Source organism: Vibrio hibernica (assembly GCF_015223435.1).
GTDB classification, from domain to species: domain Bacteria; phylum Pseudomonadota; class Gammaproteobacteria; order Enterobacterales; family Vibrionaceae; genus Vibrio; species Vibrio hibernica.
Genome location: NZ_VHKO01000009.1, coordinates 1 through 57,671 on the forward strand (window position 1 = coordinate 1; position 57,671 = coordinate 57,671).

The window sequence follows — 57,671 nt, forward strand, 5'->3', positions numbered from 1 at the left end:
ACGATTTGATTGAGGGTGTCAAACACTTTCTGCAATCTTTTTTCGTTACCCTTTTTGAGAAGGTTGTGACCTCTGACTCGTTGCGGCCGTTAGGCTGTGTGCTCCGTGTCAGTGAGGTCGTATTATAGAGATCAAGTTCACATTGGCAAGGGCTTTTTCATGAAAAACTTAAAAATAAGTGTTAGATGTCTATTTTGTATTCAAAGCCTTATTTATACCTATTTACACTCAACTTTCTCACAGCTTATCCACATAAAAACTAAAAATGGCTTAATAAAGGCTAATTTCATTCTATAAAAAATCTTTAAGTATTAGGAATTCGTTTCTTTAAGTTCTCAATTAATCGATATGCATTCTCTATTATAGTAATTCTTCTTTTATTTTACTTATTCCGTCTTTATATAACTCGATGACCATTAACCCAAACATGCTTAATCTTCACGGCTTTCCAAACATAACTGCTGACATCAAGTGTGAGTTACTTTCGGAAAATCTTACTTTACTTAAGTTATAGCAGACTAAATCAGCCGAATGACCAATTTCAACCTTTCTAACCTTATCCAGTCCGAGGTGTTTTACTTCATCTTCACTTCCCCCACTTTAGTGTCGTTTCTAATTTGGGCGCATCAGTACAGTGCTGCCTACTATGCGATAACCAGCCTCATATAACCTGATTTCGATGATGCTGAGCCATCGATACCTATCTAATTGCCATTCCTGCTTTATAAAAAAAGAGCCTCCATTGATTGGGAAGCTCTTTTAATCTTGATTGGAATTAGATGAATTACACTTTATTGCTTGGCTACAATATGGTCATCTTCCACACTCAAGCTCACCGTTTTACCCGGAATCAACTCCCCAGATAACATCGATTTTGCTAATGGATTCTCCACCATTTGCTGAATCGCGCGTTTCAATGGTCGCGCACCATAAACTGGATCAAAGCCTACTTGTGCAATCAGTGCCAAGGCATCTTCGCCCACTTCTAAATGATATTCTTTATCCGCCATACGTTGACTTAATCGTTGCAATTGAATTGATGCGATCGATTTAATCTGCGCTTGGCCTAACGGATGGAACACCACACTCTCATCAACTCGGTTTAAAAACTCTGGACGAAAATGTTGCATCACCACTTCCATAACATCGGCTTTCATGGATTCATAATCCGACGTGGCAGCCTTTGCTTGAATTCGATCCGACCCCAAGTTAGAAGTCATGATCACTACCGTATTTTTAAAATCGACAGTACGACCTTGGCCATCGGTTAAGCGACCATCATCTAATACTTGTAATAAAATATTGAACACATCAGGATGCGCTTTTTCAACTTCATCCAGTAAAATCACCGAATAAGGTTTACGGCGTACCGCTTCGGTCAAATAACCACCTTCCTCGTAACCCACATATCCCGGAGGGGCACCAACTAAACGTGATACTGAATGTTTTTCCATAAACTCAGACATATCAATCCGGACCATGGCATCTTCGGTATCAAACATAAAGTTCGCTAATGTTTTACAAAGTTCGGTTTTCCCAACACCTGTTGGTCCTAAAAATAAGAATGAACCAATCGGTTTATTCGGATCAGACAAACCTGCACGGCTACGACGAATGGCATTAGAAACCACTTCTACCGCTTCTTTTTGCCCTATCACACGTTCATGTAACACGGTTTCCATTGACAACAATTTGGCTTTTTCTGCTTCCAGCATTTTCGACACAGGAATACCGGTTTGTTTAGAAAGCACTTCTGCAATTTCAGCATCAGTTACACGATGCTTCAGCAATGTCATTTCAATCATTTCGACTTGGGATGCAGCCTCTAATTGCTTTTCTAATTCTGGGATTTTGCCATATTGCAATTCCGACATTCGTTGCAAATCACCCGCTCGACGCGCCACATCCATATCTAAACGCGCCTGCTCCAACTCTGTCTTAATATGCTGGGTACCAGAAAGTGCGGCTTTTTCGGTTTTCCATACTTCTTCTAACTCAGAATATTCACGTTCTTTTTCACCAAGTTCTTGGTTTAAGATTTCTAAACGTTTGGCACTGGCATTATCATCTTCATTTAGTAATGCTTGTTGCTCGATTTTTAATTGAATGATACGACGATCTAAGCGATCCATGGATTCAGGCTTTGAATCTATTTGGATACGAATACTTGATGCGGCTTCATCAATTAAATCGATCGCTTTATCAGGTAATTGACGATCTGAGACATAACGGTGCGATAGCGTTGCCGCTGCCACAATCGCAGGATCGGTAATTTCAACATGATGGTGCAACTCATAACGCTCTTTCAAACCACGTAAAATCGCAATGGTATCTTCCACGCTTGGCTCATCCACCAGCACTTTTTGAAAGCGTCTTTCCAATGCTGGATCTTTCTCGACATATTGTCGATATTCATCCAAGGTTGTCGCGCCGACACAATGCAGTTCACCACGAGCCAAAGCCGGTTTGAGCATGTTGCCTGCATCCATTGAACCTTCGCCTTTCCCTGCGCCGACCATGGTATGTAGTTCATCAATAAACAAAATCACATTGCCATCTTCTTGCGACAATTCGTTCAATACTGCTTTTAAGCGCTCTTCAAATTCTCCACGATATTTCGCGCCTGCAATCAATGCGCCCATATCCAGAGATAAAACACGGCGGCCACGTAAACCTTCGGGCACTTCATTATTGACGATACGCAGTGCAAGCCCTTCAACAATCGCGGTTTTACCCACACCCGGTTGGCCTATTAATACTGGATTATTTTTAGTTCGACGTTGCAATACTTGAATGGTACGACGAATTTCATCATCACGACCAATAACAGGATCCAGTTTTCCTTGCTCAGCACGCTCAGTGAGATCAATTGTGTACTTCTCTAATGCTTGGCGCTTTTCTTCCGCATTTGGATCATCCACATGTTGACCACCTCGAATTTCATCAATGGCCTTAGTGACATTCTCTTTATTTAAGCCAAATTCTTTAAATAATTGGCCTAGCGGGCCTTTATCTTCCACCGCAGCGAGCAAGAACAGCTCAGCAGAAATATAAGTATCTTTACGCTTTTGCGCATATTGGTCACATAAATTCAATAAATTGGCTAATGGCTTAGACAGTTGAACATCACCCGCCGTACCCGTAACTTTAGGCAATTTATCTAACGCCTGGCTTAATTTCGAGCGCCATTGAGTTGCATCAACCCTCAGCATCGTAAATAGTGGGCGAATAGCGCTACTGTCTTGATCGAGTAATGCCTGCATCAAATGCACAGGTTCAATCAATTGGTTATCGCGGCCCAGGGCAAGTGACTGCGCATCAGAAATGGCAAGTTGAAATTTACTGGTGAATTTATCAAAACGCATAATAAGCCTCCGACTCGATCAAAGTATCCCAACAGGAATACATCAAAAAGACGTGTAGAATAGATACATTAGTTATGGTTTATAAATGGATGCAAAGAGGGATTATTTCAAGTATTCGGGAAGATTATTGTCTCAAAAGTATTATTCAATCCAAATGAAGGTAGCTTGTCTGCCTGTCACTCCATCACGACGGTAGGAATAAAAAAGCTCAGATTCAGAAAAAGTACAATGATGATTACTAAAGATCTGCGTAACACCTAAGTGATTTAAGCGTTGAGTTGCTAACAAATTCATATTCGCTAGCCATTTATTTTCAGCATCTGATTTTATTACAAATGCTTGGATCGCTTGCGGATCAAATGCAATAAAAGCGTCAAGTACGTCTTGACCAACTTCAAATGCCGAAGCACCAATCGCAGGGCCAAGCCAAGCCATCACGTTTTCAGGTTTATCAAACTTTTGTAATGCTTGTTCAATAATACCATCAGCTAAACCACGCCAACCTGCATGTACAGCAGCCACTTGTGTCCCTTCAATATTAGTCAGTAATACAGGAAGACAATCGGCAGTCATGGCACTACAAACAACCTTTTTTGCATCAGTAACACTGCCATCGGCATCAATCACGGTTGAGCTTGCTTCAGTCAGTTTAACAACATGAGTCGAGTGAGTCTGATTTAACCACACAGGTTTGCTTGGCATCTGGCAATCCTGTGCAATCAATTCGCGATTCAAAGTAACAATAGAAGCATCATCCCCAACATGCATACCAAGATTCAACCCTTGATATACACCTTTTGATTCACCATTTAAACGCGTAGAGCTAAACGCTTTAACATGTTTAGGTGCTGGCCAATTAGGGATAATTGATTTCATTCCTACAGAGGGGCTTCTTCTTTATTATCTTTTGCATCTTGACGCAATGCTTCTGCCATTACGATCATGTCATCGGGCACTGGCGCATGAAACTTCATGACTTCACCAGTTTCTGGGTGAGCAAATTTCAGCATCACAGCATGCAACGCTTGGCGGTCAAAACTGCGAATCATATGAGTTAATTCTGCCGAAGCTCCGCGAGGAATACGCGCTCGACCACCGTAGGCGATATCCCCTAGCAATGGATGTTGAATATAAGACATATGCACACGAATTTGATGAGTCCGGCCTGTTTCAAGGCGTAAACGAATTCGTGTATGTTCACGGAAGTGCTCAGCCACACGGTAATGAGTTACCGCCTCTTTTCCCGTTTCGTTCACCGCCATCAGGGTACGCTTATTAGTATGACGACCGATTGGTTTTTCAATTCTCCCGCCCGCGGTCATAGAACCAATGATAATTGCTTCATATTCACGAGTGATTGTACGTTTCTGTAGTGCACGAACCAAACGGGTTTGCGCTGGTACCGTTTTTGCCACTACCATCAAACCAGTAGTGTCTTTGTCCAAACGGTGAACAATCCCCGCTCGTGGTACTTTTGCGATATCAGGATAATGATGCAATAACGCATTCAAGACGGTGCTATCAGGTGTCCCTGCGCCAGGATGAACCACAAAATCACGTGGTTTATTGATCACCAAAATATCGTCATCTTCATAAACAATATTTAAGGGAATATCTTGCGCTATCCAACGTTCTTCATCTTCAAGTTCGGCTTGAAGAGTCAACTCCTCGCCGCCCATCATTCGAACTCGAGGTTTGGTTACCACTTCCCCATTGACTTGAACTTTGCCGTCAAGCAACCATTCTTTCAATCGAGAACGTGAAAAATCCGTAAACAATTCAGCCATCGCTTGATCTAAGCGTTGTCCAAGTTGCGAGTCTTTTACTGTATCTGTGCGTATTATCTGCTGGGTCATATCGAACTTTTTAAAAAACCATAGGACTAATATCCATCATTATGGATAAAATAGAGTTATTCATCATTGTATCTGTTAAGTTGTCAGAAGTAACGGACACAACAATATTTAATTTCAAGATTTAATCTCAAGGAATGTACTCCTCACAATGAAACGCCAATATATTATAGGTCTAATGACCATCATTTTACTTGCAGGATGCGCCGATAATAAAAATGCCGTGCCTGATATTCCACCTTCAGATTTGTATTCTCAAGCTCAAAAAGAATTACAATCTGGTAACTGGACTGAATCAATCCAAAAATTAGAAGCTTTAGACTCTCGCTACCCTTTCGGCCCTTATTCAGATCAAGTGCAATTGGATCTTATCTTTGCCTATTACAAAAATGGCGATTATCCACTGACTTCAGCCACCATTGCTAGATTTATCCGTCTGAATCCAGGACATGAACGTTCTGATTGGGTGCTGTATATGAGCGGTCTAACCAATATGGCGCAAGACTCTAATTTCATGCACACATTATTTAACATTGATCGCTCAGACCGAGATCCGGAACCGGTGAAAGCAGCGTTTGTTGATTTTAAGCACCTACTTGAACGTTATCCTGATAGTCTTTACGCGGCTGATGCTCGTATGCGTTTATTGTCGCTGAAAAACCGATTAGCAGAATATGACTTAGCGTCTGCAGATTTCTACTTGCGCAGAGAGGCCTATATTGCCGCGATTAACCGTTGCCAAGAAATTCAAAAAACCTATCCAGATACCAAGGCTGCCCATAAATCGTTAGAAATCCAGTTGAAAGCGTATAAAGCAATCAAGCTTGACGATGGAGTGAAAAAAACCGAAGAATTAATTGCTTTAAATAAAGAAAAGTAATGCAGATTAAAGCCTTGAATCTTTGAGATCCAAAAGCAGCGTCAGCTGCTTTTTTTCTTTTTGAAGAGTATTGATTAAGTTATGTGAGACACATAAACAAAAACATGACCACAACTAAGAAATGGCTATTAAATCAAAGACAAAATCACACCCTAAAAATATAAATCTCTAGTAACCATTCATTCAAATCTACCCCTTTATCGATAAAATACAAACTATTTCACTCCCTCTTTTTCACACGCTTTGTTCAGGATCACATTTAACTCTTTGCTAGAAAAACACTAGAAAAAAAGTTGATCGAAATCACATTATTATTTTATCCAAAAGGTAATCTGAACGTAACAAATTAAGCCACAAAAGGAAAAACCTATGAAAGTAAGTATTATTGGTAAAAATATCGACATCACTTCTTCTATTCGTGATCACATTGAGGCTAAATTTAAAAAACTAGAAAAATGGCAAATCGATTTAATTAGCTGCCAAGCTAACATTAGTATTGAACCCGCTAATCAGAAAAAAATCGAAGCGACAATCACCGTACCTAAAGGTCAATTGAATGCCTCTGCAATGGATGAGGATCTTTATAAAGCCATTAATGAAGTAGAACAAAAACTAGAACGACAACTGAATAAGCTCAGCCATAAACCAGAAGCAAAGCGTAATAAAGTGCTTAATGACGAATTAGAGCTAGAAGAGACAGAAGAATAATTTTAACCACATTACAGAAAACCAACTTTAGCGCCTAATTGGGCGCTATTTTTTTGCTTGACGATTTTGTATCGCTTGCCTTATGGTGTGTGTTCTATATATACCAATGAGTACCTTAAATGCATTCACATAATCTGTTCTTTTTTGGCTTCTTTTTTACCTCTTAATTGATGAGGCTAATGTCGTTTTGAAAAAAGAAACCAAAAACGGACAGAAAGCCTCCCAACTGGGGGGCTTTTTTATAGGAAAAAATCATGACACAAGCGAAATATTCTCTAGACCAAATCAGACTTCGACTCAATGAACTTGATGATCAACTCCTCAATATTCTTTCAGAACGTCGTTCATTAAGTATTGAAGTCGCCAAAAGCAAAGTCGAAACCTCTAAACCGGTTCGCGATGCTAAGCGTGAACAAGAGTTGCTGGTCAAGCTCATTAATAATGGAAAAGATAAATATCAGCTTGATGCCAACTACATCACTAAAGTATTTCACACCATCATTGAAGACTCGGTACTACTGCAACAAACCTATTTACAAAACCTTGCCAACCCAGAAGATAGCCGTCAACCATTGGTTCGAGTCGCATTTCTAGGCTCTAAAGGTTCTTACTCTCATCTTGCGAGTCGTGAATATTTTAGCCGAAAGAATAATGAACTCATCGAACACAACTGCAATAACTTCAAAGAAGTCGCCACAACGGTTGAAACTGGGCACGCTAGCTTTGGCGTACTGCCAATTGAAAACACCAGTTCAGGATCGATTAACGAGGTTTATGACCTATTACAACACACTACATTATACATTGTAGGTGAGTTAACCCTTCCGATTGAACACTGCTTATTGGCTCAAGAGAACATCCGATTAGAGGATATCAAAACCTTATATTCTCATCCTCAACCACACCAACAATGCAGTGAATTTTTAAGTCATCTTAATGGCGTCACATTAGAATCTTGCGCTAGCACTGCCGATGCAATGAAAAAAGTGAAAGAACTCAATCGTAATGATGTGGCTGCAATCGGTAACGCAAGTAGTGGCAAGCTTTATGGTTTGCAAAACATTCAAGAAAATATCGCCAATCAAACAGAAAATCACACTCGCTTTATTGTGGTAGCTCGTAAGTCGGTCGAAGTTTCAACACAAATCCCAGCCAAGACAACCATCATAATGTCGACGTCACACGAAGCGGGTGCTTTGGTTCAAACGTTATTGGTTTTACAACGTTATGACATCAATATGACGAAGCTTGAATCTCGACCAATTATGGGCAATCCATGGGAAGAAATGTTCTATGTCGACCTAGAAGCGCATTTAGATTCAGAGAAAATGCAGCAAGCTTTAGAGGAACTCACTAAAATAACTCGTCATTTAAAAGTACTCGGTTGTTATCCGATCGAGAATGTAAAACCAACTTCCGTAAAATTGAGTTAATGCCTTGATAGAAAATGCCAATATGAAAGTGATCGTCGCCTCACTTAACCCAGCAAAAATTAAAGCGGTAGAAAGTGCGTTTACGGATAGTTTTCCAAATCAAAACTTTAGTTTTAAAGGCGTTTCGGTTGAGAGCGGCGTGCCCGATCAACCAATGAATGATAAAGAAACCAAGCAAGGTGCATTAAATCGAGTTAAAAATGCCAAGCTTGCGATTGAGGATGGTGATTTTTATGTCGGATTAGAAGCAGGAATTGAAGATAACTTCACTTTTGCTTGGATGATAATTGAAGATAATCAATCCGAAAATAAACGTGGCGAATCACGCTCTGCCTGCTTGATGTTACCGCCAGAAGTACTGACCAAAGTCGAGCAAGGAAAAGAACTTGGGGATGTGATGGATGAAGTATTTGCCACTGAAAACATCAAACAAAAAGGAGGTGCAATCGGCCTTCTCACTCATCATCAATTAACTCGAAGCTCCGTTTACCATCAAGCATTAGTTTTGGCACTGATCCCGTTTGTAAACCCTAATCACTTTTAAATTTATCGGGACTAAAACAGGGTTTAGCCATAAAGTTATCGCTTATCTTGCGCAGCAGTCTGCAACAATTGTTGTAGCTGCTGTTTTTTTTCAGGACTACTGTGCTTTAACTCAGTAGAGCCACGTGTAATGGTCGCAATGCCAACCTTTAGCATTTGACTAATTTGGCGCTGTGATCGCTCACCTTTCATTAACTCATGCAAAATATTCATACGAGCAAGTAATGCCTCTCGCTCATCAAACGTCAATAATGCAGACAGTAAAAAATCCAATTGATCTTTTTGAGTTGCTAGCTCTAAAGCTGTTAATACGTCCTGCCAACCTTCAAATTCAGGCTTGTTCTGGCTATCATAATTGTCAGTATCATTCGATGATTGCATGATTAATATTTTTCCTTAATCTCATTTGACGTTAAAAAAGTGCCGTCTTGACCAAGTAAATTACGATAATAGGTTTCAAACATCAAAATATTCTGCACGTAACCACGGGTTTCATTAAAAGGAATCGCTTCAATAAAAGAATAAGCATCCACTTTTTCGGCCGTACGAGATCGCCACTGCTTCACTCGACTTGGGCCCGCATTATAAGCTGCGAAAGCAAAAATTCTATTATTATCATAGTCTTTTAATAAATCCCCCAGATAAGCACTTCCAATTTCAATATTCTTTTCAACTTTATATAAATCATCTGCATTTTCATAATCTAACTTATGCACATCAGCCACATGTTGCGCTGTCGTTGGCATTATTTGCATCAAACCACGAGCACCAACAGGTGAAATGGCTTCAATATCAAGCGCACTTTCTTGCCGAGCTAATGAGATTAACGTAATCATTGATACTTCATTTTGTGTCGAGAAGTGCTCAAACCACCCACGGTGTGTAATCGGAAAACGTAAACTGGTATAACTCCACATTTTAGCTTCAATCGTCGCGACCACAGTGAAGTTGTACCAATGTTTTTGTGCTGAATATTGCACTAAAGCCAATTTTTGATTTTGAGTGCTATGCCATAACAACCAACGCCATTCTCGTTTCGCCGCTTTGATTTTATCAACATCAATCATCTCTTCAATGCGGTCTAATGCCGCTTGTTTATCAGAAATATCAACCTGTTTCCCAGTTAGAATTTGACTTTCATAACGAATAGGCTCACCTAATAAATTCGCGGCAGCTACGCTATAAAAATCACGGTGACCTAAAATTTTCTTTAACCGTTGTTTCGCTTGTTTATCTTTTCCTTGCGCAAATTCGACACGTCCTAACCAATACTGCCAACGAGTGCTATTTTGCATGGTTTGAGGTAATCGTTTAATCCACTTATCTACCGATTGCCAATCATTGAACTGTACTGCCAACCTTGCTCGACGCTCCATTAACGAGACAGAGCCACCTTGTTTAATTTTTGTATCTCGCCACTTCGCCAATTGGTCAGAATCGGTATTGGTTAGCCACGAGCTCGCGTAATTAGCCAAATTAGTTTGTATTGCTTGGGGTAATTTTTGTGCTGACATCACTTGATTAAACACACGTACCGCTTGCTTAGTATCTTTACGAATAAGCTGTTTAAATGCTAATTCCGTTAGGGTTTGATTGAATGGATTGACTGGATTTGATTGACTAAATGCGACCACGCCTTTAGGTTTTTTATACAGATGTTGTAATATGGTTGATTGAGAACGAGCCGAATCTGTCGCGAGCATATTATCTAAATAACCAAATAGTCGGGTATTATTGGCTTTAAACATCAATAACATACGCTGTAAAATCATATCATCACTGCGATAACCCGCTGTTGTCCACTGCTGAAATAAATCATCGCAGGCTGAAGAGACACTTCCTCCCGTTAACCATAAATTTTCAGCGCCTTTGTAGGCACTGGCTTTATCATCCGTTTCTAATTTAGCCGTATAATAATAACAACGATATTTTTGATCGTGGGGTTCTTCTGTTTGATATTTTAATAACGCCATCCAATTCTCATTTTTTGCCAAACCATCAAGATAAGCGGCCTTAATGCTGCTAGAAAATGGGAAATCTTTATATTTTAGTGTGAAGTCATCAACTTGCGTTGGTGTTTGCAAGCCTATATCCACTAAAAAGGTACGATAATCGACATAAGGCGTTAAAGGATAACTGGCAATTTGAGGACGAAGTTTCAGATAGGATTCAACATCTTTTTGATCGAGAAAATCTTGGGCTTGTTGGTAAAGCGCTCGCTGTTGCTCTAAAGGAGATAGTGCAGCCCCTTTCTTATCATTAGCTTGCTCGCTGAGTAATGGCGTCGCTTTTGAAATATTACTCGCCACGGTAGGCATGGCTAAAAAAAATGAGCTAAAAAACACGCCACGAAGCACACTGAGTAAGTTTAAGGTGATCTTATTTGAATACGACATGAATGCAGAAACTTCCCTATAAATATTATTGAACAATCAAAACCAAGCTGAATGATAATCATACTTATGTTTATCATCCTTAGTGTGAATCTTATGTGAGAAAGAGTAAACTAACGCTTTCAAATTATTATCAATAATAGGATATGTAAGACTATGGCTGAATACGTCTATACCATGTCTCGTGTGAGCAAAGTTGTGCCGCCGAAACGTCAAATACTAAAAGACATCTCTCTGAGCTTCTTCCCTGGTGCTAAAATCGGTGTACTTGGCCTAAATGGTTCAGGTAAATCAACGTTACTTCGCATTATGGCGGGTATTGATCAAGATATTGATGGTGAAGCACGCGCGCAAGTTGGCCTTAAAGTCGGTTACTTACCCCAAGAACCGGTTCTTGATGAATCAAAAACGGTACGTGAAATTGTTGAAGAAGCTGTTTCTGATGTTGCTGACGCTTTAAAACGCATTGACGCTGTTTACGCTGCCTACGCAGAACCCGATGCCGATTTCGATGCACTAGCGAAAGAACAAGGCGAATTAGAAGCCTTAATCCAAGCCAAAGATGGTCATAACCTAGAGAATTCTTTGGAACGCGCAGCCGATGCATTGCGTCTGCCAGAATGGGATGCCAAAATTGAATTCTTATCCGGTGGTGAACGCCGTCGTGTCGCAATTTGTCGTCTACTACTCGAAAAACCCGACATGTTATTACTTGATGAACCGACTAACCACTTAGATGCAGAATCGGTCGCATGGCTTGAGCACTTCCTTGTTGATTACAGCGGTACTGTTGTGGCAATTACCCATGACCGTTATTTCCTAGACAACGCTGCGGGTTGGATCTTAGAGCTTGACCGTGGTGAGGGTATTCCATGGGAAGGTAACTACACTTCGTGGCTAGAGCAAAAAGATGAGCGCCTCGCACAAGAGTCGTCAACTGAAAACGCTCGCAAGAAAACCATCGCGAAGGAATTGGAGTGGGTACGTCAAAATCCAAAAGGTCGTCAAGCTAAATCAAAAGCACGTATGGCTCGATTTGAAGAATTAAATACCTCTGAGCATCAAAAACGTAATGAAACCAACGAGCTGTTTATTCCGCCGGGTGAGCGTTTAGGTGACAAAGTGCTTGAAGTGAAGAACTTAACCAAATCATTTGGTGATCGCGTTCTTATTGATGATTTATCTTTTAGTATGCCAAAAGGTGCCATCGTCGGTATCGTCGGTGCCAATGGCGCGGGTAAATCAACATTATTTAAGATATTAAGCGGCGCCGAACAACCCGATTCAGGTACTGTCGAATTAGGTACAACCGTTAAATTAGCATCGGTTGATCAGTTCCGTGACAGCATGAATGATAATAACAGCGTATTCCAAGAGATCTCTGAAGGCGCCGATATTATCAAGATCAATAACTTTGAAATTCCAGCGCGTGCATATTGCTCTCGTTTTAACTTTAAAGGCAACGATCAACAAAAACGCATTGGCGATTTATCGGGCGGCGAACGTAACCGTGTGCACTTAGCTAAACTGCTTAAAGCTGGCGGTAACGTATTACTACTCGATGAACCAACCAATGACCTAGACGTCGAAACACTGCGCGCACTTGAAGAGGCCCTACTTGAATTCCCTGGTTGCGCCATGGTTATCTCGCATGACCGCTGGTTCCTCGATCGTATCGCCACTCACATATTAGATTACCGTGATGAAGGCCAAGTAAACTTCTTTGAAGGGAACTACAGTGAATACACCGATTGGTTAAAACAAACTCTTGGCGCAGCAGCGGCAGAACCGCACCGCATCAAGTACAAACGTATGACCAAATAGTCACTAGCAGTAACCCAAAATACCAAGGCCACATTTTTAATTAGATGTGGCTTTTTTAATGCTTGAAAATGAATAATGAGAACAGCGCTGTAAAAACAAATTACCATTATCTCTAACCCTTTAGCTTTTGAATTCGTTCAGGTAAACCTAATGGTATTCATTTGCTTATTTCATCAATGTGAATCACTAATATGCTGTTTTTCTCTTTTAAGCCCCCCGCCTCACTTACTAAAAACAGCGATATTATCACCGTTCCTACTTTTGCTACTGCTGGGTTCATCCTCCTCTCTTTCATTTGCATACTATTTAGTGCGTATCATTTGGCGCATCAAATTCCAAAGCGCACAAACTCTGCGCCTACCATGATCACAATGCATAATTTTAATCATCAGTCTCCTGAACATAAGGATGAAACAGTAGATGAACATATATCAGCACCTAAGCTGAAAACAAAAACGAATACATTGTTAGCCACCTTTCTAGTCTCTAATATCAATAAGGACACGTCTAATTTAAGCCCCGCGGTTAAAGCGACTTTATTTCGAATGATCCCAAATGATCTTCCCATGGCCTATCAAAGAATATCATCACCTTATGGCGTTCGAATCCACCCGATAACAGGTCAATCAAAACGCCATTTAGGTATGGATTTAACCTGCCCCAATGGTGGCACTATCTATGCGACAGCCGATGGCGTAGTAGAACTCACTCGCCCGAGTAATCAAGGCTATGGCAACTTAATTAAAATACGCCATGGGTTTGGTTTTATGTCGATGTATGCTCACTTACAACGCTTTTTAGTTAAAACTGGCCAGTTCATTGAGAAAGGTGATCCTATTGCTTTATGTGGGAATACAGGGGCATCCACAGGTCCACATTTGCATTACGAGATTCGTTTTCTAGGACAAACACTTGACCCAAAAGATTTCTTAAATTGGCACCCCGATAATTTCAATCAACTATTTAAGCAGCAAGATCATATTCATTGGTCTTCACTGATTAACCATATTAATGGCCTGATTCAGCTACAAGGGTTACTAGAAAGAACGACTAAATCGCCATCAATAAAAGAAAGTGGTGAAGTAGATAGAGGGAATTATCATGATGGATTACAAAACTTTGGACTTGATGAAGATGGCTGGGAGAATGTAAAAACCAGCGCAATCGCGATCAAATGAACATTTAATCACAGAACAATAAAAAGCCAACTTTTAACTACGAATAAATAGTCAGAAAAGTTGGCTGATTTTACTATAAGAGAAAGGCCTTAAATCTATTTAATTACCTTACTTGGCTCATATTTACTTACCACGGTGCATGGCATCATTGGCTTGTTTTAACAGGTTTTGACTTTCATTCATAAAGCGTTGTGAGTAATCACCGTACCACTCAGATACCGTTTCAAATTGCTGCACGAATTCAGCTTTATCATGGTTATCTAAAATTTTAATCGCTTCACCAAAACGTTGATGGAACCGCTTAATCATGTCGATGTTATGCTGAGATGACATGATAATATCGCCATAAAGATTAGGATCTTGTGCAAATAGACGCCCAACCATCGCCAGTTCTAAGCGATAAATTGGTGAACTTAACTGCACTAAGGTGTCCAGATTTGGGTTCTCTTGCGATAAATGCAGACCATAAGCAAACGAAGTAAAGTGACGTAATGCTTGGATTAAAGTCATGCCATTATCATGTTCTTTGGCATCAATAGCGCAAATACTCGCGCCCCATATTTCAAACTGCTTGAGTAACCATTGGTAGGTTTCAGGTAAACGACCATCGCTGCAAATAATCACTTGTTTCGCCATGCTTGGAATATCCGGACCAAACATAGGATGCAAACCAACTACGGGGCCAGCATGTACTTCAAGCATTGCAGCTAAAGGATCCGCTTTGATTGAAGTTAAATCACATAAAATACAATCATCAGGTAATTTCGGCAATTTCCTGATCACAAAATCCGTTAAGTGGATTGGCACGCTCACCACCACCATACCAGCGTCTTTCAACAACGTTTCCGCATTATCCCAATCTTGGCTGCCCAATATTTTGACTTGATACCCAGATAGCTCAAACATACGCTTGAACACACCGCCTAGTTGGCCGTTACCGCCCACAATCACAATTGAACGTAATTGTGGATTTAAACATTTAAAGCCAGAATCTTTTTCGCTAGCATAAGACTCACGCATAGTGCGACGCAAAATATCTTCGATCAACTGAGGTGGAACGCCACGCTTTTCGGCTTCAGCACGACGAGAAGCTAACATAGCCGCTTCGCGATCTGGTGCATAAATAGGCAGACCATGAATGCTTTTTACTTCACCTACTTTTTCAACCAGTGACAAACGCTGAGCCAAAAGCTCCACAATTTGCTTGTCCACTGCATCAATTTGATCTCGTAATTCATTTAATTCAACAGCCATTCACGTCTTCCTAATTCCTTTAGATGGTATTCATTTACCCTTTTAGGCGATTCTCTAAAAATGGTACCAATTCTTGATGCGCATGACGTAATAATGTTTCAGTCGAATCCCAATTAATGCACGCATCTGTGATCGAGACACCATACTGCATTTCGGAAAGAGGAATATCTGACCCTTGATTTCCTTCATTTAAGTGACTTTCAATCATTAAACCAATAATAGACTGGTTGCCCTCGCGAATTTGATGAATAACATCTTCCGCCACTAATGGTTGACGACGGTAATCTTTACGAGAATTTGCATGGCTACAATCCACCATCAATGCGGCTTCTAAATTATACTTTGCCAGCTCTTGCTCACATTCATTCACCGAGACTGAATCGTAGTTTGTTTGCACGCCTCCACGTAAAATCACATGTCCATTAGCATTACCTTGTGTGGTAAGAAGCGCGACTTGACCATCACTATCAATCCCCATAAAACGGTGGCTAGATGAAGCGGCTTGCATTGCATTAATAGCGGTACCTAAGCTGCCATCAGTACCGTTTTTAAAGCCTACCGGAACCGATAAACCACTGGCCATTTCACGGTGAGTTTGAGATTCCGTAGTACGTGCACCAATCGCAGCCCAACTGAAAGTATCCCCGATGTATTGCGGACTAATTGGATCTAGTGCTTCGGTGGCCAAAGGGATTTCCATTTCGGCTAAGTCAACCAATAATTGACGAGCAATATGTAGGCCACGCTCGATATCAAAAGAGTTATCTAGATGCGGATCATTGATCAGCCCTTTCCAACCAACAGTGGTACGAGGTTTTTCAAAATAAACACGCATTACAAGGTAAATTTGATCATCCAATTGTGCCGATAATGCTTTAAGTCGCTTGGCATACTCTTTTGCAGCATCAATATCATGAATTGAGCAAGGGCCACAAACAATCAATAAACGATGATCTTTTTTATGAATAATATTTGAGATAGTTTGACGAGACTCTTGAATAAATTGACGAGCGTTATCACTCAAAGGGATTTTCTGCTTTAATTCGTTTGGAGTAATGATAACCTGCTCATCAATGATGTTAATATTGCTTAATTCACTTTTATACATAACCGTACCTGTAAACTTTTTAATACATTAATATGATAGCGACACTACGCTGTATGGAGTTAAGTTATCACGGTATTTTTTATATTCAAACAAATCAAAATAACAAAACAAGTGTAAAATTAAATCTACACACGTAAAAATAAATTTACATTCAACTGTCGTTTTTCATCTTATAAACTTAAGTATTGGATTTATGGATCTTATTCTCTCGCTATTACAACAAATGTGCGTGTATTTAATGCTGGCTTATATGCTGAGTAAAACGCCTATCTTTCTGCCTTTATTCAATATTTCATCCAGACTCTCGCATAAATTTAGTTGTTATGTTTTATTCTCATTATTTTGCATCATGGGCACCTATTTTGGCCTTAGCATTAATGATGCAATCGCCAATACTCGTGCTATTGGTGCGGTAATGGGAGGGTTATTTGGTGGCCCTATCGTCGGTTTCGCCGTTGGACTAACCGGAGGGCTACATCGTTATAGCTTGGGTGGTTTTACCGATGTAGCCTGCGCAATATCAACCACGACAGAGGGATTGATTGGCGGTTTGTTACACCTTTATCTCGTTAAAAAAGATAAAACCGAGTTATTGTTTAATCCCATGATTGTCCTTGCCGTTACCTTTGTGGCTGAAGCAAGCCAAATGTTGATCATCATTACCGTCGCCCAACCTTTTGAGCAAGCTTTCGCATTAGTTTCTAATATTGCCGCACCAATGATCATTGCTAACTGCATCGGTGCTGCGTTATTTGTCAGTATCCTACAAGACAGAAAGACCATCTTTGAAAAATACTCAGCAACCTTTTCTCGTCGAGCCTTAACCATTGCAGAACGAACGGTGGGAATATGGAATTCAGGGTTTAATTCCACCAACGCCGAACATGTGGTTCGTATTATTTATGAAGAAACCAACGTTGGTGCGGTTGCCATCACCGATAAAGAAAAAATTCTCGCCTTTATTGGCATCGGAGATAAGCACCATAAACCAAATACTCCTATCTCATCCGCTTGTACTCACCAAGCAATGCAAGAAAATCGAGTAATGTTTTTAGATGGGAAAGATAACTCTTATCGATGTTCTATTTCAGCGGATTGCAAACTGGGATCGGTACTGGTTATCCCACTACGCGCCGGCAAAGAAGTGGTTGGTACTATTAAATTATATGAACCCAAACGTAAGCTACTCTCCAACATCAATCGCTCGATGGGCGAAGGTATTGCACAACTCTTATCTAGCCAAATTCTATACAGTGACTTTCAACAGCAACAAACCTTGCTGGCTCAAGCTGAAATCAAGTTGCTGCATGCTCAGGTCAATCCTCACTTTTTATTCAATGCCTTAAATACGATTAGTGCAGTGATACGTCGCGACCCTAATAAAGCACGAGAGTTAATTCAGCATCTGTCCCACTTTTTTAGAAGCAACCTAAAACAAAACATTGAAACCGTCACTTTTAAAGATGAGCTCGCTCACGTCAATGCTTATCTGACGATAGAAAAAGCACGCTTCACCGACAGACTAGAGGTTGATATTGATATTGCAGAAGAACTACTCGATAAATCACTACCAAGTTTTACCTTACAACCTTTAGTCGAAAATGCGATAAAACATGGTGTTGGAAATTTATTAGAAGGCGGCCTAGTACGAATTTATAGCCAACGACATTCCCTAGGTTATCGTATCGCAGTAGAAGATAATGCCGGCTGTTTTATCACGCCAAAAGCTGAACACCAAGGATTGGGTATGGAAATTGTAAATAAACGACTCACTAATTATTTTGGTGATGTCGCTGAGTTAAAAACTCATTGTCAAAAAGGCACATTGACCCGAATGAGTTTTCTTATTCCTAATAACAAAATTGGAAAATAATAAAGGGATAGATAGCTATGTTAACCGCAATCGTAATTGATGATGAGCTGTTTGCTCGTGAAGAAATGACAGAGTTGCTGCAAGAAACCGGCGTCGTTGAGGTTATAGCGCAAGCTAATAATGCCATTGAAGGGTTAAAGCAAATTAATGCATTAAAGCCTGAAGTTGTTTTTGTCGATATTCAAATGCCTCAAGTGAATGGCATTGAATTATTGGCAATGATGGATCCGGATACCATGCCACAAGTCATTTTTGTCACCGCTTTTGATCAATATGCGATTCAGGCCTTTGAAGACAATGCCTTTGATTATTTACTCAAACCTGTCGACCCTAAGCGTTTAAACAAAACGATCCAACGCTTACTCAAAGCCAGGCAAAATCAAGAAGCAATTCATACCCAAGCACAAATTGAAGCACTAACGCCAAAACGGCTACAACAAGTCCCTTGCATTGGTCACAACCGTATTATGATCATTCCACTGCAAGATATTGAAACCGCCTTCAGTGATCTTTCTGGTGTGCATATCCAAACCGCGCAGCAAACGGCCAGTAGCCAATTAACGCTCAAGACACTAGAAGAAAAAACAGAACTATTACGCTGTCATCGTCAATATTTAATCAATACCAAAGCGATTCGAGAAATCCGGTTACTTGATAATGGACTGGCTGAAGTGATCACTCATAGTGGGCATATCACCCCAGTCAGTCGTCGTTATTTAAAGCAATTAAAAGAGGTGTTTGGCATTTTATGAGTTCTTATCTGTCTCTCCATAAGGATATTTAGTATGACCATATCGGATCGCTAAAATCGCAATGGTGATGATCAATATCGCTCCAGATAAACCTAACATTCGGTATGTATCTAAATTTTTCATATCTAAAATCATATAACGAGCCAGTGCTACTATAACAATATAAAGTGGCATCCTAACCGGTAACCGCCCAGATTTTAAATACAGACCAACCATAGCCAATACTTCTAAATATATAAAAAGCAAAAGTAAATCAGACAGACTTACGTGCATATTAGTGATGACCGACCAAACTTCTATCCCCATCGCAATCACAGTTAATACTGCGATAGTAAATAATCCTAAATCTTCGACCACTACAAGCGCCTTGTAACCAGCTCCTCTAACTCGATTCATATTTATTCTCCATTTAGAACCCGCGTAACTGAATACGGCGTAAGAATTCCGTCATGATGCGATCATAAAGTAAATCTCCCAGCCAGAGATCTTCTACTTTGTTATCAATACTCGGGTTATCATTGACTTCAATTACATAGACTTGGCCATCAATTTCTTTTAGATCAACACCATACAAACCAGATCCAATTAAGTTAGAAGCTTTTACAGCGGTATCAACGACATTCTTTGGTACTTGTTTTAAATCTAAAGTATCAAAGCCGCCAGATGTTGTACGCCCGCTATTATGGTGTTGATAAATCTGCCAGTGTCCACGGCTCATATGATAACGACATGCATAAATCGCCTGACGGTTCATCACGCCAATTCGCCAGTCAAAATCGGTTGGCATAAAGGCTTGCGCTAAAATCAAAGCGCTCTTAGCAAATAATTCTGCCGCTTTTTGCTCTAATGTCGCTTCATCCGTGACTTTTACAACCCCAACAGAAAAAGCGCCATCTGGAATTTTGAGTACTAATGGTAATTGCATGTGCTCTAGCAAGTTTTGTTTCCAATCAGGATCAAAGCTTCTCAAGATCATCGATTTAGGCGCAGGCACTTTATGCCGTTCTAACAATTCAGTTAGAAACACTTTGTTCGTACATTTCATGATCGACTCAGGATCATCGATCACAACTAAACCTAGTTTTTCCGCACGCTTTGCAAAACGATAAGTGAAATTACTTATGTTGGTCGTGGCGCGAATAAATAAACCATCAAACTCACTTAAACGAGAAAAATCATCCACCGTAATGGTTTGTAAACTCATGCCTAAACGATTAGCGGCTTTTTTAAATCGATTTAATGCCACAGGATCCGACGGAGGCATTTTTTCATCTGGATCCACCAGCATAGCAACATCATAACGAAATGATTTGCTCGGCTTAGGCGAACGCCAAACTTTGGTTGAAAATAATTCGAGTGATTGAACAAAAGTATCTTGCTCTTCATTGTTAAGGTCTTGGAATGGGAACGGTTGGACTTTAACTAACTGCCAATGCTTACCATGTTTTTTCAACTCAATATCAAGTACTGGGATCATAAAGTGTTCAAATAAGCGACGAGCGACTTTCTCAAGCCCTTTGATATGACTGCGGCCAAAATAAATTTTACTGGCTACTTTCTCTGAATCAGAAAAATGCTTATTAAGATCCTGCTCAGGAAGTGAAATCACAAATGGTTGATTGACATCATTAATCGCCATCACACGAGGAATAACACGATGACCACGCGCTTCAGCCAATAGCGAACAATAGTAACCATTGCTCATATAAGAATAATCGCGGCACAAGTTGATCACTTGTACACTTTTATGCTTTTCAGTGCGATCTGATAAGAAATTAGGTTGTAAATAACTATCAACTGTCACGACTTGATCAGAGGGAAAATATTGCCCCCAATCGCTGTCTTTATCCGTCACAATAACAAAATTTGCCATGAATACATTTACCTCTAGCAAAGGAACAATTTCTCGTATTTAATCGTTATACCCATCGGATTTAAATCAATTCCATTGGGCGGATTGCGTTACAACAACGCTGAACAACCGTTATTTATAGTGGATATTAAAGTGGATAGCACAATGAAATTTCGCCGCGCAACCCAACAAGACTTACCTGCATTAATTACATTAGAAGCGCAAGTATTCAGTAGCGACGTCATTGCACCAAGACAAATGAAACGCTTTCTTCTGTCTCAACATAGCATGGTATTTGTTGCTGTTGCTGAACCACACATTACCGGCTATGCACTTCTTCTTTTCCATCAAGGCACTCAACTATCGCGCCTTTATTCTATTGCCGTTAACCCTGAATTCCGTGGCCAAAAAATTGCTCAACAACTGGTTGAAAAGTGCGAACAATCTGCATTAGAACAAGGCTCTACCACATTACGCTTAGAAGTAAGAAATGACAATCTGGCGGCTAAAAATTTATATCAAAAACTCGGCTATAAACCACTTAAAACATTAATCCATTATTACGATGATTTAGCCGATGGCATTCGCATGCAAAAACGCTTAACCGCAAGCCTACCAAAAATATTATTGCCCATGCCGCTGTACATTCAGACCACGCCATTTACTTGCGGTGCAGCGTGTTTACTGATGGCATTTTCAACCTTAAATAAAGACTTCGAACCTAACCGGAAGGAAGAACTGCAACTTTGGCGAGAAGCGACTACGATTTTCATGGCAGCCGGACATGGTGGGTGCAGTGGACATGGGTTAGCATTAGCCGCCAAAAAACGGGGGTTTAATGTCGAACTTTGGACTCGTTCAGATTCCACGCCATTTATCGACAGTGTACGAGATCCTAATAAAAAAGAGGTAATTGACATTGTGCATCAAGATTTTTGCCAACAGGTCGATGCGTTAGATATTCATCATATTATTGCCCCACCCAATAACCAGCAAATAGAAGCTTGGATTGAACAAGGTAAATGCATATTACTGTTGATCAGCACTTATCGCTTTAATGGCTATAAAGAGCCACATTGGATTATTTTATCAGGCATGAATGAACAATTTTTCTTTATCCATGATCCACATACAGAAGCAAAACATGATGTTTCATCATCTGCGTCTATTCCTATCAGTAAAGCAGGATTAGCTCAAATTTTAGGATTTGGGAAACAAAAACATACGGCGTGTGTGGTGGTAGGAGAATAATATTGTTTCTTAAAAATTTGGGGCTAGCAATTTAGTAGCCCCGCATTTTTATTCTTTGATTAAACTCACGACAGTCCAACCTTCCACTGTTTTATGAGTACTATCATTTGATAAAATATGGATATCACCTTTAGGATCAACGGTAAATAGCGACAACCGATGCCCATCGGAATACTTCATCACATAATCTTCCCACTTAAATTCTTCTGTTAGTTTAGTGTGTTTTACCTCTGCACCTTGATTAATTAGGCTGGCTAATTTTTTATAGCTGACATCTTCACCAAACAAAGTTCTGCCGTGTTTATCCTCTACAACTTGGTGCTTCTCATGTTGATTATCTTTGGCTTTTTCATTTAAGAAAAATACTCGTCGAGCACCAAAATCGCTCATAAAGTGTTTAGCTGCAACGATATTAAAATGCTTATCTGGCGAAACGGCAATCAAGTTACCAATACCAATTAAATCTAAGTATTCCTCTGCATGGCTTGAGGTAGGGTTGCCATAATACGTTTCTAAACCTTGCATTCGAGCTTTCCGAATATACTCCCAGTTCGAATCCGTTATGATCACTCGGTCCCCATATTTCTTTAATGCCATTGCGAGGCTGCGGCCAATATCATTCGCACCAACAACTAAATATCCTCTTGGTGACGGTTCCGATAACTTCAATGCATTCGCTAATGGACGAGCGGTAATACTTTGCAATACAACAGTGCCCACGATGACCATAAAAGTGAGTGGCACCAATAAACTGGCTTCTTCCACGCCAGACTCAACTAATTTAATCGCAAATAACGATGAAATAGACGCCGCCACGATCCCACGAGGGGCGACCCAGGCAATAAAAGCTTTTTCTTTAAAATTGAGACTACTACCGATGGTTGAAAGGAAAATAGCAATGGGACGAGAAATTAATTGAATCGCGACGAACAAAATTGCGGAACCAACGCCTAGAGCAGCAAAATCACTCAATTCCATGCGAGCGGAGAGCATCAAAAATAGACCTGAAATTAATAAAATCGTCAGGTTTTCTTTGAAATGTAAAATGTTTTGAATGTTGACACCTTTGGCGTTAGCAAGCCACATTCCCATGACCGTTACTGCCAATAGGCCAGATTCGGATTCCAAACTATTCGAAATTGAAAAAACACCAAGTACTAACGTTAACACCGCAAAAGGTTGTAAATATTCAGGTAATAACCGACGACGTAAAATCTGAGATAATAATGCGCCAGTAATTATCCCAAAAACAATTCCAATTAATAAGATCAAGCCAAAGACAGCAAGACTGTGTACCTTACTACTGGAAACAATGAACTCGTATACGATCACAATAAACAATGCGCCGATAGGATCAATCAAGATACCTTCCCAACGCAGAATGTTAGCCAATTTAGCTTTAGGTCGTACCGTACGCAGCAACGGAACCACCACTGTCGGGCCAGTAACTACCGTTAAACTGCCAAATAACAAGGCTAGCGGCCAGCTAAAATCAAGAATATAAAAAGTAAATACGCTCGTTAACCCCCAAGAAATTAAAGCGCCAATCGTGACAATATTCATCACGGTGCGGTTAACCCCTCGAATTTCTTGTAAATTCAGCGTTAAACTGCCTTCAAATAAAATCACCGCCACCGCTAAAGAAATCAAAGGAAAGAGTAAATCACCAAACATATCATTCGGAGCAAAAACATGAGTAATTGGTCCAATAATAAAACCGGCGATCAATAAGAACAAAATTGCAGGTAACTTCATCCGCCAGGCTAACCATTGGCATCCTAAACCAATCAAACCAACCGCCGCTAGCATCAAACCTATTTGTTCATTATGCATAACTATTCCTTAACACTCTTTACATACTTAAAGTACATTAATTGGATCCATCCAACTTGCTATCATTCCAACCACGCTGCCACTCCATTCTGAATTTTTGTGAATCGGGCGTTCCTTCACATACACCTTCATAATAATTACCAGACACGCCAATTTGATAAGCATGTTTAGGATTACAATATTCTTTATTGCCTTTTAAATAGCCTTCCGCATAGTCATTGACATTCACATTACCAAGTTTAGATAACTGACTCCCGGTACGATTTTGTTTTCCCTTAATCCCATCGGAATAACCAAGAGATGCCCAATCTCCTGCTTGCACATAATCTTCTGCCGTATTCGCGCACGCTGTTAACAACAAAGCGGAACAGCTCAGTAAAATCATAGCGGTAAAATGAGAATTATTTTTTATTTTCATGACATCCCTTATCTGAATAATTTTGTTATATCGCACTTATTTGGATCACAACTATTACACAGGTCACATTCAAAGCAAACGAAAACCAAGCGGTTTCATACCCACATAAACCACTTAACTTCGCCTATCACCACTCAATTTAATATTCGACCACTCAAACAAATGTTATATGAATGTTATTAGGGGCAGATTTATTATATAGCCTGAATTTTCAAACAACCTTAAGCAGGACAATAATTATGATGATGTTCCTTTTTTGTGTAGCAGCATTAATTGCAGGCTACTTTATTTACGGAACTTTCGTTGAGAAAGTATTTGGTATCAATGAACAACGCACCACTCCCGCTTTTTCTAAGCAAGATGGTGTTGATTACGTGCCAATGTCGAATAAAAAAGTCTACTTAGTTCAACTGCTGAACATTGCAGGCGTCGGTCCAATTTTTGGCCCAATAATGGGTGCCCTTTACGGCCCTGCAGCTATGTTATGGATTGTTCTAGGTTGTATTTTTGCTGGTGCCGTTCACGATTACTTCTCTGGCATGCTTTCTATCCGTAATGGTGGCGCATCGGTTCCAAGCCTTACTGGCCGTTATTTAGGAAACAACGCCAAGCACTTTATGAATATTTTTGCTTTGGTGTTATTGCTACTGGTTGGTGTTGTATTTGTATCCGCTCCTGCAGGAATGATCACAAACCTAGTAAATGAGCAAACTGATACGACGGTTTCTATGGGCTTAATGGTTGCGATTATCTTTGCTTACTACATTGTTGCCACGATTGTACCGATTGATAAAATCATTGGTCGTTTCTATCCACTATTTGGCGCCTTGCTTATCTTTATGTCCGTTGGTCTTATTGCTGCTGTCGCCTTCTCTAGCGACCATGCAATTTTAGCTGGCTATAAATTTAGCGATATGTTCACCAACATGAACCCAAATGACTTACCACTTTGGCCTGCGCTATTTATCACAATTGCTTGTGGTGCAATTTCTGGCTTCCATGCCACTCAATCACCACTAATGGCTCGTTGCTTAGAAAATGAAAAAAATGGCCGTTTTGTATTCTTTGGTGCCATGATTGGTGAAGGTGTCATCGCATTGATTTGGTGTGCAGTCGCTTTGTCTTTCTTTGGTTCAATGGACGCGCTACAAGAAGCAGTGGCAAATGGTGGTCCTGGTAATGTGGTTTACAGTGCATCATTTGGTTTACTTGGTGTATTTGGTGGTATTTTAGCGTTCTTAGGTGTGGTAATTCTACCTATTACTTCTGGCGATACGGCATTTCGCTCAAGCCGTTTGATCTTAGCTGAATACTTCAAAATGGAACAAAAAACACTGAAAAGTCGTTTATTTATGGCGATGCCTTTGTTTGTGATTGGCGCCATCTTAACTCAAGTCGATTTTGCGATTATCTGGCGCTACTTCGGTTTTGCTAACCAAACAACGGCGGTAATGATGTTATGGACAGCATCTGCGTATCTATTACGCTTTAATAAATTCCATTGGATCAGCACTATTCCTGCAATATTTATGACGGCAGTGTGTATCACTTTCATCTTAAATAATAATACTTTAGGTTTTGGTATGGGAATGCAAATTTCAACCATCATCGGTATTGTGGCGAGCTTATTAATTACCGGTTACGTGATTAAAATATCGAAAGGTAAAGGCGACCCAGAATTTGATCAAGCGGAAGAAGACAAGTTAGTCAATTACACTGAGTCTCGTGATTAAGATTTGATTCACCAAAAACTCAAAGGCCGATGGATAATTAAATCCATCGGCCTTTCTTTTTTCAGTTTTGTATTATCAAGAAATGAGTAAATTTTTTCTGAAAGTGGATGTTAGTCTATATTTTTGATTTGTAACTCTTTTGGTACTTCAAAAAACATATTCTCTTCACGTCCTAACACTTCTTCCACATCGGTCGCACCAAGTTCTTTAATACGTTCAATGATTTGATTCACTAACTCTTCTGGCGCAGAGGCTCCAGCGGTCACGCCAACTTTATGTTTTCCATCAAACCAAACCGGATCAATATCTTCTGGGCAATCGATCAAATAACCTTGAGTGCCTAGTTTCTCAGCCAATTCTTTTAAGCGGGTAGAGTTAGAGGAGTTTTTCGAACCCACAACTACCATAATATCAACGCTGCCAGCTAAGATACGAACGGCATCTTGACGATTTTGAGTGGCATAACAAATATCATCTTTACGAGGACCTTGGATTTTTGGAAAAGCTTGACGCAAAACATCAATCACATCCGACGTCTCATCAACCGATAAGGTTGTTTGACTCACGTAATGCAAGTTAGTGGGATCTCGAACGACTAAATGCGCAACATCTTCAGGGCGCTCAACCAGATACATTCCACCCGTTTCGCTTGCATATTGCCCCATCGTGCCTTCAACTTCAGGGTGACCCGCATGGCCAATTAACACTACTTCCATATTTTTGCGGCTAGCACGAGCCACTTCCATATGTACTTTGGTTACCAGTGGGCATGTCGCATCAAATACGGTTAACTGACGCTCTTTGGCTTCGTTACGCACTGCTTGTGATACACCATGAGCAGAAAATATAACGATATTATCGTCTGGAACTTCTGAAAGCTCTTCAACAAAAACCGCACCACGCTGCTTTAGCCCTTCAACAACAAAGCGGTTATGCACCACTTCATGACGAACATAAATCGGCGGCTGATACATTTCTAATGCACGTTCAACGATACTGATCGCTCGATCAACACCAGCACAAAAACCACGAGGGTTTGCTAATAAAATTTTCATGTTTTGAGTCATGTCCTGAGCCATCTCTGCGTATCAATAATGGCGCTATTCTACCGATAACAAGTTTGCTGACAACCATTCAAAGGCGAAACGCTTTGAATTATTCAACCTCGAGAATATCCACTTCAAAGTGAACATCTTGTCCTGAGAGCGGATGATTAAAGTCAACCGTTATAGACTCACCAGTGACTTCACTAATAATACCTGGAATTTCAACACCATCAGGACCGTTGAATCCCATAATAGTACCTACTTCTAACTCTTGACCACTGAAACGAGTGCGATCCATATGGTGAATATTATCTGGATTAGGTAAACCAAAGGCATCTTTAGCTGCTAGCTCAATCACCTTACTTTCACCCGCAGTTAAACCTAATAAACACTGTTCAAAGTTTTCGCTTAAGCTACCATCACCCATAACAAACTTAGCTGGCTTGCCCATATTATGGGTACTATCTGCCACCGAACCATCTTTAAGTTTTATAGTGAAGTGCAGGGTAACCGCGCTAGTATTAGTAATTGTAGACACAAAAAATCCTTATTTATTTAATGACAAGTGAAATACCGTTGCTTAACTTTAAATCATGCCATTGGAAAATGATGTTAGATCGATTAAAAAAATGCACTGCTTTATAAGAAAAAAAGCAATGCAATATTTTATCTATAATAGGTAACCTGAACTCTGGATAATTTAAGCTAAACAACTTGTTCTTTTAGCGCCTAACTTCGTTAAAATTAACGCAATAGACCAGCTATTGACTCATAATTTTGCCTAGTTATGCATCTAAAATCCCTGCGCTGTTCTGTAAATGATTAAAAAAGACTATAAATTAATAGGTTATAATCTTCCTTATCCAGAGTTCAGGTTAAGTAACTTCTGTTATTTCTCTGATCGTTGATCGTTACTTGCGATCTCGATACGAGTAACACGCTGCAATCCACGTGGTAATTTGGCTCCACGACGGCCACGCTCTCCACGGAAGTTATCCAAATCAATTGGTTTTAATCCAAGCTTACGTTTACCTGCGTACAAGGTCACCGTTACGCCATAAGGAATAGAGATTAATTGAGTGACAAATTCTTCGCGCGCTTTCGCTTTAGCCGAAGGAATATTGATAATTTTATTCCCTTTCCCTTTCCCTAATTGCGGTAAATCTTTAATTGGAAACAGTAACATTCTGCCTTCATTGGTGATCACTAAGATCTCATCTTGCTCAATATCAAAAATCTCACTTGGCGGCAAAATTTCAGATGCTTGAGGAAGATTGATTAGTGCTTTACCGCTGCGATTTTTGGACAATAAATCTGTGCCTTTACACACAAATCCATAACCAGCATCTGAGGCAATTAACCATAATTGTTCCTCTTCGCCCATGATCACTTGGCTAACACTAGTACCAGCATTGATATTCAAACGGCCCGTAATTGGCTCACCTTGGCTACGCGCCGAAGGCAATGAATGAGATTCAAGCGAATAACTACGCCCATCAGTACCAAGGAAAACGGCCTGTTGATTGCTCTTACCATGCGCTTGCGTTAAATAAGCATCACCAGATTTGTAGCTTAACGTCGATGCATCCACATCATGCCCTTTAGCATGGCGGATCCAACCTTTTTCTGATAACACAACCGTGATTGGCTCACTTGGGATTAAATCACGTTCCGTTAAGGCTTTTGCTTCTGCACGTTCAATTAATGGAGAACGACGATCATCGCCATATTTTTCGGCATCTGCTTCAATTTCTTTTTTGATCAAGGTATTTAATCGACGATCAGATCCTAATAATAACTCTAACTTTTGGCGCTCTTTTTCTAATTCATCTTGCTCGCCACGCAATTTCATTTCTTCTAATTTAGCAAGATTACGTAAGCGAGTATCTAAAATAGCATTGGCTTGAAGTTCAGTGATCCCAAAACGTGCCATCAACACATCTTTCGGCTCATCTTCAGTTCGGATTATATCTATCACTTCATCAAGGTTGAGGTAAGCCACCAACAAACCTTCTAAAATATGTAAACGATCTAATATTTTATCCAAGCGGTACTGCAAGCGGCGACGAACCGTCATGCGGCGAAAATCAATCCATTCTTGCAAAATCTTAATTAACCCTTTGACTTCAGGACGATTATCCGTGCCTATCATATTCAGGTTAACGCGGAAATTCTTCTCAAGATCGGTTGAAGCAAATAAGTGATTCATTAACTGATCGCAATCAATGCGATTAGAGCGCGGCACAATCAATATGCGTGTTGGGTTTTCATGATCGGATTCATCACGTAAATCATCCACCATTGGCAGCTTTTTGGCGCGCATTTGGCTTGCGATTTGTTCTAACAATTTTGCGCCAGAAACTTGATGCGGAAGCGCGGTAATGACGATATCCGAACCTTCTTTATGCCACACTGCGCGCATTTTAATACTGCCACGACCGGTGCGATACATTTTTTCAATATCACTTGGTGGTGAAATAATTTCAGCTTCAGTTGGGTAATCTGGCCCTTTCACAAAGCCCATCACTTCGGACAGTTCTGCTTTTGGATTTTCGAGTAAATGTACGGTTGCACCCGCAATTTCACGCACGTTATGAGGCGGAATATCAGTCGCCATGCCCACCGCAATACCCGTAATGCCATTTAATAAAATGTGGGGTAAACGAGCGGGTAACATCTTAGGCTCTTTCATGGTGCCATCAAAGTTAGGCGCCCACTCCACGGTTCCTTGACCGAGTTCCCCTAACAGTACTTCTGCAAATTTCGATAATTTCGCTTCGGTATAACGCATCGCAGCAAACGATTTAGGATCATCAGGCGCCCCCCAGTTTCCCTGCCCATCCACCAACGGATAACGATAAGAGAAAGGTTGCGCCATGAGTACCATCGCTTCATAACAGGCAGAATCACCGTGTGGGTGATATTTACCTAATACGTCACCAACAGTACGAGCCGATTTTTTGTATTTTGATGCTGCTGACAAACCAAGCTCCGACATCGCATAAATAATACGACGTTGAACCGGTTTTAAACCATCCCCTACATAAGGTAAGGCACGATCCATGATCACGTACATTGAATAATTGAGATACGCATCTTCTGTAAATTTGCGTAACGTTAACTGTTCAACACCGTCAAAGGTAATTTCAGAACTCATTGATAGACCTTGTTTATTCTGTTTTCCACACTCAAAAATTGCTGATAACACAGCTTCAACTAAGCAGGATTATTATTCTACATCAGCTTTATCGCCATAGGCTTGTAGCCAGGCACGACGATCTTCGGCACGTTTTTTACCGAGTAACATATCCATCATTTCCATGGTTTTTTCATCGTCATCTATCGTAAGTTGCACCAAGCGACGAGTATTTGGGTCCATAGTAGTTTCGCGTAATTGAAGTGGGTTCATTTCACCCAGACCTTTGAATCGTTGCACATTAACTTTCGCTTTTTTACTACTCAAACGATCTAAAATGCCTTCTTTTTCACTCTCATCTAATGCGTAGAACACTTCTTTACCGCAATCGATACGAAACAGTGGAGGCATCGCAACATATACATGACCAGCACGGACTAAAGATTCAAAATGACGCATGAATAAAGCGCACAATAAAGTGGCTATATGAAGTCCATCTGAATCCGCATCCGCGAGAATACAGATCTTACCGTAACGTAAACCATCAAGATCTTCTGTATCAGGATCAATCCCTAATGCGATGGAAATATTATGTACTTCATCTGAAGCAAGCACTTGATCAGAAGAGACTTCCCACGTATTTAATATTTTCCCACGCAGTGGCATGATCGCTTGGAATTCGCGATCTCGCGCTTGTTTAGCAGAACCACCCGCCGAGTCACCTTCCACTAAGAACAATTCGGTACGGCTGAGATCTTGCACAGTACAATCGGTCAATTTACCTGGTAGGGCAGGCCCTGATGCGATTTTTTTACGTACCACTTTTTTACTGGCACGCATACGACGATGGGCACTGGCAATACACGTTTCAGCGAGTAATTCGGCAATTTGCGGTTTTTCATTCAGCCACAAACTAAAGGCATCTTTCACTACACCCGAGACAAAAGCGGCGCACTGACGAGAAGATAAACGCTCTTTGGTTTGACCAGCAAACTGTGGGTCTTGCATTTTAACCGACATCACATAAGCACACCGGTCAAATACATCATCACCGGTCAGTTTCACGCCACGCGGCAGTAAATTTCGGAACTCACAAAACTCACGCATCGCATCCAGTAAACCTTGGCGCAAACCGTTAACATGGGTTCCACCTTGCGCGGTTGGGATCAAGTTAACATAACTTTCGGTAATTAATTCGCCGCCTTCTGGTAGCCAAATAATAGCCCAATCCGCGGCTTCGGTTTGAGCAGAAAACACCCCAGTAAAAGGATCTTCCGGTAGTAAGGTATAACCCTTAACCCCTTCCATCAGGTAATCTTTTAAACCATCTTCATAATGCCACTGATAAGTTTTATCATTTACCTTATCGATAAATTCAACATCAAGCCCGGGGCATAAAACGGCTTTTGCACGTAAGTTATTAATTAAGCGACTGGCTGAAAAATTTCCAGAATCAAAGTAAGAAGCGTCGGGCCAGAAATGCACGCTGGTTCCGGTATTACGACGACCACAAGTCCCCGTCACCTCTAGTTCGGATACCTTATTACCATTTTCAAAGGCAATTTCGTACACTTGTCCATCGCGCTTGATCGTGACATCTACACGCTTAGATAAGGCGTTCACTACCGAAATCCCAACACCGTGTAAACCACCTGAGAATTGATAGCTTTTATTAGAGAATTTACCGCCCGCATGGAGCTTACAAAAAATAAGTTCGACACCGGATATTTTTTCTTCTGGATGAATATCTACCGGCATACCACGGCCATCATCCATCACTTCGATAGATTGATCCGCATGTAAAATCACTTGTACTTTAGAGGCGTGACCAGCCAAGGCTTCATCGACACTGTTATCGATAACTTCTTGAGCTAAATGGTTCGGACGAGCAGTATCCGTGTACATTCCCGGTCGGCGGCGAACCGGCTCAAGCCCATTAAGAACTTCTATCGCACCAGCATTATATTGTTCAGTCATAATAAAAAAGCATTACTCTAGAGAAATAGTGGCAATTCAAAAATTGCGGAATGGCTAATACGAGATGATAAATGATGAACTACCATCAAGATTAACCAGAAGACGACAGGCCACAGTTTTAAAGGGGATATAGTCTGGAACCTACGTCATATTGTCAAGTTAAGTCAAATGAAAACAAAAAGGTTAACAGGGTAAATCACATTACAACTGTAAAAACTCGATGATTTGTTGGGGATAACGTTCAAAATTAATGAAACTATGATCGCCACCTTGCTCCACGGTCAGTTTACTTTTTGCATATTTACTGACAGCTTGATTGTAATCTAGCACTTCATCATCGGTTTGCAGTAGAACCCAGAAATCTTGTGGTGATAGCAAGCTATCGACTTCCAATGATTTTAGATCTTGGATATGTTTTGATTCCAACACATAGTTTTCATGGGTATAAGGGTTATTTTGAGGGCCAAGAAAATCACTCAATAACTCATACGGACGAACTGCTGGATTTACAACCACCGCACGCAAGCCATATTTAAGATTCAACCATGTAGATAAATACCCACCTAACGAGCTTCCCACTAGGCCAATATTATAGTCAGAGGCATATTGTTGTACTAATGAGCTTAAATATTTTGCCGCGTCGGCAGGAAAACACGGTAATTGTGGGATCATCAGCTTAATATCTGGTCTATATTGCTGACAATAAGCTTTCATGATGTTGGCTTTTAAAGAGAGAGGTGAACTATTGAAACCATGGAGATATAAAAGCATGGAAGGTTTAGACACTGAAAACTCCTCGAAACACATTAACGGCCAATTGCGACCTTCGGCTATTCTAGCCGATAAATTCGAGATCAATACCCTTCTGCGTCAAAATCTGGCAAAAAATCTTCTCCCTCCAAACGGTAAACTTGAGTTTCAATCTTCCCATTTGGCAATAAGGTAAGCGAACGCCAGCCTGGAGCTACACGATCTAAAGCAAACTCAGTAGAGTTGGGCTTAAATTGAATGCAAGTCGAAGGGCTAGTAATGACACTTACACCATTGTAGGGCTGATTAAAATCTTGGTGGACATGACCACATAAAACCACTTTAACTTTAGAGTATGGCGCAATAACTTGCCAAAATTCATCACTATTATGTAAACAATGCTTATCTAACCACTCACTCCCAACCAATCGAGGGTGGTGATGCAATAAAACAAGAGTATAGCGATCGGGGTTAGAATCAAGCACCTGATCTAAATAGGTTAATTGCTCTGTTGATAATTCACCATACGGGCGGCCTTCGACTTGGCTATCTAGTAAAACCACTTGCCAGAATTTACCCGCAAGAACGTGGGTAGAGGATTTAATTTGAGCTGAAGGATAAATGCTATTCATACTCGGTTTATAATCGTGATTTCCTGGCAACCAATAACAGCTTTTGCCAAGTGTTTGAATGCCTTGATTGAATCGCTGATAAGACTTATCAGTATGATCTTGTGATACATCGCCTGTCATAATCAAAGCCTGATATTCAAACTGCTTCGATTGAACATGGTCATTTATATCTTGGACAACAGCGGCAAAACTATCTAATGTATTCACACCAAGTAAACAGCCTTTTTCATCCGAAAAAAGGTGAGTATCAGTGATCTGAACAAATGTCACAATATCTTGATTAGATTCGATAGTATCAATGGTATTCAATGCATTAAACTCAAATTAAAGGTTGTACATCCGTGACAATAAACTCAAATATTACACGATAAATAATTACTAAATTAATATGCCACTATTAATAAATAGGAGTACGACTAATACCATGTCGTAAACAAAAGGTTAACCATTCACCTAAAAATTGATTTAGCTGAAACTTTTCATCTCTTTGCATCATATTTTTATTAGGATAATCATATATTGCCTGCACCCGAGAAATCTGCTCGCTAGCACACACTTCCGCAACTCTAGCATCATGATAAAGACGAACTTGCATACGAGGAAGTGGAAACACCGGACGCATATCACATTGGCATACATCAACCAAGGTGGTGTATCTTGTCACTTCTTTAATTTCAAGTTGATATGACATTTTCGAAACTTGATACGAACGAGTTTCGCCCACATCTGGATCATGTGGGATTAAAGCATTCATTTTGGCATAATTGGTTTCATAAACTCTCATTAAACCAGCCAGATCAACATGATAAGCTTTACGCATCTAACCTCTATTTATATCAATATAACTTGCGTTTTTATTTCAATTACCTTACTACTAATTCGGTAACCAGCGTTTTTGTAACTCTTTATAGTGTAACTCAAGCCACAGTAAAGCGATGATAGAAGCACCGTTCTCAATCGTACCATCACTCATCATTTGATAAGCTTTCTCTCTCGACATCACATGCACCAAGATATCTTCATTTTCATCAGCCAATCCATGTATGCCAGATGCCGTCATAGCATCAACTTGCCCAATGAAAACATCTAATATTTCAGAGCATCCCCCAGAAGATGGATAATAATGGCAAATGGATTCAATATTAGTAACATCGACACCCGCTTCTTCTTTCGCCTCACGTTGAACGACCTCAATAGGGTTTTCACCGTCACCGTTCATTCCTGCAATGATTTCAAATTGCCAAGGCGAAGTATGTTCGAGTGCGCCAACTCGAATTTGTTCAATAATAATCACTTCATCAGTTACAGGATCGTAAGGCAGTAAAGCGCTCGCATGACCTCGATCGAACATTTCTCTTTCTAACGACTGACTCCAACCCCCAGCAAATAAACGATGAGAAAAAGTATACTTCACCATTTTAAAGAAACCGTGAAAAATCGTTTCTTTGCTCTCAATTTTAACATCATTCGGCTGAAATCTTGTCGTTGAAACGTCATGTTCTCTCATGTTTTTTAGTCTCGCAGTAAAGATGTATGGGCGTATTGAACATTATATGTTGAGATATAAAATAGCTAATAATCAAACCACGACAAATCACAATCGACAAGCTTTGTTGTCACTTTTTTTTAAAAACAGTGAGTTTTGTTTGGCCTTTTTGTTTTTTATTGTCCAAACGGACAGTAAATGGTAAATTAATGTAAAAGATTGCATAACATTTTAGCGACTTAGGTTACAATCGTATGCATATTGTTTATTAATTATATAAGCGGGAAAGAATCATGAAAAAGCTGCTTCCACTTATCGTCAGTCTCGCACTAAGTGGCGTAACCACTGCTCACGCTGATGATTTGGCACAGATTTATAATCAAGCAAAAGAAAATGATCCTCAGTTATTGCGTTCAAAAGCAGATCGAGATGCTTCTTTTGAAGCCATAGCATCAAGCCGTGGTACCCTTTTACCTCAAATTAATTTAACTGCTGGCTACAATATTACCCGTAATATTGACACGCATGACAATCACCAACCCAGCTCTGCTATTTCAGAAAATAACAATTTTACAGCTGGTGTCGATTTCTCTCAAGAGCTTTACCGCCGCGATAGTTGGGTAAACTTGGATATCGCAGAGCAAAATGCTCGTCAACAAGATTCAGCCTACGCAGCAGAACAACAGAATATAATATTGCGTGTTTCGCAAGCCTATTTTGGCGTACTACAAGCTCAAGATAGTCTTACGTTTATTCGCGCAGAGAAAAAGGCCGTTGGTCGTCAGCTAGAACAAACTAAACAACGTTTTGATGTTGGTTTATCAGCCATTACTGATGTGCATGATGCTCAAGCGCAATACGATAGCGTATTAGCCGATGAAATTATTGGTGAAAATAACGTTACCAACAGCTATGAAGAATTACGTGAAATCACAGGTCAAATGAACAAAGATTTGGCTCAGCTAGATACTAAACGTTTTTCAGCTAATAGGCCTCAAACTAATTCAAATGCTCTAGTTGATGAAGCACAACAGAAAAACTTATCACTATTGACTGCTCGTATTGCTCAAGACATTGCCAAAAGTAATATCTCATTAGCAAACTCTGGTTATACACCATCTTTAACATTAGATGCAGGCTACCAATATTCAGATGTTGATGATCATACCACCCGTGGTAACTACAAAAGTAATGACTACAATGTTGGTGTTAATCTAATTGTTCCTTTGTATCAAGGTGGAACCACTACCGCTGATGTGAAAACGGCTGAATACCAATATGTTTCAGCTAGTCAACAACTTGAATCGACTTATCGTGGTGTTGTAAAAAATGTACGTGCTTACTACAACAACATTAATGCATCTATTGGCACCATCCGTGCTTATGAGCAATCTGTTATTTCTGCAAAATCAGCATTAGAAGCAACAGAAGCCGGTTATGAAGTGGGTACTCGTACTATTGTTGATGTACTAGATTCAACTCGTCGTTTATACGATGCTAACCGTCAATTATCTGATGCTCGATATAACTACATTCTAAGTGTCCTACAGCTAAAATTAGCAGTAGGAACATTGAGTGAACAAGATGTGTTAGATATTAATGCCGGTCTTAAAACTGCATCAACATCTAAATAAACATCTAAACAAATATCGATAAAAAAACGCCACTTCAATGAAGTGGCATTTTTTTTCAAACTTATCCGAACTCTTTTTTATAAAGTATGAAAGGAGAAAGTACCCTAACCTTTACCACCTCTAATCGCATTAATGATTTCAGATGTCGAACAGCCATCTTCAAAATTTAATACTTTAACTTCGCCACCCGCGGCAATTACTTCATCACCACCCGCAATCTCTTCCGGCTTATAATCCCCACCTTTAACAAGAATACTCGGGAGAACTTCTGCAATTAAACGCTGTGGAGTATCTTCAGAAAATGGGACTACCCAATCTACTGCGCCTAAGCCTGCTAATACTGCCATACGGCGATCTGTTGGGTTTACTGGGCGACCAGGACCTTTTAAACGTTTTACTGAAGCATCAGTATTAACCGCAACAATTAGACGATCGCCTAATTCAGCAGCATGATTTAAATACGATACATGACCGGCATGTAAAATATCAAAGCAGCCATTCGTCATGACTACCTTCTCGCCACGGGCTCTAGCACGCTTGACCGCTTCAATTAATGTTGACTCACTAATCACACCATAATCAGTATCTTTACTGCCATGAATAGCTTCAGCTAACTCAATAGTCGACAGTGTTGAAGTACCTAATTTTCCGACAACTACTCCAGCAGCGGCATTGGCCAATGCGCATGATTCTTTTAAATCTTTTCCTGCTGCAACCGAGGCTGCTAAGACCGAAATAACCGTATCACCGGCACCCGTCACATCAAAAACCTCTTGAGCTTGCGTCGGTAGATGAAAAGGTTCTTGTCCTCGTTGCAGTAATGTCATGCCATGCTCGCTACGAGTCACAAGCAAAGCTTCAAAGTCAAACTTCTCAATTAATGCTAAGCCTTTTTCAACTAAGTCTTGTTCATCCTTCGTCTTCCCTGCCACTAATTCAAATTCAGAAAGGTTGGGAGTGAGTAGTGTGGCTCCACGATATCGTTCAAAGTCCGCACCTTTAGGATCAACAAAAACAGGAACCTTAGCGGAGCGAGCCTTTTGAATCATCACTTGTACGTCGTCCAAAGCACCTTTACCGTAATCCGATAAAATTAATGACTGTACGTGCGGTAGATATTGCTCCATTCGTTGCATTACAAGGGCAGAATCGACGCCAGCAAAGCTTTCTTCAAAATCAAGACGGATCAGCTGCTGACCGCGGCTCATCACGCGTAACTTAGTGATAGTTGGTAACTCAGGAATCGATACGAAATCACACTGTACATTTAATGATGATAATTTATCAACAAGCACTTTAGCCGGTTCGTCATCTCCGGTTAAACCAATTAATTTTGCATTACCACCTAATGCCGCAATATTCATTGCCACGTTTGCCGCGCCACCTGGACGTTCTTCGTTGTTTTCAATTTTAACCACAGGAACCGGCGCTTCAGGAGAAATTCGAGCCGTTGGGCCATACCAATACCGATCAAGCATGACATCACCAACAATCAACACTCCAGATTTAGCATAATTGGGCAAAATAGGTTTCATAATACTCTCCGATGGTTCAGTTTATAGTTCGCGTTATCAACACCTATAACTAAGCCATAAATTTATAACAACATAATATAGTTAATTGGTGCGGATCATATCACATACACCAAGAACGAAAAGCCAGTAATCGGTTAAGACTCAGCAGGTAACGGTAACCATGATTGCCATTGCGTTTGAATACACCGCCTTTGTTCCACAAAACGGGACTCATCCACATCTGCACTTTGTTTTAGTAAATTACGATGATGAATTTCATCTCTTAGAGTTGTGTAAGCTTCTATCAACCGTTCAGCTTGCATCACTGTGATTAAATCTTGTTGCGCCATAACGCCAAGAATTCGAACATTGTCCGACCATTGTGTTAACTCTGGGTATTGATGGCTATATTGCAAGACCCAATATTGCACCAAAAACTCAACATCGGTTATCCCCCCTTTATCTTGTTTTAGCATAAAGCGACCTGCTTTTTTAGCTCCAAGGTGGCCGCGCATTTTTACGCGCATATCCGCAACTTCTTGTTTGAGCTTACCTTGATCTCTTTCAAGGCTCAGTATCGTAAAACGAGTCTGACTAAATGCTTGTTCCAGTTGTGCATCACCATAAATCATCCGTGCTCTAACTAAAGATTGATGTTCCCACGTCCACGCATCTTTATGTTGATATTCATCAAACGTTTCCGCAGTGCAAACCAATAAGCCTGATGCACCCGATGGTCTTAAACGAGTATCTACATCATATAAAATACCCGATGGCGTACGTGCTGAAAATATATGAATGATGCGCTGAGCAAGCCGTAAATAAAACTGCCTACCATCGATTTCTTTTGCCCCATCAGTGGTAATGCTTTCAGGGCAATCATGTAAGAAAACCACATCAAGATCAGAGTCATACCCTAACTCCCAACCACCCACTTTACCGTAACCAATAACCGAAAATCCTTTACCATCTCTCCCAATCAAATGGCGAGGTTCGCCAAATTTCTGGCTCACTTGTAACCAAGCTTGCTGCACGACCGCATCCATAATCGCTTCGGATAAATACGTTAAGTGATCGCTCACTTTCATAACCGGAAGCACACCGGCAATATCTGCCGCTGCAACTTTTAAAATACAGATCTGTTTGAATTGGCGCAGCGCTTCCATTTGCTGTTCCATATCATCTTCAGGGATACGAGCTAAGAAATCTCGTAACTCTGAACGATAATCAGCTAAAGCAATAGGATTATAAAGCTGCTGAGGATCAATCAATTCATCCAATAAAATAGGATAACGTCCCAACATTTCAGAAATCATAGGGCTCGCAGTACACAAACGGATCAGCTGTTTCAAAGCGCCCGCATGAGCTTCCAACAATTCTAGATAAGTAGTACGCGTAACAATTTTAGTCAGAATGTGTAAAACGCGTGGTAAACCAAATTGCGCATCAGGATGAGATAAAACAGTTTCAAATATCTTAGGCATCAGTTGGACTAATACTTCTCGACCACGTTGTCCTAATGTTTTCTTCGCTAAATCTTTTTTAAACTGACTAATTATAGCGGCCAATTCTTCCGCTGATTCAATACCAAGATCCGTGATTAAAATATTTTCCACAACATCCTGTTGTAAAGCCATATCCCATATTTCGATAAAATGCGTCGCAACCATCGATTCTTGGCTTTCGTCCTCGCCAATAAGATCAACAAAAATCGCATGAACTTGCTGCATATGATGAGTAATCGACGCCATCAATTCATCCCAGCACTGAGCTCCCATCGCACAGACTAAACGCTCTTGATCGAGTGGATTATCCGGTAAGGTTTGAGTTTGCTTATCATGCATAGCTTGAATAAGATTCTCCACACGGCGTAAAAATAGGTAGCTTTGACGTAGCAATTCAACCTCATTAGATTCAAGTAAATGAAGTTCATCAATCGCCACTAATGTTTCTAACAAGCCACGATCACGTAAACTTGGTTCTCTGCCACCTCGAATCAACTGGAACACTTGAGCGATAAACTCTATTTCTCGGATCCCGCCAGCCCCTAATTTAATATTATTCACTAAACCACGGCGACGAACCTCTGCTCGAATCATCGATTTCATTCGACGCAGCGATTGAATCGCACTAAAGTCAATATAACGACGGAACACAAATGGTCGTAGCATTTGACGAAGTTCTTGGTATTGAGGGTACATTTCACTTCCCATCACCCTCGCCTTCACCATCGCGTAGCGCTCCCAATCTCGACCTTGTTCTTGGTAATAATCCTCTAAAGCGGCGTAGCTCATCACTAATGGGCCGCTCTCACCGAAAGGTCTCAAACGCATATCCACACGGTAGCAAAACCCATCTAACGTTGGCTGATCGAGTGATTTTATAATCCTCTGACCTAGTCGGGTAAAAAACTGTGCGTTATCAATACTACGACGCTGGCCTTGAGTTTGACCATTTTCAGGATAGGTGAAAATCAAATCAATATCAGAAGAAAAGTTAAGCTCGCCGCCCCCTAACTTACCCATACCAATAATAAGCATAGGTTGCGCTTGTCCTTCGTCATTACAAGGCGTTCCCCACTCCTGGCAGCATGCTTGATATTGCCATCGGTAAGCTTCAAAAATCATGGCTTCTGCCAGTTGTGATAAATGCGATAAACTGGTTTCCAGATCCCAATGCACGCTCGTATCATAAGAAAGCAAGCAATCTCGCCAAGCGATAATAACCATCTCTTGACGGCGAAAAAGACGTAACTGACACATGAGTTCAAGTTCATTAGTACAAGTACTTAATCTCAGCGCTAATGCCTGTCGATAGTGATTTTCTCGGTCATTTTTTGTTAACAATTCAGGTAATGCGGCCATCAATGCTTTATCGCCTTGTAATGAATCAAAAATAAAATCACTCAAAGGCAAAACTTGTTCTAATTGCTGCAATATATTTGTAGGCCAATTAATTAATATTTCTTGATAACTTTGCTGTAAAGCACTCATGGATTTTTGGCATTGTTGCTGTAATTGAGTAGAGAGAACCATGATTTTTCCTTGTATGTATTATACCAATCGTCGTAATTGCTTTAAGATTTAACTCACTAAATAGAGACAATGATGCAATATGGTCAATATCAGCACCCTATCGTGTTGGCGACCACATTAAATCCACTCTAGAAAACAGTGAGAGTCGCTTTACATCTATTCCTAAAGGAACATCTATGCATAAATATTACAGTGATGTTGATTTTAAACCGTTGAGTTTAATGTCATTACTGCTTTCGATTGTTTCTTTGATTCTGGTTTCGTATTTATTATTTATACCTGTATCCGAAGATACTCGACATACTTTATTAGGCATTGATACGACTATCTGTTGTCTATTTTTATTTCAATTGAGCTTAGATTGTTATCGTTCTAAGCACCGCCTTAAATACTTAAAATTGCACTGGTTGGATTTCCTTGCAAGCTTACCTGCGATCGAAATTTTCCGTTATGCCCGCCTGCTGCATGTATTTAGGATCATTCTGATTTTACGTTTTAACAAAAAAGTGGTTCAGCAAATACTAGAAAACCGTAAAGAAGCGACTCTTGCAACTATTTTTACACTGCTGATTATCTTACTCTGCTTAGGTTCAAGCTTTATGCTGTTATTTGAAGAGAATGATCCAAGCAGTAATATTAAGACTGCTGCAGATGCATTATGGTGGAGCATAGTAACAATCTCTACGGTGGGTTATGGTGATCACTATCCGGTGACATTTTCCGGGAAGATACTCGCATCCATACTGATCGTTTGTGGCGTTGGTATTTTTGGTATGATCTCAGGCCTTCTTGCTTCGATTATCGCTTCACCAAATAGTAAGCAGCACACCCAAGACAAGAAGAACATTGAGTTAATCTTACAGCAACAACAGAAATTAATAACCCAGATCGAACGACTCGAATTACAGCTACAAGAAAAGCATGAAAAAGGGATCCGATGATCCCTTTTTCATGCCTAAATAATATTCAGCCATATTTAATCATGCCAATACGGAGTAAGTTCTAAACAGTGAGTCCGCGTTTTTTCCATTGCATGTAAAATCGAATTTTCTTGTCGTTTAAGCCAACGGTCTAATTGGTCTTGCTGCTCAACATTAAGTTCTTCATGCAGCTGCTTTAATGGCGTTAGATTCAACAAATCATCAATACCTTGCAGTAAGTCAACCCAAGGTAAACGAAATTGGGTTCTCAAGTTAAGATCAAATAATGAGGCAAAAGCGAGACCGGTATAAAGAGTTCGACTCAAGCGTAATTGTTGATCAATATAATCCTGACATAAAAAAGAACGTTCAACAGGAAAAGCTTCAACTAATTCAGCCCAACTACGATCAAGCTGCTTTTTCGCAAATAATGTCACGCTTTGACTCATTTTTTGCTTAGCTTTATCATCAAGGAATGAATTCCAATCACGCGATAATATCCAACGGCTTAAATCAAGCAGAACAGCGGTATATCGAGCAGACTGGAAAAGCTCCAGCATGTCATCTCTGTTAGGTAACGCCTCTTTCTGAAGGATGAGTTCATTGACTAAATGTTTTTGGCTATCAAGTTTACGTAAAATATAGCCTTTATCTTTTGTTAGTTCATTAAGGTATTGATCATTTTTAAGCCATGCTAGCTCATCATCCAACCACTTAAATTCTTGACGTAAAATAGCACTGGCACGGCGGGGAATAATTCCACCGTAAATGTGGAAAAGTTGACGAATAAACTCAATCGCTTCATTGATTTGCTCTAATGCAGCAATCGAATCATGCTCTGCATAAATTTGCTCATGATAAAGCCAATGAGATAAAGCATGTTCAAGTGAATCCACAAAACAAGCCTCTACCGTATCGCTTGGTTGTGTTTCAACTAAAGCAAAGCTCATAACCGGATCGCATTGATAATCTTGTTGAGCTAAACGATAACCACGAGCCGCTTTACTTAGATTCCCTAGGCGCATACCACCTTTGTCTGATAATAGCCGGGCCAACGTAAATAACGATTCAGTCTGACCTGATTTAAGCTCTAACTCAACTTCGCAAATAGGAGTATGTTGGTCGCCAACAATGACGGCACCTTGATCGAAAGCAAGTTCGATCTGACTGCCATCAGGCATACTCAGCAACCATTGTTCACGTTCAAAATTAGTTTCAAATAATGGTAATAATTCGCTTTGTAAATCGTGCCAATCTCGATTTTCAGGCCAGATATCAGTGGGATGAAGTGAAAGGTCAGGTTCATTACTGGTATGTTCAGCGTTGAATTCTGGCCTTTGATGTAAGCCTGCAACAACTCGACCGGATGTTTTCACCGTTTGAACATAGACATCATCATCACTACGACGAATGCGCAGACCAATATCATGCTGTCTTAGCCATTGATCTGAAGTATCAAAATAGAGATTAGACAGTGCTCGACAACTATGTTGAAGTACCTTCATTTTTTCTATTTTTAATTTTAGAATATCGGAAAAATCAGGTGAAACAAAAAATTTCAGTTCTATCTCAGTTTCCATGTTCAAATCCGTAGTTGATAACACTGAAAGGATATGGCGGAATGCATAAAGGAGCAAGTAAGAAATAACCGCAGTTGTTTTTAAACATGCTCTAAAATAGTATGAATGCCAGTAATATTAAGTTAACATGCGCGACTTTATAGCGCTGCCAAGCATTTGACCACTAAAGTTTTAAGGTTAAATGTCCTATGAGTTATATTTTTTGTAGGTTGAATAACCATGCCAGTAAATACAATTATGGGGCTATTTGCAAAGTCCCCTATTAAGCCTTTGCAAGAACACGTTGTCCGTGTAAATGAATGCTGTTCACACTTGATTCCTTTTTTTGAAGCTTGTGCTCAAGAAGATTGGGATGAAGCGAACAAACAACGTGAAACCATATCTCGTCTTGAACGAGAAGCGGATTCACTAAAACGTGAAATTCGTCTTAAGTTACCTCGTGGGCTATTCATGCCAGTCGATCGTACTGACATGCTTGAGTTGCTTACTCAGCAAGACAAATTAGCTAACCTTGCCAAAGATATTGCAGGCCGCGTTATTGGTCGCCGCTTACAAATCCCTTCTACACTCAATGAATCCTTTATTGCTTATGTCATTCGTTGCCTCGATGCTGCTAAACAAGCTCAAAAGGTAATTCATGAACTTGATGAGCTACTTGAAACAGGCTTTAAAGGCCGTGAAGTAACGCTTGTTGCAGAAATGATTAATCAATTAGACGAAATTGAAGATGATACTGATGTTATGCAAATCGCATTACGTCAGCAACTCATGGAAATTGAATCTAAATATAATCCTATCGATGTCATGTTCCTATACAAAATATTGGAATGGGTTGGTGGTATTGCCGATCAAGCCCAACGCGTTGGTGCTCGATTGGAAGTCATGTTGTCTCGTTCATAAGTTCGACTCAATCAAAAATAATCAAAACAGTACAAAGTAACTTATGCAGTTGGTTCAGGGTGTGATTCCCTGTGTTCAGCCAACTCGAATTGTTACCTCAAAAAACTAGGTATTACGATGGATATCCTCGCAAACTACGGCACTATTATTATTTTAGTTGCAGCGTTATTTGGTTTCCTAATGGCTATTGGTATTGGTGCAAATGATGTTGCTAATGCTATGGGCACATCTGTTGGTTCAAAAGCACTAACAGTCAAGCAAGCAATTTTTATTGCCATGATTTTTGAATTCGCTGGCGCCTACTTAGCTGGTGGCGAAGTAACTGATACTATTAAAAATGGAGTCATCGAAACTTCCTTTTATACCTCACATCCAGAAGTTTTAATCTATGGCATGATGTCTGCTTTATTAGCGGCGGGAACTTGGTTACTGCTCGCCTCTTATATGGGCTGGCCTGTATCTACCACGCACTCCATTATTGGTGCTATCATCGGTTTTGCTTGTGTCTCAACAGGTACTGAAGCCGTAGATTGGCATTCAGTACAAGGCATTGTGGGTAGCTGGATCATTACTCCATTTATCGCCGGGCTTTTTGCTTACGGTATTTTTGTTAGTGCTCAACGGTTAATCTTTGATACTGAAAACCCAGTGGCAAATGCCAAGCGGTTTGTACCGGTTTATATGTTTTTGACCACAATGGTCATCGCACTGGTTACGATCAAAAAAGGGCTAAAACATGTTGGCTTACACCTTACTCATGGTGAAGCTTGGATCTATTCTATTTTGTTTTCGACCTTAGTTATGATTGGTGGCTATCTTTACATTAAACGTAAGTTCGCCAGCCAAGTAGAAGATCATAGCTTTGCTGGTGTAGAAAGTATCTTTAGTATTTTAATGGTTATTACCGCTTGTGCGATGGCATTTGCACATGGCTCAAACGATGTAGCGAATGCTATTGGGCCATTGTCAGCAGTGGTGGCAACCGTGCACAATATGGGTGAATTGACGGCGAAAAGTGAAATTGTTTGGTGGATTCTGCCACTCGGCGGTTTAGGTATTGTGGTTGGCCTTGCCACTATGGGCCATAAAGTAATGGCGACTATTGGCACGGGTATTACCGAGCTGACACCAAGCCGTGGTTTTGCGGCTCAATTAGCGACAGCAACAACGGTTGTACTAGCTTCTGGAACGGGTCTTCCTATTTCAACAACACAAACATTAGTAGGTGCAGTATTAGGTGTTGGCTTTGCTCGTGGCATCGCAGCCCTGAATATGGGCGTGGTACGTAATATTGTCGCATCATGGATTATCACCTTACCTGCAGGTGCCGTATTAGCAATAGTATTCTTCTACGCAATCCAAGCCGCATTTGGTGGCTAAGCCTTCGAAGGTTAGTATACTGTCAAAGCAGTGTCATAATTGTGCTTTAGACATAAAAAGAGGGAGCTTTCGCTCCCTCTTTTCTTGCACGCTAAGCCGAAACTTCTTACTATTTCGTTATCTGATTATTAACTGACTTATTTGACGTACTTGGGCTCATCTGTGCTTAATTAGCATTATAAAAGAGCAAGGCGTTTATTAATTAAAAGGAACAAAATGTGAAAAAGCTTTTTTGCTTAATCCTATTAACATGTTTTTTTGCTCCATCAACATACGCACGTGATTTCTATATCTCTGACAACCTTTTCACCTATATGCATTCTGGCCCTGGTAATCAATATCGAATTATTGGAAGTGTCGATGCGGGCGATGTAATTAAAATATTAAGCTCGAACAAATCAGCGGGTTTCTCTCAAGTGATTGATAGTAAAGGTCGTAAAGGTTGGGTAGAAAGTAAATATGTTACCTCTGATGTGAGCATGTCTATTCGCTTACCTCAAATTGAGAAAGAGTTATCAACGGTAAAAAATGCATTAGCCAATGCTCGTAAAACGTCAGACACAGAAAAAGCAGGCTTAGTCAGCTCCCTTAAGGTGAGCAATAAGCAAATATCGGATCTTGAAACAAACTACCGCAATCTAAATCAACAACTCTCAGACTCTCAAGCAGAAGCTCGAGAACTACGTGCTAAGTTAGATACGCAAAAAGATGACTTGCTTATACGCTACTTTATGTATGGTGGTGGTGTTGCAGGACTAGGGCTGTTATTTGGTTTGATCCTTCCTCACATCATTCCACGTCGCAAAAAAAATAATGGTGGTTGGGCTTAATCGTCTTACGCTAAAACTAACAAATTATAGAAATCACTATAGCCAGATTAGGTAGTCAACCTAAGTCTGGCTTTGTTATTTACACAATAAAACATCACTTTTTACGTTAAATTACTCCGCTCTATTTTGCTGCATCAAACGTTCTACAATCGGTTCATTCGCTTCTGGAAATTGGTAATCACGGATATCTTCAATTTTCACCCACTTTCCTTCCTGCCCTTCTTTACCATAAGCCTCACCAGAAAAATCAAGCACACTGAAAAAATCAAAGGTCAGTTTTTTATCTGGGTAATCATAGTCTAAATGTTCAAAGTGGGTTAATTGGGTAACGTTAATATCAACTTCTTCATACAACTCTCTAATCAAGCCCTGTTCCGCGCTTTCATTTAACTCAACCTTACCGCCGGGAAACTCCCAATATCCACCTTTATGAAGCTTTTTAGGTCTTTTAGTGATGAATATCTTATCTTGATTCGAATTAAAGATAATACCCGCGACAATATGTAATCTAATCATTATTACTCCGATTAAAAAAGGCCGCCGAAGCGACCTTTACTTGATACTCATAAATTAGGTATCGAATCAATATCACCCATAAATCACATTAATTATGCAATTTTACCATGACATTGTTTATATTTTTTTCCAGAACCACATGGACAAGCTTCATTTCGACCAACCTTACGTTCTTCACGAACGACGGGTTGGGAAGCTTCATCTTGTGCTTCACTATCATCTAGGCCTTCTACACTTGCATGCTGATACTGTTGACGACGAGAAGCTTCTTCGGCTTGAATACGACGTTGTTCTTCCATGCGATCAACCTCTTCACGCTCCTGAACTCGAACTCGGCTTAGCGTTGAGATAACATCGAATTTCAAACTATCTAATAACTCACCAAACAACTCAAACGACTCACGTTTAAATTCTTGTTTAGGATCTTTTTGAGCATAGCCGCGTAAATGAATGCCTTGGCGCAAGTGATCCATTGCGGCAAGATGCTCTTTCCAAAGCGTATCAAGAGTTTGTAGCATCACTTGACGTTCAAAGTTACGCAGTACTTCTGCACCAACCACTTCTTCTTTATTTTTATAAATAGCCGATGCTTCATCAATAATACGATCACGTAAAACTTCTTCATACAGCTTATCGTCTTCATCTAGCCAAGTTTGGATAGGAAATTCGAGATCAAAATCAGCTTGTAGGCGAGCTTCTAATCCCGCCACATCCCACATATCATCCAGTGATTGTGGTGGAATATATTGTTCAAATACAGAGGTAAGCACATCAATACGATTTTGGCCCAACATCTCACTAATGTCGCCAGCACTCATTAATTCATCACGTAATTCATACACCACTTTTCGTTGATCATTGGCAACATCATCATAATCAAGTAATTGCTTACGAACGTCAAAGTTACGACCTTCTACTTTGCGTTGTGCTTTTTCAATTGATCGAGACAGCATACGACTTTCAATCGCTTCACCTTCTTCCATACCGCTTTGAATTAAACCAGCCATACGATCAGAGGTGAAAATACGAAGTAGGGAATCTTCCATTGAGAGATAAAAACGCGAAGAACCCGCATCACCTTGGCGACCAGAGCGACCACGAAGCTGATTATCAATACGACGAGATTCATGACGCTCAGTGCCAATGATGTGCAAACCGCCCGCGTCAAGTACCGCATCATGCACTAATTGCCATTTGGCTTTTATTTCAGAGATCTGAGAGTCCGTAGCTGCCGAACCTTGTTTATCCGTAAGTTTTTCAACTTCAGCTTCCCAACTGCCACCTAATTTAATATCAGTACCACGGCCAGCCATATTGGTTGCAATCGTTACCGCTCCTGGAGTACCCGCTAGCTCAACAATTTCAGCTTCTTTTTCGTGAAACTTAGCATTAAGAACACTATGTTTAATTTTCGCATCTTTCAATGCATTCGATAACAACTCAGATTTTTCAATCGAAACGGTACCGACTAGGATTGGCTGTCCTTTCTCTACACGTTCCCTAATATCTTCAATAATAGCGGCAAATTTATCGACTTCAGTGCGATAAACAACATCCGGCATATCATTACGAATCATTGGACGGTTAGTGGGAATAACCACCGTATCCAAACCATAGATGGATTGGAACTCAAATGCTTCTGTGTCGGCAGTACCCGTCATGCCCGAAAGCTTATCGTACAAACGGAAATAATTTTGGAAGGTAATAGAAGCTAAAGTTTGGTTCTCATTTTGAATTTTAACCCCTTCTTTCGCTTCAACAGCTTGGTGTAAACCTTCAGACCAACGACGTCCAGGCATTGTTCGGCCTGTATGTTCATCAACAATGATAACTTCATCATCTTTCACAATATAATCGACATCTTTTTCAAATAATACATGGGCTCGCAATGCCGCTGTAATATGGTGAAGAAGGCTGATATTTGCTGGAGAGTAAAGGGTTTCGCCCTCTTCCATCATGCCATTACGAATCAAAAGCTCTTCAACAAACTCTTGACCCGTTTCAGTCATATGAACTTGTTTCGCTTTTTCATCAATGGTGTAGTGTTTATCCCCACGATATTCTTCCGTATCTTCTTCTTCTTGGCGCTCTAAATTTGGGATCAATAGATTGATTCGTGTATACAAATCAGAACTATCTTCAGCCGGACCTGAAATAATAAGAGGAGTACGGGCTTCATCAATTAAGATAGAATCCACTTCATCGACAACAGCAAAGAAACGCTCACGTTGTACGCGATCTTCAGGGCGGAATGCCATGTTGTCACGTAAGTAATCAAAACCAAATTCGTTGTTAGTGCCATACAAAATATCACATTGATACGCGACCTGCTTTTGCTGAGGGATCATGTTCGGAACATTGATTCCAACAGTCATGCCTAGATATTCAAATAATGCTCGATTAGTTTCAGCATCGCGAGCGGCCAAATAATCATTCACAGTGACAATGTGAACCCCCTTACCCGCTAATGCATTAAGATATGCAGATAATGTAGCGGTTAACGTTTTACCTTCACCAGTACGCATTTCTGCGATTTTCCCACCATTAAGAACCATGCCGCCAACGAGCTGCACATCAAAATGTCGCATACCATAAATTCTTTTTGATGCTTCACGTACCGTTGCAAAAGCTTCTGGCAATAGTTGATCAAGTGTTTCACCATTTTGATAGCGCTCACGAAATTCAACCGTTTTATTTTGCAGTTGTTCATCAGTTAAAGCATTAAAGTCAGGTTCAAAACTATTTATCTTATTTACGATTTTACTTAGCTGTCGTAGAGTTCGATCATTGCGACTACCAATGACACTGGTCAGTAATTTAGTTAACATTATTTATGAATCTCTCTTTCTGATCCTTGGGATCTCTGCTTTCAGTTTCTCATCACTTAATACTTAAAAACTAAGAATACTGATATAAATGTTGTCTATTTATTAGCATATGGTGCTGAAGCACTGTATTTTCAAGGATAAATTTTTAGTAGGTACATAGTATGGGATTCTTGAGCTATCTTCTATCTAGAAACGTCTTTGTTTACGGGGTTTATCACTTTTTTTGATCACACATCATTTTTTTTTATTATCTGACTAAAATTAAGTGGTAATCAGTTAAAATAAACCTTAACTGATAATGATTACACTCATTGCCTCCTCAATTTAAAGGGTACTTATGCGCGATCATCGTCCTACTTTAACTAAAGATTTACTGATAGATTACCGTATGGGGAAGTTAAGTCAGCACGTTAATGACATACTGAAGATCAATAAAGCTCTTCAATCCATTTTAACGCCCGTATTTCGCCCTCATTGCCGAGCGGCAAACATCAAAAATAGTCAGTTATTGATAGAAGTTGCTAATGCCTCATTACAAATGAAACTGAACTATGATCGTATTCATATCTTATCTCAATTACGAGCAAATGGTTTCTCTAAACTAAGTGGCATTGAATTCAAAATTAACCCAGATCTTTACCGGACAGACTCCATAAAAGAAAAACCTGTCACGCCTTATAAGTCATCGGGTTTGAGTGAAAACTCAGCACAATCAATACTTATGATCGCAGGATTAGCACCGCCAAAACTAAAGCTTCGAATTGAAAGTTTAGCTAAATTAGCAAAAAAATAGCACCCATCTCAAATAGATAACGTGATTAAAAAGGAAATCAACAGACGAAAAAAAACCAGACTAATTAGACAGTCTGGTTTTTTTCAAATTCTAACTAAATTTATTAAGCTAATACTGTATTGGTCATTTCACCAAAAGCCACTGGTGAACCCGCTGATTCTTCAAAAGTTGCCCATTCCCAAGCTTCTTGGTTCGCTAGTAATGCACGCAATAGTTGATTATTCAGTGCATGTCCTGTTTTATAAGCTCGAAGCTCGCCAACAATACTATGCCCAGACATATACAAATCACCAATCGCATCTAATACTTTATGAGTCACAAATTCATTACTGAAACGTAGACCATCTTCGTTCAAGATTCGGTATTCATCAAGGACGATCGCACAATCAAAACTACCACCTAAGCATAAATTCTGAGATTGAAGGTATTCAATATCACGCATAAAGCCAAAAGTACGAGCACGTGAAATATCTTTGATAAATGCTTGCGAAGAAAAATCAAACAGCATGTGTTGTTCATCAGCTTCAATTGCAGGATGATTAAATTCAATCTCAAAATCCATACGGAAACCAGCATAAGGAACCAACTCGGCCCACTTATCACCATCTTCAACACGTACTGGTTTTTTAATACGAATAAAACGCTTTGCTGCATTTAATGTTTCAATACCTGCAGATTGCAGCAAGTATACAAATGGGCTAGCACTGCCATCCATAATTGGGATTTCAGGTGCATCAACTTCAATAATAATATTATCAATGCCCATACCTGATAAGGCTGCATTTAAATGCTCTACCGTCGAGATTCGAATACCGTCATCATTAACTAAAGCAGTACATAACACAGTGTCTCGTACTGAATTTGCATCAGATGGAAAATCCACTGGCGGGTTCAGATCCGTACGGCGGTAAATAATACCGGTATTTGCAGGTGCAGGGCGTAGAGTTAGCGTAACTTTACGTCCAGAGTGGAGACCCACACCAGTCGTTTTAACTTGCTCTTTTAAAGTACGTTGTCTAATCATCTAATTTGCCTTTCTATCACGCCACATAAAATTCCAGCCATCAATAAGACTGGTCAAATATGCTAACATATTTTAGAGACACTTCAAGTTAATTGTGTAAATCTCAATCAGCTTGATTACGTAAAAATGCTGGAATATCAAAATATCCACTGTCATTTTCATCCGGTTTTTTAGCTGTATTCGAATTATGATTTGATGAATTCGAAGACCCGCTGGATGTTGATGCCGCAGAAGTTTTACGCAACATAGGTTGTGGTTCTTCTTCTGTGGCAGCCGCTACAGGTTGAGATACTTGCGCTGGTGTTGCTGCTGTAGATTTAGCCACCCCACCTTTTACTAAAGTAATTTCTGGTGGTTGTGATTTACCAATACCTGTCGCAACAACCGTTACACGAATTTCATCTTTCATGTCTGGGTCGAGAGAGGTACCAATAACAACCGTAGCATTATCAGAAGCAAAAGCTTTCACTGTGTTACCCACAATTTCAAACTCTTCTAAGCGCATATCATAACCAGCAGTGATATTAACTAAAACACCACGAGCACCTGCTAAGTCGATATCTTCAAGTAATGGGCTAGATATTGCCATTTCAGACGCTTCTTCTGCACGATCTTCACCTGTTGCATGTCCACTTCCCATCATCGCATGTCCCATTTCGGACATAACAGTACGAACATCTGCAAAGTCGACATTAATCATACCAGGGCGAGTAATGAGCTCTGCGATACCTTGCACAGCATTTTTAAGTACATCGTTCGCTTTAGCAAAAGCTTCTAGCAAAGTGATTCCACGGCCAAGTACTTTAAGCAATTTCTCGTTTGGAATCGTGATCAGTGAATCGACATGCTTTGATAGCTCTTCAATTCCTTGCTCTGCGAAAGCCATACGTTTCTTGCCTTCAAAGCTAAACGGCTTCGTGACAACTGCAACAGTTAGCACACCAAGCTCTTTCGCCACTTCAGCAATAACAGGAGCAGCTCCGGTACCAGTACCACCGCCCATACCGGCTGCAATAAAGACCATATCAGCACCAGATAATGCTGCTTTAATAGCTTCACGATCTTCTAATGCAGAATCACGTCCAACTTGTGGATTTGCTCCAGCTCCCAAACCTTTAGTGATATCACCACCGATTTGGATTACATTACTTACGCTTACTTTTCGCAGTGCTTGAGCATCCGTATTAACAGTAATGAATTCCACCCCTTCGATGGACTCACGTACCATATGCTCAACAGCGTTACCGCCGCCACCACCAACTCCAACGACCTTAATTACAGCATCGTCAGACATTTCCATCATCGGTTCAAACATTGACATGTGTATTCTCCGTTTCTACCTGTTCGCCTCAGGTTAAAACTCTTTCTGTATCCAATTACGCAGCTTTTGAATGAATTCAGCCAGGGAGCTACCAGCGCGTTGCTTAGGTACTGACTGTTGATATTCACTCTCGTTATAAAACTGACTGTCTTTGGCGTAATGTAGTAATCCAACCGCCGTTGAATGATGCGGTTCTTTAACGTAGTCAGTTAACCCTCTGACCTCTAGGGGCTTACCAATTCGAACTTGATTGCGGAATACGCGTTCAGCGCACTCTACTAAACCTTCAATCTGTGCAGCGCCGCCAGTTAATACGACACCAGCAGCCAAATGATGTTTAATTCCATCTTCTCGCAACTGAGCTTGAGTCGAGTCAACTATTTGATTCGCCATACCCATTAATTCAGTATATCGGGGTTCTATCACTTCTGCCAAAGTTTGACGTTGTAAACTTCGAGAAGGACGACCACCAACACTTGGAACATTAACGGTATCATCTTTGCTCACTAACTCACTTAGTGCACAACCAAATTTAATTTTTATCTCTTCAGCATCACTGACTGGTGTACCAAATGCAAATGCAATATCGCTTGTGACTGCATTACCCGCATAGGAAAAGACTTTTGTGTGACGTAACGCACCGCCCGTCCAAATAGAAACTTCCATGGTTCCTGCGCCAATATCAATGACACAAACACCCAGTTCTCTTTCATCTTCAGTAATAACCGCATTGCTTGATGCAAGGCCTGAATAAATCAACTGCTCAACTTTTAAATGACAGCGCTCAACCGCCTTAACAATGTTACGAGCCATATCATTATGGCATGAAATCAAATGAACGCTGGCTTCCATGCGAACACCAGATAGACCAAGAGGGTTTTTAATGCCTTCTTGGTAATCAATAGTAAATTCTTGTGGTATCACATGTAGTATACGTTGCTCTTCACCAATTTTAATTGACTTAGCAGTATGAATTACACGATCAATATCATCTTGAACGACTTCTTCATCAGAAATAGCACCCATACCTTTTTCAATACGGCTTGCAATATGTTTACCAGACAAAGAAAGATACACACTAGTAATCTGGCATTCTGCCATTAATTCTGCTTGGTCAATAGCTCTTTGAATTGATTTCACTACGGATTCAAGATCGTTAACACCGCCTTTATCCATACCACTGGAAAGGCATTCACCTGAACCAATAATATTAATTTGTCCATCGGGGAGAACTTCTCCCACTAATGCAACAATATTTGCAGTGCCGATATCAAGACCAACGACAATATTACCTTCTGAGGCCTTCATTATTTATTACTCTCTTGTGATGATTCATCATCTGAAATCCAACCAATAGCAGCACCGGTATCATAGCGAAGATCGATGTAGCTAACTTGTTCTGCTTTATCACCTAAGCGGCGATACAGTTGGATGAAACGATTTAAGCGATTTTCCCGGGCATCTTTCCCCAATTCTAATCGAATACCATTATCTAAAATTATTTGCCATGCTCGACGTTCATTTAAAACAACCGAAGTGATCGTACGCCCCAGCGGTTTCAATAAACGATTGCTGGTTTCCCATACTGATAATACTTTTTCACTGGAGCCATCCGGCCCGTACAAATTAACAATATTGCTATTAATATCAGCAGGGTTGCCATTAAATACTTTACCGTTAGCATTCAACAAAGCATTACTATTCCATATCGCATTTGCTTTATACTCAACAATATAAGCTTTAATTAAATCGGGCCACTGCTTTCGAACAGAGACTTGCTTAACCCAAGGTAATGTTTTAAGTGCTGCTTGCAAACTATTAACGTCTTGTGTCATAAAAGTTCCCATATTAGGTACTTTCGATAACACATCTTGTACTTCATTTGGACTCACATGAGTCAATTTACCTTCAATCATCACTCGTGATAGTGGCAATCGTTGCGAGTCTGTCATCCAACTCACTGTAGAATAAACAACGGTAATAATAGAAATCACAACTAACAAGAGAAATACACCACCCAAAAAATGATCTTTGGTGGACGTTGATTTTAATGACGGATTATCAAAACCCTCAGCAATAACATTCATAATTAGCAGTGAAACTCATATTGTTAATGCAAAACCCTATCAAATTAATGCTAATTAATATGAATTAATAAACATTCATCGCCATGACGAAATATTAGGCAGCGATTATACTGTTCTAAACGCACACTTCCAATAAAATGCTTGGTATTTTACGCAATTTTTGCTTTCATTTGAGCGATATTCAGTTTTAAATCCGCTAATTTCTTAGCAACCTTACCAACATCTCCTGCGCCTTGCGTGAGCACAAGGTCATTATCTTCAATTAGATTCGCTAAAACCGAAGGTAATTTATCCATATCAGGAACGAAAATAGGATCAATTTTACCTCGGCTACGTATCGTTCTGCACAACGATCGACCATCGGCTCCTGCGATTTTTTTCTCACCCGCGGAGTAGACATCTAACATAATTAACACATCGACTTTTTCTAATACATTGGCAAAGTCATCGTATAAATCACGAGTGCGGCTATAGCGATGTGGTTGAAATATCATGACCAAGCGTTTGTCTTTCCAACCCGCTCGAGCCGCTTGAATAGTGACATCGACTTCGCTTGGATGATGACCATAATCATCCACCAACATTGCATGACCATTGCCGGTATCAAATTCACCCAAATGATCAAACCGCCGCCCTGTTCCTTCAGTACTAACTAGCGCACGAACAATCGCTTCATCACTAATATCATCCTCTGTAGCCACTGCTATCGCAGCTGATGCATTCAGAGCATTATGCTTACCAGGAATATTCAACGTAATATTCAAGTCTTTACGATCTTGACGCACCACGGTAAACATTCCTTGCTGGCCTTTTTGATGATAGTTGGTTAATCGAACATCTGCATCTTCAGAGAAGCCATAAGTGATCACTTGACGACTAATACGAGGAATTAACTCACGTACAACCGGATCATCAATACATACGATCGCTTGCCCATAAAACGGTAAATTATGTAGGAAATCGATAAAAGTTTGCTTCAATGTTTCAAAATCACCACCATAAGTATCCATATGATCAGCTTCAATATTAGTCACAATGCTAACCATAGGCTGTAGGTGCAAAAATGAAGCATCGCTTTCGTCAGCTTCTGCAATTAAAAAGCGGCTAGACCCTAAGCGAGCATTGGTGCCAGCACTTTTTACTAAACCGCCATTAACAAAAGTAGGATCAAGACCTGCTTCAAAATATATTTGGGTAACCAGAGCTGTCGTGGTTGTTTTTCCATGTGTACCAGCAACAGCAATACCATGACGAAACCTCATTAACTCCGCTAACATTTCAGCTCTACGAACCACAGGGATCCGCATTTTTTTTGCAGCGACTAGCTCTGGATTATCTGGCGAAATAGCGGTTGAAACCACCACCACACTTGCATGCTCAATATTAGAAGCTTGATGTCCGAGATAAATCTTTGCACCTTTTTCAATTAGACGTTGGGTAACTGCATTTTCACCAAGATCCGATCCCGTAATTTCGTACCCTTCATTCAGCAATACTTCCGCGATCCCACTCATTCCTGCACCACCAATGCCAACAAAATGGATGCATTTCACTCGACGCATTTCAGGCACGATAGCGCGTAATTCCGATAGATTTGTACTTTTTTTAGTGAGCATTGTTTGTTCTCAATCTTTACTTACCGCAATAATTGCAGCGGCTACACGGGTATCGGCATCAAGAATCGCAGCTTGGCGAGCTTTTTGAGCCATGGATAATAACTGATTCCGATCCAGTTTTTTCAATTGTTCAGTTAAGCCTTGTTCCGTCAGCTCAGGTTGTTCTATCATCAACGCTGCGCCACATTTCACTAAGTGATCAGCATTTAACGCTTGCTGACGATCTTTATGCATAAATGGGATAAAAATAGCGCCAACGCCTGCGGCTGAAACTTCAGAAACCGTTAGAGCGCCAGAACGACAGACCAATACATCAGCCCAAGCATAAGCCTGCGCTACATCATCAATGAACTCGGTAACTTGATAATTTTTCACTTGATGAGTTTGATAAAGCGATTCCACCATATCTTTCTGA

The 57,671-nt window shown here is 40.2% G+C and carries 47 protein-coding genes and 1 other annotated feature (1 of these 48 running past the window's edge); of the genes, 16 read left to right on the forward strand and 31 right to left on the reverse strand.

Annotation, left to right across the window (positions count from 1 at the left end; all coding sequences use genetic code 11):
* Positions 1 to 791 precede the first annotated feature (791 nt).
* From clpB to rluD, 3 genes are all read right to left on the reverse strand, one after another.
* Positions 792 to 3,365 (reverse strand): ATP-dependent chaperone ClpB, encoded by a 2,574-nt coding sequence (clpB, locus tag FH976_RS05745; RefSeq protein ID WP_194089948.1) that lies wholly within the window; start codon positions 3,363 to 3,365, stop codon positions 792 to 794.
* 141 nt (positions 3,366 to 3,506) lie between these two features.
* Positions 3,507 to 4,241 (reverse strand): peptidoglycan editing factor PgeF, encoded by a 735-nt coding sequence (gene pgeF / locus FH976_RS05750; RefSeq protein WP_194089949.1) that lies wholly within the window; start codon positions 4,239 to 4,241, stop codon positions 3,507 to 3,509.
* 2 nt (positions 4,242 to 4,243) lie between these two features.
* Positions 4,244 to 5,221 carry a 23S rRNA pseudouridine(1911/1915/1917) synthase RluD gene (rluD, locus tag FH976_RS05755; RefSeq protein WP_194089950.1) on the reverse strand — a complete coding sequence of 326 codons (978 nt, stop codon included), beginning with the start codon at positions 5,219 to 5,221 and terminating at the stop codon, positions 4,244 to 4,246.
* Between the two features lie 148 nt (positions 5,222 to 5,369).
* Between rluD and bamD the strand changes: the two genes are divergently transcribed.
* The 4 genes from bamD (at position 5,370) to yjjX (ending at position 8,783) form a co-directional block, all read left to right on the forward strand.
* Positions 5,370 to 6,098: an outer membrane protein assembly factor BamD gene (gene bamD / locus FH976_RS05760; RefSeq protein WP_194089951.1), complete on the forward strand. Its 729-nt coding sequence runs from the start codon at positions 5,370 to 5,372 to the stop codon at positions 6,096 to 6,098.
* Between the two features lie 369 nt (positions 6,099 to 6,467).
* Complete coding sequence (gene hpf / locus FH976_RS05765) at positions 6,468 to 6,806, forward strand: ribosome hibernation-promoting factor, HPF/YfiA family (protein ID WP_194089952.1); 339 nt, start codon at positions 6,468 to 6,470, stop codon at positions 6,804 to 6,806.
* 121 nt (positions 6,807 to 6,927) lie between these two features.
* Positions 6,928 to 7,050: a sequence feature (Phe leader region), on the forward strand.
* A 10-nt stretch (positions 7,051 to 7,060) separates the two neighbouring features.
* Complete coding sequence (gene pheA, locus FH976_RS05770) at positions 7,061 to 8,239, forward strand: prephenate dehydratase (protein ID WP_194089953.1); 1,179 nt, start codon at positions 7,061 to 7,063, stop codon at positions 8,237 to 8,239.
* A 22-nt stretch (positions 8,240 to 8,261) separates the two neighbouring features.
* Entirely contained in the window at positions 8,262 to 8,783 is a 522-nt protein-coding gene (gene yjjX / locus FH976_RS05775) for an inosine/xanthosine triphosphatase (protein WP_194089954.1), read from the forward strand.
* A gap of 35 nt (positions 8,784 to 8,818) precedes the next feature.
* Here yjjX and trpR read toward each other — a convergent pair whose 3' ends face one another.
* Complete coding sequence (gene trpR, locus FH976_RS05780) at positions 8,819 to 9,163, reverse strand: trp operon repressor (protein WP_194089955.1); 345 nt, start codon at positions 9,161 to 9,163, stop codon at positions 8,819 to 8,821.
* A 2-nt stretch (positions 9,164 to 9,165) separates the two neighbouring features.
* Positions 9,166 to 11,100, reverse strand: a complete 1,935-nt coding sequence (locus FH976_RS05785) for a transglycosylase SLT domain-containing protein (RefSeq protein WP_407701631.1) — start codon at positions 11,098 to 11,100, stop codon at positions 9,166 to 9,168.
* Between the two features lie 231 nt (positions 11,101 to 11,331).
* Between FH976_RS05785 and ettA the strand changes: the two genes are divergently transcribed.
* Positions 11,332 to 12,999, forward strand: coding sequence for an energy-dependent translational throttle protein EttA (ettA, locus tag FH976_RS05790; protein ID WP_194089957.1), 1,668 nt, complete (start codon positions 11,332 to 11,334; stop codon positions 12,997 to 12,999).
* 157 nt (positions 13,000 to 13,156) lie between these two features.
* On the opposite strand, the gene FH976_RS16055 is transcribed toward ettA, so the two are convergent.
* Entirely contained in the window at positions 13,157 to 13,279 is a 123-nt protein-coding gene (locus FH976_RS16055; RefSeq protein ID WP_267463517.1) for a hypothetical protein, read from the reverse strand.
* Positions 13,280 to 13,370: 91 nt separating this feature from the next.
* Between FH976_RS16055 and FH976_RS05795 the strand changes: the two genes are divergently transcribed.
* Positions 13,371 to 14,177, forward strand: a complete 807-nt coding sequence (locus tag FH976_RS05795) for a M23 family metallopeptidase (protein ID WP_194089958.1) — start codon at positions 13,371 to 13,373, stop codon at positions 14,175 to 14,177.
* A 123-nt stretch (positions 14,178 to 14,300) separates the two neighbouring features.
* On the opposite strand, the gene tyrA is transcribed toward FH976_RS05795, so the two are convergent.
* Together tyrA and FH976_RS05805 are read right to left on the reverse strand one after the other, a co-directional pair.
* Positions 14,301 to 15,431 carry a bifunctional chorismate mutase/prephenate dehydrogenase gene (tyrA, locus tag FH976_RS05800; protein WP_194089959.1) on the reverse strand — a complete coding sequence of 377 codons (1,131 nt, stop codon included), beginning with the start codon at positions 15,429 to 15,431 and terminating at the stop codon, positions 14,301 to 14,303.
* A gap of 34 nt (positions 15,432 to 15,465) precedes the next feature.
* On the reverse strand, positions 15,466 to 16,539 hold the full coding sequence (locus tag FH976_RS05805) for a 3-deoxy-7-phosphoheptulonate synthase (protein WP_194089960.1): 1,074 nt from the start codon (positions 16,537 to 16,539) through the stop codon (positions 15,466 to 15,468).
* Positions 16,540 to 16,732: 193 nt separating this feature from the next.
* Here FH976_RS05805 and FH976_RS05810 point away from each other — a divergent pair, with 193 nt between their 5' ends.
* Positions 16,733 to 18,412, forward strand: coding sequence for a sensor histidine kinase (locus FH976_RS05810; RefSeq protein ID WP_194089961.1), 1,680 nt, complete (start codon positions 16,733 to 16,735; stop codon positions 18,410 to 18,412).
* 17 nt (positions 18,413 to 18,429) lie between these two features.
* Positions 18,430 to 19,164, forward strand: a complete 735-nt coding sequence (btsR, locus tag FH976_RS05815; RefSeq protein ID WP_194089962.1) for a two-component system response regulator BtsR — start codon at positions 18,430 to 18,432, stop codon at positions 19,162 to 19,164.
* Here the strand turns inward: btsR and FH976_RS05820 are convergent.
* Together FH976_RS05820 and FH976_RS05825 are read right to left on the reverse strand one after the other, a co-directional pair.
* Positions 19,159 to 19,560: a phosphate-starvation-inducible protein PsiE gene (locus FH976_RS05820; RefSeq protein WP_194089963.1), complete on the reverse strand. Its 402-nt coding sequence runs from the start codon at positions 19,558 to 19,560 to the stop codon at positions 19,159 to 19,161. The two genes, btsR and FH976_RS05820, sit on opposite strands and share 6 nt — an antisense overlap.
* A gap of 13 nt (positions 19,561 to 19,573) precedes the next feature.
* Positions 19,574 to 21,037 carry a RimK family protein gene (locus tag FH976_RS05825; RefSeq protein WP_194089964.1) on the reverse strand — a complete coding sequence of 488 codons (1,464 nt, stop codon included), beginning with the start codon at positions 21,035 to 21,037 and terminating at the stop codon, positions 19,574 to 19,576.
* 144 nt (positions 21,038 to 21,181) lie between these two features.
* Between FH976_RS05825 and FH976_RS05830 the strand changes: the two genes are divergently transcribed.
* Positions 21,182 to 22,267, forward strand: coding sequence for a GNAT family N-acetyltransferase/peptidase C39 family protein (locus FH976_RS05830; protein ID WP_194089965.1), 1,086 nt, complete (start codon positions 21,182 to 21,184; stop codon positions 22,265 to 22,267).
* Positions 22,268 to 22,315: 48 nt separating this feature from the next.
* On the opposite strand, the gene FH976_RS05835 is transcribed toward FH976_RS05830, so the two are convergent.
* Together FH976_RS05835 and FH976_RS05840 are read right to left on the reverse strand one after the other, a co-directional pair.
* Positions 22,316 to 24,100, reverse strand: coding sequence for a cation:proton antiporter (locus FH976_RS05835; RefSeq protein WP_194089966.1), 1,785 nt, complete (start codon positions 24,098 to 24,100; stop codon positions 22,316 to 22,318).
* A 37-nt stretch (positions 24,101 to 24,137) separates the two neighbouring features.
* Positions 24,138 to 24,518, reverse strand: a complete 381-nt coding sequence (locus FH976_RS05840) for a DUF2799 domain-containing protein (protein WP_194089967.1) — start codon at positions 24,516 to 24,518, stop codon at positions 24,138 to 24,140.
* 239 nt (positions 24,519 to 24,757) lie between these two features.
* Between FH976_RS05840 and FH976_RS05845 the strand changes: the two genes are divergently transcribed.
* Positions 24,758 to 26,251 (forward strand): carbon starvation CstA family protein, encoded by a 1,494-nt coding sequence (locus tag FH976_RS05845; RefSeq protein ID WP_194089968.1) that lies wholly within the window; start codon positions 24,758 to 24,760, stop codon positions 26,249 to 26,251.
* Between the two features lie 110 nt (positions 26,252 to 26,361).
* Here the strand turns inward: FH976_RS05845 and ispH are convergent, their stop codons facing one another.
* From ispH to nudF, 8 genes are all read right to left on the reverse strand, one after another.
* A complete protein-coding gene (gene ispH / locus FH976_RS05850) occupies positions 26,362 to 27,318 on the reverse strand; it encodes a 4-hydroxy-3-methylbut-2-enyl diphosphate reductase (RefSeq protein ID WP_194089969.1) in 957 nt (318 codons plus the stop codon).
* A gap of 88 nt (positions 27,319 to 27,406) precedes the next feature.
* The gene (gene fkpB, locus FH976_RS05855; protein ID WP_194089970.1) at positions 27,407 to 27,835 is read right to left on the reverse strand and encodes an FKBP-type peptidyl-prolyl cis-trans isomerase; all 429 of its coding nucleotides are present in this window, start codon (positions 27,833 to 27,835) and stop codon (positions 27,407 to 27,409) included.
* A gap of 351 nt (positions 27,836 to 28,186) precedes the next feature.
* Positions 28,187 to 30,454 (reverse strand): DNA topoisomerase IV subunit A, encoded by a 2,268-nt coding sequence (gene parC, locus FH976_RS05860; RefSeq protein WP_194089971.1) that lies wholly within the window; start codon positions 30,452 to 30,454, stop codon positions 28,187 to 28,189.
* Positions 30,455 to 30,526: 72 nt separating this feature from the next.
* Positions 30,527 to 32,410, reverse strand: a complete 1,884-nt coding sequence (parE, locus tag FH976_RS05865) for a DNA topoisomerase IV subunit B (RefSeq protein ID WP_194089972.1) — start codon at positions 32,408 to 32,410, stop codon at positions 30,527 to 30,529.
* A 201-nt stretch (positions 32,411 to 32,611) separates the two neighbouring features.
* Positions 32,612 to 33,196: an esterase YqiA gene (yqiA, locus tag FH976_RS05870; RefSeq protein WP_194089973.1), complete on the reverse strand. Its 585-nt coding sequence runs from the start codon at positions 33,194 to 33,196 to the stop codon at positions 32,612 to 32,614.
* Positions 33,197 to 33,264: 68 nt separating this feature from the next.
* On the reverse strand, positions 33,265 to 34,101 hold the full coding sequence (gene cpdA / locus FH976_RS05875) for a 3',5'-cyclic-AMP phosphodiesterase (protein ID WP_194950322.1): 837 nt from the start codon (positions 34,099 to 34,101) through the stop codon (positions 33,265 to 33,267).
* Positions 34,102 to 34,189: 88 nt separating this feature from the next.
* The gene (locus FH976_RS05880) at positions 34,190 to 34,612 is read right to left on the reverse strand and encodes a DUF1249 family protein (RefSeq protein WP_194089974.1); all 423 of its coding nucleotides are present in this window, start codon (positions 34,610 to 34,612) and stop codon (positions 34,190 to 34,192) included.
* Between the two features lie 54 nt (positions 34,613 to 34,666).
* A complete protein-coding gene (gene nudF, locus FH976_RS05885; protein WP_194089975.1) occupies positions 34,667 to 35,299 on the reverse strand; it encodes an ADP-ribose diphosphatase in 633 nt (210 codons plus the stop codon).
* Between the two features lie 272 nt (positions 35,300 to 35,571).
* On the opposite strand from nudF, the gene tolC reads away from it, so the two are divergent.
* Positions 35,572 to 36,912, forward strand: a complete 1,341-nt coding sequence (gene tolC / locus FH976_RS05890; protein WP_194089976.1) for an outer membrane channel protein TolC — start codon at positions 35,572 to 35,574, stop codon at positions 36,910 to 36,912.
* Positions 36,913 to 37,016: 104 nt separating this feature from the next.
* Here tolC and hldE read toward each other — a convergent pair whose 3' ends face one another.
* Positions 37,017 to 38,447, reverse strand: coding sequence for a bifunctional D-glycero-beta-D-manno-heptose-7-phosphate kinase/D-glycero-beta-D-manno-heptose 1-phosphate adenylyltransferase HldE (gene hldE, locus FH976_RS05895; protein ID WP_194089977.1), 1,431 nt, complete (start codon positions 38,445 to 38,447; stop codon positions 37,017 to 37,019).
* A gap of 134 nt (positions 38,448 to 38,581) precedes the next feature.
* The gene (glnE, locus tag FH976_RS05900) at positions 38,582 to 41,461 is read right to left on the reverse strand and encodes a bifunctional [glutamate--ammonia ligase]-adenylyl-L-tyrosine phosphorylase/[glutamate--ammonia-ligase] adenylyltransferase (RefSeq protein ID WP_194089978.1); all 2,880 of its coding nucleotides are present in this window, start codon (positions 41,459 to 41,461) and stop codon (positions 38,582 to 38,584) included.
* 176 nt (positions 41,462 to 41,637) lie between these two features.
* Between glnE and FH976_RS05905 the strand changes: the two genes are divergently transcribed.
* Positions 41,638 to 42,402, forward strand: coding sequence for a potassium channel family protein (locus FH976_RS05905; RefSeq protein ID WP_194089979.1), 765 nt, complete (start codon positions 41,638 to 41,640; stop codon positions 42,400 to 42,402).
* A gap of 35 nt (positions 42,403 to 42,437) precedes the next feature.
* Here FH976_RS05905 and FH976_RS05910 read toward each other — a convergent pair whose 3' ends face one another.
* Entirely contained in the window at positions 42,438 to 43,961 is a 1,524-nt protein-coding gene (locus FH976_RS05910) for a CYTH and CHAD domain-containing protein (protein WP_194089980.1), read from the reverse strand.
* A 219-nt stretch (positions 43,962 to 44,180) separates the two neighbouring features.
* Between FH976_RS05910 and FH976_RS05915 the strand changes: the two genes are divergently transcribed.
* The 3 genes from FH976_RS05915 to FH976_RS05925 all read left to right on the forward strand — a co-directional run bounded on the left by FH976_RS05915 (position 44,181) and on the right by FH976_RS05925 (position 47,071).
* On the forward strand, positions 44,181 to 44,861 hold the full coding sequence (locus FH976_RS05915; RefSeq protein ID WP_194089981.1) for a TIGR00153 family protein: 681 nt from the start codon (positions 44,181 to 44,183) through the stop codon (positions 44,859 to 44,861).
* A 117-nt stretch (positions 44,862 to 44,978) separates the two neighbouring features.
* Complete coding sequence (locus tag FH976_RS05920; protein WP_194089982.1) at positions 44,979 to 46,241, forward strand: inorganic phosphate transporter; 1,263 nt, start codon at positions 44,979 to 44,981, stop codon at positions 46,239 to 46,241.
* 218 nt (positions 46,242 to 46,459) lie between these two features.
* Entirely contained in the window at positions 46,460 to 47,071 is a 612-nt protein-coding gene (locus tag FH976_RS05925) for a TIGR04211 family SH3 domain-containing protein (RefSeq protein ID WP_194089983.1), read from the forward strand.
* A gap of 111 nt (positions 47,072 to 47,182) precedes the next feature.
* Here the strand turns inward: FH976_RS05925 and mutT are convergent, their stop codons facing one another.
* Entirely contained in the window at positions 47,183 to 47,587 is a 405-nt protein-coding gene (mutT, locus tag FH976_RS05930; protein WP_194089984.1) for an 8-oxo-dGTP diphosphatase MutT, read from the reverse strand.
* Between the two features lie 92 nt (positions 47,588 to 47,679).
* Positions 47,680 to 50,415: a preprotein translocase subunit SecA gene (gene secA, locus FH976_RS05935; protein WP_194089985.1), complete on the reverse strand. Its 2,736-nt coding sequence runs from the start codon at positions 50,413 to 50,415 to the stop codon at positions 47,680 to 47,682.
* A 337-nt stretch (positions 50,416 to 50,752) separates the two neighbouring features.
* Between secA and FH976_RS05940 the strand changes: the two genes are divergently transcribed.
* A complete protein-coding gene (locus FH976_RS05940; protein WP_194089986.1) occupies positions 50,753 to 51,208 on the forward strand; it encodes a DUF721 domain-containing protein in 456 nt (151 codons plus the stop codon).
* 103 nt (positions 51,209 to 51,311) lie between these two features.
* Here FH976_RS05940 and lpxC read toward each other — a convergent pair whose 3' ends face one another.
* The 6 genes from lpxC to murG form a co-directional block, all read right to left on the reverse strand.
* Positions 51,312 to 52,232 carry a UDP-3-O-acyl-N-acetylglucosamine deacetylase gene (gene lpxC / locus FH976_RS05945; RefSeq protein ID WP_194089987.1) on the reverse strand — a complete coding sequence of 307 codons (921 nt, stop codon included), beginning with the start codon at positions 52,230 to 52,232 and terminating at the stop codon, positions 51,312 to 51,314.
* Between the two features lie 103 nt (positions 52,233 to 52,335).
* Positions 52,336 to 53,547: a cell division protein FtsZ gene (gene ftsZ / locus FH976_RS05950; protein ID WP_194090014.1), complete on the reverse strand. Its 1,212-nt coding sequence runs from the start codon at positions 53,545 to 53,547 to the stop codon at positions 52,336 to 52,338.
* Between the two features lie 39 nt (positions 53,548 to 53,586).
* Positions 53,587 to 54,861 (reverse strand): cell division protein FtsA, encoded by a 1,275-nt coding sequence (gene ftsA, locus FH976_RS05955; RefSeq protein ID WP_194950323.1) that lies wholly within the window; start codon positions 54,859 to 54,861, stop codon positions 53,587 to 53,589.
* The gene (locus FH976_RS05960) at positions 54,861 to 55,640 is read right to left on the reverse strand and encodes a cell division protein FtsQ/DivIB (RefSeq protein WP_194089988.1); all 780 of its coding nucleotides are present in this window, start codon (positions 55,638 to 55,640) and stop codon (positions 54,861 to 54,863) included. Before FH976_RS05960 ends, ftsA begins: the two co-directional genes overlap by 1 nt.
* A gap of 149 nt (positions 55,641 to 55,789) precedes the next feature.
* A complete protein-coding gene (gene murC, locus FH976_RS05965) occupies positions 55,790 to 57,256 on the reverse strand; it encodes a UDP-N-acetylmuramate--L-alanine ligase (RefSeq protein WP_194089989.1) in 1,467 nt (488 codons plus the stop codon).
* 9 nt (positions 57,257 to 57,265) lie between these two features.
* Positions 57,266 to 57,671: the final stretch of an undecaprenyldiphospho-muramoylpentapeptide beta-N-acetylglucosaminyltransferase gene (gene murG, locus FH976_RS05970; RefSeq protein ID WP_194089990.1), read on the reverse strand. Its footprint extends 656 nt past the window's final position; the window shows 406 of its 1,062 coding nt (coding positions 657-1,062); its start codon lies beyond the right edge, outside the window — the gene reads right to left on this strand; the stop codon is at positions 57,266 to 57,268.

Excerpts from the sequence above, each read along its gene's own strand:
- clpB (WP_194089948.1), bottom strand. The coding sequence starts at position 3,365 with ATGCGTTTTGATAAATTCACCAGTAAATTTCAACTTGCCATTTCTGAT.
- pgeF (WP_194089949.1), bottom strand. The coding sequence starts at position 4,241 with ATGAAATCAATTATCCCTAATTGGCCAGCACCTAAACATGTTAAAGCG.
- rluD (WP_194089950.1), bottom strand. The coding sequence starts at position 5,221 with ATGACCCAGCAGATAATACGCACAGATACAGTAAAAGACTCGCAACTT.
- bamD (WP_194089951.1), top strand. The coding sequence starts at position 5,370 with ATGAAACGCCAATATATTATAGGTCTAATGACCATCATTTTACTTGCA.
- hpf (WP_194089952.1), top strand. The coding sequence starts at position 6,468 with ATGAAAGTAAGTATTATTGGTAAAAATATCGACATCACTTCTTCTATT.
- pheA (WP_194089953.1), top strand. The coding sequence starts at position 7,061 with ATGACACAAGCGAAATATTCTCTAGACCAAATCAGACTTCGACTCAAT.
- yjjX (WP_194089954.1), top strand. The coding sequence starts at position 8,262 with ATGAAAGTGATCGTCGCCTCACTTAACCCAGCAAAAATTAAAGCGGTA.
- trpR (WP_194089955.1), bottom strand. The coding sequence starts at position 9,163 with ATGCAATCATCGAATGATACTGACAATTATGATAGCCAGAACAAGCCT.
- FH976_RS05785 (WP_407701631.1), bottom strand. The coding sequence starts at position 11,100 with ATGCCTACCGTGGCGAGTAATATTTCAAAAGCGACGCCATTACTCAGC.
- ettA (WP_194089957.1), top strand. The coding sequence starts at position 11,332 with ATGGCTGAATACGTCTATACCATGTCTCGTGTGAGCAAAGTTGTGCCG.
- FH976_RS16055 (WP_267463517.1), bottom strand. The coding sequence starts at position 13,279 with ATGAACCCAGCAGTAGCAAAAGTAGGAACGGTGATAATATCGCTGTTT.
- FH976_RS05795 (WP_194089958.1), top strand. The coding sequence starts at position 13,371 with ATGCATAATTTTAATCATCAGTCTCCTGAACATAAGGATGAAACAGTA.
- tyrA (WP_194089959.1), bottom strand. The coding sequence starts at position 15,431 with ATGGCTGTTGAATTAAATGAATTACGAGATCAAATTGATGCAGTGGAC.
- FH976_RS05805 (WP_194089960.1), bottom strand. The coding sequence starts at position 16,539 with ATGTATAAAAGTGAATTAAGCAATATTAACATCATTGATGAGCAGGTT.
- FH976_RS05810 (WP_194089961.1), top strand. The coding sequence starts at position 16,733 with ATGGATCTTATTCTCTCGCTATTACAACAAATGTGCGTGTATTTAATG.
- btsR (WP_194089962.1), top strand. The coding sequence starts at position 18,430 with ATGTTAACCGCAATCGTAATTGATGATGAGCTGTTTGCTCGTGAAGAA.
- FH976_RS05820 (WP_194089963.1), bottom strand. The coding sequence starts at position 19,560 with ATGAATCGAGTTAGAGGAGCTGGTTACAAGGCGCTTGTAGTGGTCGAA.
- FH976_RS05825 (WP_194089964.1), bottom strand. The coding sequence starts at position 21,037 with ATGGCAAATTTTGTTATTGTGACGGATAAAGACAGCGATTGGGGGCAA.
- FH976_RS05830 (WP_194089965.1), top strand. The coding sequence starts at position 21,182 with ATGAAATTTCGCCGCGCAACCCAACAAGACTTACCTGCATTAATTACA.
- FH976_RS05835 (WP_194089966.1), bottom strand. The coding sequence starts at position 24,100 with ATGCATAATGAACAAATAGGTTTGATGCTAGCGGCGGTTGGTTTGATT.
- FH976_RS05840 (WP_194089967.1), bottom strand. The coding sequence starts at position 24,518 with ATGAAAATAAAAAATAATTCTCATTTTACCGCTATGATTTTACTGAGC.
- FH976_RS05845 (WP_194089968.1), top strand. The coding sequence starts at position 24,758 with ATGATGATGTTCCTTTTTTGTGTAGCAGCATTAATTGCAGGCTACTTT.
- ispH (WP_194089969.1), bottom strand. The coding sequence starts at position 27,318 with ATGACTCAAAACATGAAAATTTTATTAGCAAACCCTCGTGGTTTTTGT.
- parC (WP_194089971.1), bottom strand. The coding sequence starts at position 30,454 with ATGAGTTCTGAAATTACCTTTGACGGTGTTGAACAGTTAACGTTACGC.
- parE (WP_194089972.1), bottom strand. The coding sequence starts at position 32,410 with ATGACTGAACAATATAATGCTGGTGCGATAGAAGTTCTTAATGGGCTT.
- FH976_RS05880 (WP_194089974.1), bottom strand. The coding sequence starts at position 34,612 with ATGCGTAAAGCTTATCATGTTGATCTGGCTGGTTTAATGAGAGTTTAT.
- nudF (WP_194089975.1), bottom strand. The coding sequence starts at position 35,299 with ATGAGAGAACATGACGTTTCAACGACAAGATTTCAGCCGAATGATGTT.
- tolC (WP_194089976.1), top strand. The coding sequence starts at position 35,572 with ATGAAAAAGCTGCTTCCACTTATCGTCAGTCTCGCACTAAGTGGCGTA.
- hldE (WP_194089977.1), bottom strand. The coding sequence starts at position 38,447 with ATGAAACCTATTTTGCCCAATTATGCTAAATCTGGAGTGTTGATTGTT.
- glnE (WP_194089978.1), bottom strand. The coding sequence starts at position 41,461 with ATGGTTCTCTCTACTCAATTACAGCAACAATGCCAAAAATCCATGAGT.
- FH976_RS05905 (WP_194089979.1), top strand. The coding sequence starts at position 41,638 with ATGCATAAATATTACAGTGATGTTGATTTTAAACCGTTGAGTTTAATG.
- FH976_RS05910 (WP_194089980.1), bottom strand. The coding sequence starts at position 43,961 with ATGGAAACTGAGATAGAACTGAAATTTTTTGTTTCACCTGATTTTTCC.
- FH976_RS05915 (WP_194089981.1), top strand. The coding sequence starts at position 44,181 with ATGCCAGTAAATACAATTATGGGGCTATTTGCAAAGTCCCCTATTAAG.
- FH976_RS05920 (WP_194089982.1), top strand. The coding sequence starts at position 44,979 with ATGGATATCCTCGCAAACTACGGCACTATTATTATTTTAGTTGCAGCG.
- mutT (WP_194089984.1), bottom strand. The coding sequence starts at position 47,587 with ATGATTAGATTACATATTGTCGCGGGTATTATCTTTAATTCGAATCAA.
- secA (WP_194089985.1), bottom strand. The coding sequence starts at position 50,415 with ATGTTAACTAAATTACTGACCAGTGTCATTGGTAGTCGCAATGATCGA.
- FH976_RS05940 (WP_194089986.1), top strand. The coding sequence starts at position 50,753 with ATGCGCGATCATCGTCCTACTTTAACTAAAGATTTACTGATAGATTAC.
- lpxC (WP_194089987.1), bottom strand. The coding sequence starts at position 52,232 with ATGATTAGACAACGTACTTTAAAAGAGCAAGTTAAAACGACTGGTGTG.
- ftsZ (WP_194090014.1), bottom strand. The coding sequence starts at position 53,547 with ATGTTTGAACCGATGATGGAAATGTCTGACGATGCTGTAATTAAGGTC.
- ftsA (WP_194950323.1), bottom strand. The coding sequence starts at position 54,861 with ATGAAGGCCTCAGAAGGTAATATTGTCGTTGGTCTTGATATCGGCACT.
- FH976_RS05960 (WP_194089988.1), bottom strand. The coding sequence starts at position 55,640 with ATGAATGTTATTGCTGAGGGTTTTGATAATCCGTCATTAAAATCAACG.
- murC (WP_194089989.1), bottom strand. The coding sequence starts at position 57,256 with ATGCTCACTAAAAAAAGTACAAATCTATCGGAATTACGCGCTATCGTG.